The organism is Clostridium sp. J1101437_171009_A5 (assembly GCF_015547905.1).
Lineage (GTDB): Bacteria > Bacillota > Clostridia > Oscillospirales > Oscillospiraceae > Pseudoflavonifractor_A > Pseudoflavonifractor_A gallinarum.
This window is the reverse complement of record NZ_JADMVY010000006.1, coordinates 1-56900: the sequence shown is the minus strand read 5'-3', so window position 1 is coordinate 56900 and position 56900 is coordinate 1. Positions and strand designations below refer to the sequence as shown.

Annotated in this window: 60 protein-coding genes, 1 tRNA gene and 1 pseudogene (1 of these 62 running past the window's edge); 44 read left to right on the top strand and 18 right to left on the bottom strand. The window is 50.6% G+C overall.

Features of this window, described 5'->3' with window-relative positions:
• The 5 genes from I2C21_RS09625 to I2C21_RS09605 form a co-directional block, all read right to left on the bottom strand.
• Positions 1–909, bottom strand: the 5' portion of a protein-coding gene (locus I2C21_RS09625; RefSeq protein WP_195279152.1) for a tyrosine-type recombinase/integrase. 279 nt of this gene lie to the left of the window's left edge; 909 of the gene's 1188 nt are visible here — the first part of the coding sequence; its start codon is at positions 907–909; its stop codon lies beyond the left edge, outside the window.
• 73 nt (positions 910–982) lie between these two features.
• Complete coding sequence (locus I2C21_RS09620) at positions 983–1177, bottom strand: excisionase (protein ID WP_195279151.1); 195 nt, start codon at positions 1175–1177, stop codon at positions 983–985.
• Between the two features lie 82 nt (positions 1178–1259).
• Positions 1260–2222, bottom strand: coding sequence for a site-specific integrase (locus I2C21_RS09615; RefSeq protein WP_195279150.1), 963 nt, complete (start codon positions 2220–2222; stop codon positions 1260–1262).
• A gap of 640 nt (positions 2223–2862) precedes the next feature.
• Positions 2863–3294: an RNHCP domain-containing protein gene (locus I2C21_RS09610; RefSeq protein ID WP_087389153.1), complete on the bottom strand. Its 432-nt coding sequence runs from the start codon at positions 3292–3294 to the stop codon at positions 2863–2865.
• A 31-nt stretch (positions 3295–3325) separates the two neighbouring features.
• Complete coding sequence (locus I2C21_RS09605; RefSeq protein WP_195279149.1) at positions 3326–3757, bottom strand: MarR family winged helix-turn-helix transcriptional regulator; 432 nt, start codon at positions 3755–3757, stop codon at positions 3326–3328.
• Positions 3758–4202: 445 nt separating this feature from the next.
• On the opposite strand from I2C21_RS09605, the gene I2C21_RS09600 reads away from it, so the two are divergent.
• The 17 genes and pseudogenes from I2C21_RS09600 to I2C21_RS09520 all read left to right on the top strand — a co-directional run bounded on the left by I2C21_RS09600 (position 4203) and on the right by I2C21_RS09520 (position 17940).
• The gene (locus I2C21_RS09600; RefSeq protein WP_193538994.1) at positions 4203–4508 is read left to right on the top strand and encodes a hypothetical protein; all 306 of its coding nucleotides are present in this window, start codon (positions 4203–4205) and stop codon (positions 4506–4508) included.
• 5 nt (positions 4509–4513) lie between these two features.
• Positions 4514–4717, top strand: coding sequence for a hypothetical protein (locus I2C21_RS09595; RefSeq protein ID WP_193538995.1), 204 nt, complete (start codon positions 4514–4516; stop codon positions 4715–4717).
• 53 nt (positions 4718–4770) lie between these two features.
• Positions 4771–5964, top strand: coding sequence for a tyrosine-type recombinase/integrase (locus I2C21_RS09590; RefSeq protein ID WP_193538997.1), 1194 nt, complete (start codon positions 4771–4773; stop codon positions 5962–5964).
• Positions 5922–7151 carry a tyrosine-type recombinase/integrase gene (locus tag I2C21_RS09585; protein WP_195279148.1) on the top strand — a complete coding sequence of 410 codons (1230 nt, stop codon included), beginning with the start codon at positions 5922–5924 and terminating at the stop codon, positions 7149–7151. Before I2C21_RS09590 ends, I2C21_RS09585 begins: the two co-directional genes overlap by 43 nt.
• Before the next feature lie 230 nt (positions 7152–7381).
• Positions 7382–7897 carry a site-specific integrase gene (locus I2C21_RS17580; protein WP_286167255.1) on the top strand — a complete coding sequence of 172 codons (516 nt, stop codon included), beginning with the start codon at positions 7382–7384 and terminating at the stop codon, positions 7895–7897.
• A 54-nt stretch (positions 7898–7951) separates the two neighbouring features.
• The gene (locus tag I2C21_RS09575; RefSeq protein ID WP_193539070.1) at positions 7952–8107 is read left to right on the top strand and encodes a hypothetical protein; all 156 of its coding nucleotides are present in this window, start codon (positions 7952–7954) and stop codon (positions 8105–8107) included.
• Between the two features lie 280 nt (positions 8108–8387).
• A complete protein-coding gene (locus tag I2C21_RS09570; protein WP_193539001.1) occupies positions 8388–9077 on the top strand; it encodes a response regulator transcription factor in 690 nt (229 codons plus the stop codon).
• Positions 9074–10015 (top strand): sensor histidine kinase, encoded by a 942-nt coding sequence (locus I2C21_RS09565; RefSeq protein ID WP_193539002.1) that lies wholly within the window; start codon positions 9074–9076, stop codon positions 10013–10015. Before I2C21_RS09570 ends, I2C21_RS09565 begins: the two co-directional genes overlap by 4 nt.
• 97 nt (positions 10016–10112) lie before the next feature.
• Positions 10113–11036 carry an ATP-binding cassette domain-containing protein gene (locus I2C21_RS09560; RefSeq protein WP_195279147.1) on the top strand — a complete coding sequence of 308 codons (924 nt, stop codon included), beginning with the start codon at positions 10113–10115 and terminating at the stop codon, positions 11034–11036.
• Positions 11030–11737: an ABC transporter permease gene (locus tag I2C21_RS09555; protein WP_195279146.1), complete on the top strand. Its 708-nt coding sequence runs from the start codon at positions 11030–11032 to the stop codon at positions 11735–11737. Before I2C21_RS09560 ends, I2C21_RS09555 begins: the two co-directional genes overlap by 7 nt.
• 474 nt (positions 11738–12211) lie before the next feature.
• Positions 12212–12623 (top strand): annotated as a pseudogene (locus tag I2C21_RS09550) (sigma-70 family RNA polymerase sigma factor).
• Between the two features lie 324 nt (positions 12624–12947).
• Positions 12948–13133 (top strand): recombinase family protein, encoded by a 186-nt coding sequence (locus tag I2C21_RS17575; protein WP_235964362.1) that lies wholly within the window; start codon positions 12948–12950, stop codon positions 13131–13133.
• Between the two features lie 18 nt (positions 13134–13151).
• Positions 13152–14597: a recombinase family protein gene (locus I2C21_RS09540; protein ID WP_353654795.1), complete on the top strand. Its 1446-nt coding sequence runs from the start codon at positions 13152–13154 to the stop codon at positions 14595–14597.
• Positions 14598–14611: 14 nt separating this feature from the next.
• The gene (locus tag I2C21_RS09535) at positions 14612–14986 is read left to right on the top strand and encodes a recombinase family protein (protein WP_195279145.1); all 375 of its coding nucleotides are present in this window, start codon (positions 14612–14614) and stop codon (positions 14984–14986) included.
• A gap of 501 nt (positions 14987–15487) precedes the next feature.
• Entirely contained in the window at positions 15488–16486 is a 999-nt protein-coding gene (locus tag I2C21_RS09530) for an O-acetyl-ADP-ribose deacetylase (protein ID WP_195279144.1), read from the top strand.
• A 4-nt stretch (positions 16487–16490) separates the two neighbouring features.
• Positions 16491–17219, top strand: coding sequence for a hypothetical protein (locus I2C21_RS09525; protein WP_195279143.1), 729 nt, complete (start codon positions 16491–16493; stop codon positions 17217–17219).
• Between the two features lie 61 nt (positions 17220–17280).
• Complete coding sequence (locus tag I2C21_RS09520) at positions 17281–17940, top strand: vWA domain-containing protein (RefSeq protein ID WP_195279142.1); 660 nt, start codon at positions 17281–17283, stop codon at positions 17938–17940.
• 76 nt (positions 17941–18016) lie between these two features.
• Here I2C21_RS09520 and I2C21_RS09515 read toward each other — a convergent pair whose 3' ends face one another.
• Positions 18017–18577, bottom strand: a complete 561-nt coding sequence (locus I2C21_RS09515; protein ID WP_195279141.1) for a flavin reductase family protein — start codon at positions 18575–18577, stop codon at positions 18017–18019.
• Between the two features lie 162 nt (positions 18578–18739).
• On the opposite strand from I2C21_RS09515, the gene I2C21_RS09510 reads away from it, so the two are divergent.
• Positions 18740–19498 carry a MerR family transcriptional regulator gene (locus I2C21_RS09510; RefSeq protein WP_195279140.1) on the top strand — a complete coding sequence of 253 codons (759 nt, stop codon included), beginning with the start codon at positions 18740–18742 and terminating at the stop codon, positions 19496–19498.
• A 76-nt stretch (positions 19499–19574) separates the two neighbouring features.
• Here I2C21_RS09510 and I2C21_RS09505 read toward each other — a convergent pair whose 3' ends face one another.
• Positions 19575–20021 carry a GNAT family N-acetyltransferase gene (locus tag I2C21_RS09505; RefSeq protein ID WP_195279139.1) on the bottom strand — a complete coding sequence of 149 codons (447 nt, stop codon included), beginning with the start codon at positions 20019–20021 and terminating at the stop codon, positions 19575–19577.
• A gap of 105 nt (positions 20022–20126) precedes the next feature.
• Positions 20127–21077 carry a bacteriophage abortive infection AbiH family protein gene (locus tag I2C21_RS09500; protein WP_195279138.1) on the bottom strand — a complete coding sequence of 317 codons (951 nt, stop codon included), beginning with the start codon at positions 21075–21077 and terminating at the stop codon, positions 20127–20129.
• 2 nt (positions 21078–21079) lie between these two features.
• Here I2C21_RS09500 and I2C21_RS09495 point away from each other — a divergent pair, with 2 nt between their 5' ends.
• A complete protein-coding gene (locus I2C21_RS09495; RefSeq protein WP_353654798.1) occupies positions 21080–21238 on the top strand; it encodes a 4Fe-4S binding protein in 159 nt (52 codons plus the stop codon).
• Between the two features lie 57 nt (positions 21239–21295).
• Here the strand turns inward: I2C21_RS09495 and I2C21_RS09490 are convergent, their stop codons facing one another.
• The 7 genes from I2C21_RS09490 to I2C21_RS09455 all read right to left on the bottom strand — a co-directional run bounded on the left by I2C21_RS09490 (position 21296) and on the right by I2C21_RS09455 (position 25984).
• A complete protein-coding gene (locus tag I2C21_RS09490) occupies positions 21296–21817 on the bottom strand; it encodes a hypothetical protein (RefSeq protein ID WP_195279136.1) in 522 nt (173 codons plus the stop codon).
• Positions 21817–23013: an AAA family ATPase gene (locus I2C21_RS09485; RefSeq protein ID WP_195279135.1), complete on the bottom strand. Its 1197-nt coding sequence runs from the start codon at positions 23011–23013 to the stop codon at positions 21817–21819. Before I2C21_RS09485 ends, I2C21_RS09490 begins: the two co-directional genes overlap by 1 nt.
• A gap of 345 nt (positions 23014–23358) precedes the next feature.
• Positions 23359–23865 (bottom strand): helix-turn-helix domain-containing protein, encoded by a 507-nt coding sequence (locus tag I2C21_RS09480; protein WP_195279134.1) that lies wholly within the window; start codon positions 23863–23865, stop codon positions 23359–23361.
• Positions 23866–23937: 72 nt separating this feature from the next.
• Positions 23938–24333, bottom strand: coding sequence for an SRPBCC family protein (locus I2C21_RS09475; protein WP_195279133.1), 396 nt, complete (start codon positions 24331–24333; stop codon positions 23938–23940).
• 4 nt (positions 24334–24337) lie between these two features.
• Entirely contained in the window at positions 24338–24895 is a 558-nt protein-coding gene (locus tag I2C21_RS09470) for a DUF3795 domain-containing protein (protein WP_195279132.1), read from the bottom strand.
• Between the two features lie 13 nt (positions 24896–24908).
• Entirely contained in the window at positions 24909–25838 is a 930-nt protein-coding gene (locus I2C21_RS17915; RefSeq protein WP_502709455.1) for a GNAT family N-acetyltransferase, read from the bottom strand.
• 8 nt (positions 25839–25846) lie between these two features.
• Positions 25847–25984, bottom strand: coding sequence for a hypothetical protein (locus tag I2C21_RS09455; protein WP_286167254.1), 138 nt, complete (start codon positions 25982–25984; stop codon positions 25847–25849).
• Between the two features lie 214 nt (positions 25985–26198).
• Here I2C21_RS09455 and I2C21_RS09450 point away from each other — a divergent pair, with 214 nt between their 5' ends.
• From I2C21_RS09450 to I2C21_RS09340, 23 genes are all read left to right on the top strand, one after another.
• Positions 26199–26609, top strand: a complete 411-nt coding sequence (locus I2C21_RS09450) for a (deoxy)nucleoside triphosphate pyrophosphohydrolase (protein ID WP_353654794.1) — start codon at positions 26199–26201, stop codon at positions 26607–26609.
• Positions 26610–26669: 60 nt separating this feature from the next.
• Positions 26670–27203: a GDSL-type esterase/lipase family protein gene (locus I2C21_RS09445; protein ID WP_195279131.1), complete on the top strand. Its 534-nt coding sequence runs from the start codon at positions 26670–26672 to the stop codon at positions 27201–27203.
• Entirely contained in the window at positions 27200–27583 is a 384-nt protein-coding gene (locus tag I2C21_RS09440) for a rhodanese-like domain-containing protein (RefSeq protein WP_195279130.1), read from the top strand. The genes I2C21_RS09445 and I2C21_RS09440 overlap by 4 nt, the downstream gene beginning before the upstream one ends.
• A gap of 169 nt (positions 27584–27752) precedes the next feature.
• Positions 27753–28463, top strand: a complete 711-nt coding sequence (locus I2C21_RS09435; protein WP_195279129.1) for a tyrosine-type recombinase/integrase — start codon at positions 27753–27755, stop codon at positions 28461–28463.
• Positions 28460–29428, top strand: a complete 969-nt coding sequence (locus tag I2C21_RS09430) for a tyrosine-type recombinase/integrase (protein ID WP_195279128.1) — start codon at positions 28460–28462, stop codon at positions 29426–29428. Before I2C21_RS09435 ends, I2C21_RS09430 begins: the two co-directional genes overlap by 4 nt.
• Positions 29429–29476: 48 nt before the next feature.
• Positions 29477–29800, top strand: a complete 324-nt coding sequence (locus I2C21_RS09425; RefSeq protein WP_353654797.1) for a DUF6809 family protein — start codon at positions 29477–29479, stop codon at positions 29798–29800.
• Positions 29784–30080 carry a hypothetical protein gene (locus tag I2C21_RS09420; RefSeq protein WP_195279126.1) on the top strand — a complete coding sequence of 99 codons (297 nt, stop codon included), beginning with the start codon at positions 29784–29786 and terminating at the stop codon, positions 30078–30080. The genes I2C21_RS09425 and I2C21_RS09420 overlap by 17 nt, the downstream gene beginning before the upstream one ends.
• 165 nt (positions 30081–30245) lie before the next feature.
• Positions 30246–30434 carry a helix-turn-helix domain-containing protein gene (locus tag I2C21_RS09415; RefSeq protein WP_286167253.1) on the top strand — a complete coding sequence of 63 codons (189 nt, stop codon included), beginning with the start codon at positions 30246–30248 and terminating at the stop codon, positions 30432–30434.
• Between the two features lie 47 nt (positions 30435–30481).
• A complete protein-coding gene (locus I2C21_RS09410; protein WP_195279125.1) occupies positions 30482–33661 on the top strand; it encodes a hypothetical protein in 3180 nt (1059 codons plus the stop codon).
• A gap of 85 nt (positions 33662–33746) precedes the next feature.
• Positions 33747–36023: a phosphoadenosine phosphosulfate reductase domain-containing protein gene (locus tag I2C21_RS09405; RefSeq protein ID WP_353654793.1), complete on the top strand. Its 2277-nt coding sequence runs from the start codon at positions 33747–33749 to the stop codon at positions 36021–36023.
• Positions 36024–36036: 13 nt separating this feature from the next.
• Positions 36037–40242 (top strand): hypothetical protein, encoded by a 4206-nt coding sequence (locus I2C21_RS09400; RefSeq protein WP_195279123.1) that lies wholly within the window; start codon positions 36037–36039, stop codon positions 40240–40242.
• A gap of 11 nt (positions 40243–40253) precedes the next feature.
• Positions 40254–42584 carry a BREX-4 system phosphatase PglZ gene (pglZ, locus tag I2C21_RS09395; protein ID WP_195279122.1) on the top strand — a complete coding sequence of 777 codons (2331 nt, stop codon included), beginning with the start codon at positions 40254–40256 and terminating at the stop codon, positions 42582–42584.
• A 13-nt stretch (positions 42585–42597) separates the two neighbouring features.
• Entirely contained in the window at positions 42598–44049 is a 1452-nt protein-coding gene (brxL, locus tag I2C21_RS09390) for a BREX system Lon protease-like protein BrxL (protein WP_195279121.1), read from the top strand.
• Positions 44039–44236, top strand: coding sequence for a hypothetical protein (locus I2C21_RS09385; RefSeq protein WP_195279120.1), 198 nt, complete (start codon positions 44039–44041; stop codon positions 44234–44236). The genes brxL and I2C21_RS09385 overlap by 11 nt, the downstream gene beginning before the upstream one ends.
• A 9-nt stretch (positions 44237–44245) precedes the next feature.
• Complete coding sequence (locus I2C21_RS09380; RefSeq protein WP_353654792.1) at positions 44246–45370, top strand: cysteine desulfurase family protein; 1125 nt, start codon at positions 44246–44248, stop codon at positions 45368–45370.
• Positions 45371–45869: 499 nt separating this feature from the next.
• Positions 45870–46253 carry a rhodanese-like domain-containing protein gene (locus I2C21_RS09375; RefSeq protein WP_195279119.1) on the top strand — a complete coding sequence of 128 codons (384 nt, stop codon included), beginning with the start codon at positions 45870–45872 and terminating at the stop codon, positions 46251–46253.
• Between the two features lie 67 nt (positions 46254–46320).
• Complete coding sequence (locus tag I2C21_RS09370; protein ID WP_195279118.1) at positions 46321–46932, top strand: ATP-binding protein; 612 nt, start codon at positions 46321–46323, stop codon at positions 46930–46932.
• A 202-nt stretch (positions 46933–47134) separates the two neighbouring features.
• Positions 47135–47836, top strand: coding sequence for a hypothetical protein (locus I2C21_RS09365; RefSeq protein WP_195279117.1), 702 nt, complete (start codon positions 47135–47137; stop codon positions 47834–47836).
• Between the two features lie 244 nt (positions 47837–48080).
• The gene (locus tag I2C21_RS09360) at positions 48081–48668 is read left to right on the top strand and encodes a helix-turn-helix domain-containing protein (RefSeq protein WP_286167252.1); all 588 of its coding nucleotides are present in this window, start codon (positions 48081–48083) and stop codon (positions 48666–48668) included.
• A gap of 180 nt (positions 48669–48848) precedes the next feature.
• The gene (locus I2C21_RS09355; RefSeq protein WP_193536515.1) at positions 48849–49283 is read left to right on the top strand and encodes a hypothetical protein; all 435 of its coding nucleotides are present in this window, start codon (positions 48849–48851) and stop codon (positions 49281–49283) included.
• A complete protein-coding gene (gene mobP3 / locus I2C21_RS09350; protein ID WP_195279116.1) occupies positions 49271–51211 on the top strand; it encodes a MobP3 family relaxase in 1941 nt (646 codons plus the stop codon). The genes I2C21_RS09355 and mobP3 overlap by 13 nt, the downstream gene beginning before the upstream one ends.
• 69 nt (positions 51212–51280) lie before the next feature.
• Entirely contained in the window at positions 51281–51499 is a 219-nt protein-coding gene (locus tag I2C21_RS09345; protein ID WP_087188798.1) for a helix-turn-helix domain-containing protein, read from the top strand.
• Between the two features lie 57 nt (positions 51500–51556).
• Entirely contained in the window at positions 51557–52792 is a 1236-nt protein-coding gene (locus I2C21_RS09340; RefSeq protein ID WP_195279115.1) for a tyrosine-type recombinase/integrase, read from the top strand.
• A 78-nt stretch (positions 52793–52870) separates the two neighbouring features.
• Here I2C21_RS09340 and I2C21_RS09335 read toward each other — a convergent pair whose 3' ends face one another.
• The gene (locus tag I2C21_RS09335) at positions 52871–53458 is read right to left on the bottom strand and encodes a helix-turn-helix domain-containing protein (RefSeq protein ID WP_195279114.1); all 588 of its coding nucleotides are present in this window, start codon (positions 53456–53458) and stop codon (positions 52871–52873) included.
• A gap of 78 nt (positions 53459–53536) precedes the next feature.
• Here I2C21_RS09335 and I2C21_RS17570 point away from each other — a divergent pair, with 78 nt between their 5' ends.
• Positions 53537–53662 carry a hypothetical protein gene (locus I2C21_RS17570; RefSeq protein ID WP_286167251.1) on the top strand — a complete coding sequence of 42 codons (126 nt, stop codon included), beginning with the start codon at positions 53537–53539 and terminating at the stop codon, positions 53660–53662.
• 67 nt (positions 53663–53729) lie between these two features.
• The gene (locus I2C21_RS09330; protein ID WP_195279113.1) at positions 53730–54371 is read left to right on the top strand and encodes a hypothetical protein; all 642 of its coding nucleotides are present in this window, start codon (positions 53730–53732) and stop codon (positions 54369–54371) included.
• Between the two features lie 361 nt (positions 54372–54732).
• On the opposite strand, the gene I2C21_RS17800 is transcribed toward I2C21_RS09330, so the two are convergent.
• On the bottom strand, positions 54733–55071 hold the full coding sequence (locus I2C21_RS17800) for a helix-turn-helix domain-containing protein (RefSeq protein ID WP_347559163.1): 339 nt from the start codon (positions 55069–55071) through the stop codon (positions 54733–54735).
• Between the two features lie 1006 nt (positions 55072–56077).
• Positions 56078–56153 (bottom strand) — tRNA-Pro (locus tag I2C21_RS09320).
• Positions 56154–56900 lie beyond the last annotated feature (747 nt).

The following is a 56900-nucleotide window of genomic DNA, read 5'->3' as shown; positions in this document are numbered from 1 at the left end:
GGCTACCTTTGGATTTCCGTTCTTGTCCAACATCAGGAAACCGCTGTACCCATCCACGATCCGCTCCACCTTGACCTTCGGACGGTTGGCGATCATGTTCTTCAAGCTCTGGTACACCTCGTCCGTCATAGGGATATACCGCTCTCCGCTGGCCGTCTTGGGCTTGCCGATGTAATAGGTGCCGTCCCGCTGGCGGCAAAGCTGGTGTTCCACCCTGATCCGGCGATTTTCAAAATCCAGATCGTTCCTCGTCAATCCGCAGAACTCGCTGACCCGGAGTCCCGTCCCCAGCAGCACCACAAACTCGTCATAGTACTTCTGATAGACCTCGTCCGTCCTGATGAACTCCATCCATGCCTCCCGTGTGTCCTCTGAGAGGGCCGCTCGCTTTTTCGTGTCGTTGGGGATCACATCAGACAGGTTGAAATCAAAGGGGTTCCGGCGGATCACATCCTCGTTGTAGGCCATCTTGAAAGCGGGCCGGAGGACACTGCGAATGCTCCGGATGGTACCATAGGATCTACCATCCTGGTGCAGTTTGATCACCCACGCCTGTACATCGGACTGCTTGGTCTCCCGGATCTGCCGATACCCGAAATCCTCGTTTCTCAGAATGCCGAGAATGTAGTCATAGAGGACTTTTGTGCTGTAACGGGCCCCCTGCTTCAAGCTGACATATCGCTCCACAAGGTCAATGACCGTGGCTTTTCCGGCGGCGTAGTCGATCCCGTCGTTGAGCTCCTTCTGGATCGTCTGCTCCTTGACCCGCAGATCCTCCAGGGTGCGGGCGTAGACGCAGACACGCTTGCCTGTTACATCGGTGTAGCGGTACATATAGGTGCCGTCCTTGCGCTGGCTCTCTCCAGCCCGCAGGACACGGTTTTTGCTGTCTTTTCTCCTTTCAGCCATTCTAATCGCTCCTTTTCAAAAGGAGCCCTGACAGGGGTATTATACCATATCAGGGCCCCAATTGCCACTACAGTTAAACAGAATACAGACTTTCCAGGTACTTCTCGAATGCCTTGCGCTTGATGAGCCGCTTGCTGCCCACCCACAGCACATAAGGGCAGTGATCTGTATCTGTCAGGGCCCGGAGCTTGTTGATCCCGATCCCGTAGTAGGCCGCCGCTTCCTCTAAAGTGAGATTTGCCTTTTCCCAAATGGGAACCGACAGCATGGAAAACACCACCTTTCCGAAAATTCCCGAAAACTCAGGTGGCTTATCATAGGCAAGTGTTTTCCAGACTATCAGGGGACGGCTATTCCGTGTAGTTGTAGTGCGAAAAGACGATCTCCAGCCGGTTGTGTCCCATGGCCCCGCTGACGGCGGCGACCACCTGGGTGGGGTGTCCCCGGTAGGTGTCCCCGCAGTACTTGTCCCGCCCACTAAGATGGATGTAGTTCTGAGGACTGAGATCACCGCCGAACCAGGGCTTCCCCCGGGCCTGCTCCTGTTCCAGCTGACGGAGCAGGGCGGCGCAGTACTCGGCCCGGAAACGGTGGTTGTCGATGTGGCTGTCATAGGCCGTAAACAGGGGCCTGGTGGCTTCCTGGGCCTTATCCACGATGGAGGTCACCCGGTCCTTATACTCGTTGAGAACGGGCGCTATACGCTCCTTACCGCCCTTTTCCACCAGCCTGATCCCGACCACCTGGCCCCGGCTGTTGCGCACACAGTCGTTGGGGGTGATCCTGGTGATGGAAGCACGGCGGCACCCACAGGCTTTTGCAACGGTGATCTGCTCCTGGTACTTGGAAAACCGCCGCCTGTCGTTGGCCGTTTCCTCCCGGCTGCGGGTGATCTCTGACTTCTTACGCTGGCGCAGACCCACTTCCCCTTTGCTGAGAGAAAAGCCCATTGCCTTGTTGATGGCGGATAAATCCCGGCTCACCGTCCAGGGGGACATCCCCGCCGCTTCCCGCTCCAACAGGTAGGCAGCGGCGTGTGCCTCGGTAATCTGTCCGGCGTTCTTCATGTTGTGGGCGGAACACCACTCCGCAAAGGGCTGCATGGCGGCCCGGTAGGTCTCCATGGTGCCGATACTGAAAATCCCATCCACCCTGGCGGGATTGTACCCATCCAGATTTCCATGCTCTTTTAAGTAGGCAGCTCTCGCCGCCTGTTTCGCTTCGTGCTTGCTCTGACCGAAACGGGCCAGCTTGGACAGCCGGTTCTGCAAGCCGCCCAAGATCCGCTTTGCCGCCCCTTTTAGTTTTTTCACGGCAGGTTCCTCCTTTTGCGCATGACAAATAACCGTGCGTGCATTTTATGCCCGCCCGTTTACTTGCCGCTCCTCCGATGATAAAAATGGATTTTTCAGCGCAAATCCAAAACGCAAGGTGTTGAGACAAGCGCATTTTTTCAGATGGTTGCGCTTCCATCATGGTTCCGTTTCCGTGCCCGTTTTTCCCGGCTGGAGGCCGGGAGAAAACGGGACACAGAAACGGCTTTGGGAGTGTATCGCCCCCACCGTCAGCGGTTTCCAGTTGGAAACCGCTTGACCCTCGTTGCCCTGGGGTTCTCTGGCCCTCCACGGCTGGCTGCCGTGTGGTGGATCTCCCTGTTGTCGTCACACCTGCGCTTGAAAAACCTGTTGTCTGCCTGGCCTCCTTTTCTGATCCCTGAGATTGATACGGCATGGTGCCGCGCCTGCTGTTGATGTGGGCCTGATGTGTCTTGCGATGAAGAACCGCCCTGTTTTTGTTACCTGGTTTCTCTTTGCCAATTTGGGTCTGTCTTACAATATACAAATCCCGAAAAAATTATCAGCACCCACGGCATATTTTCTGCCGTGGGTGCTGTGCTCTCTTGACAATTCTATTGATTTTGCTTGCTTTTTAATTATAAGATGTCGTCCAATTTCATCCGTAAGATAATTGTCCATCCCCACCCATGAGGGCGGTCATTTCCTCGATCTTTTCTAATGGAAATGGTGGTTGAGAAAGAGGTTTCATCGCAATAGACATTAACTTCATCGGATTATCGTCTGCTGCTACACGATTTGAACTTAGGTGTCCACATCTTCTGCAACGGTGGATAATTGCCCATTCTCCATTTTTCCTGACCCATACGCCCACAGGGTCCATAATTCCGCCGCAGTCTGCCTCCCGATCTCCGGGTTCAATGTCCAAATGCAAACTGCAAAGACAGTTTGGGCAATGATTACGATGGTCGCTCCCTGCGCCGACAGGTACAACTAATCTACCACATACTTTACAAGTAAAACTATCGTTACACCCATGTGTTTTATAGTATCCTTTTTCATACTGTTTTCGTTTGTTCTCCCTGTTCATATCTGCTCCTTGTCGTGTGGGGCAAGACGGACTACAAATCTTCACGCAGGTACTTTTTCAACGAGTCCCGGTATGTTTGTGAGAACAATATATATTTTTCTTGTTCCTCGACTGTCCATGCACCCCATATTTTATCTTCAATTTGAAATAGCGGGAGGATTTTCTCAGAAGTAAAATCTTTCCCTTTTTCGGTCAAATAAACCATTGTATTCCGGCCTTCTCCCCGTTCCAGATAGGCAAGCCCATCTTTCTCTAATTTCCGAATTGCCGAATTGATTGTTTGCCGACTGATACCTGTCAATCTGAATATGTCGCTCTGGAGACACTGTCCATCCCGTTCGCAAAGCACATACAGAATATTCAAAACAGTATCAGAAATGCCCATCTTTACAGCTGCTTCATGGTATAGTGAAGTGATTTCCGCAGATAAATAGGCATACATTCTTGCTTTCTCGTAGCCCATCACGGCCTCCTTAATATCCGATTTCATATATATTATATCCGTTTTCGGATATATGTCAATAGGTAAATAAAAATATATGAAACTCGTTTGATACAGGGGCTGTAAAAGGATCAGGACATTTCTGCCGTCCCGCCTCAACCAGCGGAAGGACTGACCGCCTCGTTTTCCCCTTGCGGGCGAAAAACCAAAACCTCCATACGAAGCAAAGAACCCCCCGGGTCCAGCCGGTCCAGCCGGCCAGACCCGGGGGTTTTTGTCAGGGCTCCATGTGGTTGGTTTTGGTGTAAATGTGGTGTAAATCGGCGGGGAATACTCTGGAAAGTCCTGAATTGTCAGGCAATAGAGGCGGCTTCTTGGATTAACAATCTGATAATTGTGGTCAAAAGCCCTGGCTATTCTCTCTGTATTTCGGTATTGTGTGTTGCTGAAAAGGAGGCGACGCACCATGAACGACTACATGAGAGCCCTGCACCAGCGGTTCTACCGGGAGCCGGACTTCAGTGAGTTAGAAGAAGATATTGAGAACACTCGGCAGGAGGTGCGGGACTGCCTGGACAAGCTTCAGCGGCGCAGGCTCATGCATCTGGTGGACACCCAAAACCTGCTGCGGGAGGAGACCTCACTGGCCAGCTTCACAGCCGGGTTCAAACTGGCCTGGGGACTGAGCAAGGAACTGGAGGCAGACGGCCTGTACTCCTTCGATGAGGAGGAAACAAAGCGTGTATGCCACGGGATAGAACAGGAGGATTGAATAAGATGATGAATCGACTTCCGGTCCAGCGGTGCCAGTACTGTGGTTGCGAGGACATTGGCCTTAGCTGGCAGCATGGCGAGACGCTGGTCACTTTCAAAAGGCATGGCCTGCTTGACAACCGGCTACGGTATCTGATCTGCCGACGCTGCGGCGCCGTGCTCTACCAGCGGGTGGCTGAGCCTCACAAGTTTCCACCTGTGGGGTAAGAACGCAAAAGTTGCGCCGCAAAACAAAAATAAGGCCTTGGGGGTGAAATGGCATGGCAAAAAGACGACCGTCAGGTGATGGCATGGTCCGCAAGCGGAAAGATGGACGCTGGGAAGGGCGCATCGTGGTGGGTCACAAGGAAAACGGTGATCCCATCTTCCGCTACATCTACGCTGATACCCAAAAGGAACTGACGGCAAAGCTTCGGCAGAGCATCGAGGCGTATCAAGGTGTCGAGTTGACTGAGGAGAGCCGGATGACACTGGGACAGTGGCTGGAACAATGGTTAAAGAATATAGCTCCTACTATCCGTCCCTCAACCTTGAGTCGATATGAAGGCACAGTGCGTAATCACATTGTCCCCTATATGGGAGACAAACCAATCTCTCAGATAACCGGAAAAGATATTCAAAAATTGTATGATACGCTGGTTCGACAGGGAAACCGAAACACGGGAGAGGGGCTGGCCAGCGGTACTGTCCGTGGGATTCACGCAATGTTCCATGAGGCAATGGATGCCGCACAGCAGGCCAGCCTCATTCCACGAAATCCTACAGAGGATATTGACGCACCCAAATTCAACTACAAAAGCAAAAAGGTGCTGACAGATGAACAACTGGAAAAATTCATGGAAACCATTCAGAGGGACAGTGTCTGGTGTGATTTCTTCTACGCGGAACTGACTACAGGCCTGCGCCGTGGTGAAATCTGCGGGCTAAAATGGGAAGACTTTGACGAGGCCCACAGTACACTGAAAGTCCGCCGCACAATCCATGAGGAAAAGGGCGGCAAGCTGACCGCCTGGGATACCAAGACTGCTGCGGGAACCCGTACCATCCATCTGTCACCCAGTACCGCAGATCTACTCCGAGAAAGGAAAAAGACTGCTCTGACAGAATGGATCTTCCCCCATCCATGGAAGCCGGAGCAGCCAACCCGCCCGAGTGCCGCCTATGAACGGATGAAGATCCTTCTGAAAGAGGCAGGGCTTCCTGATCTTCGCTTTCATGATCTCAGGCATACTTTCGCTACTCATGCCCTGACATCAGGAGTGGATGTCAAAACTCTGTCCGGCATCCTGGGACACACACGGGCCGCGTTCACACTGGACACATACACTCACACCACAGGAGATATGCAAAAACGGGCAGCTGAGATCGTAGAAGAATTTCTCATTGACATCTTCGGAGAGGAGTTGAAGCCATGGGAAGAAAGCGGAAAAACGGCGAAGGCACCGTCCGGCTGAGAAAGGATGGCCGCTGGGAGGGACGGATCGTCATTGGGTATGATGAGAATGGCCTCCCCAAGACGAAGAATGTGTTGGCCAAGACCAAAGGCGAGTGCATAGAGAAATTAAAGGCGCTGAAGAGTACCATCACCCCGAACACACCTGTAAAACTCAAGGCAGATATGCCATTTGGAGAGTGGCTGGATTATTGGTATGAAACCTATTGCAAACCCAATGCCAGACCTGCCACCCAGAGGACCTACGAAGGGTATATCCGTTTATACCTTCACCCCAGGCTGGGAAACATCCCGCTGAACAAAGTGACTATCAATGACATTCAGCAGATGTGTACCTGGATGATGACAGAGGCCCGTTTGGATCAGAAAAACGGAGATGGTGGTCTTTCGGACAGTCAGGTGATAAACTGCTACAGTCTATGTGATCGGGTATTGGAAAAAGCAGTGACAGAAAAGTTGATTGTCCGCAACCCAGCAAAGGGTTGCAAGCTGCCTCCAAACAGGCCAAATGAGATGAAGGTTCTCTCCCGAGAGGATATGCAGAAGGTGCTGATCCAGGCCAAGGAAGAGAATTACTACGAACTTTTCCTTCTGGAATTTGCCACTGGTCTGCGACTGGGAGAACTGATGGCTCTCCAGTGGGATGATGTGGATCTGGTCTCCGGGGAATTGAGGATTAACAAACAGGTAAACCTCGTTGGTTCGAAATTGGTAATCAGTGAGCCGAAAACCAAGGCGGCTGTCCGCACTCTGATCCTGCCCCCATCTGTCAGGAAGGTACTGGCAGAATACAAGACCAGAATGAACTCCCGATGGTTATTCCCCTCGCCCAAGAAGGACGATCTGCCGATTATCCCCTCGGCAGTCAGCCGGCGGCTTCACACACTGCTGAAACATGCGGGATGTGAGCAAGTTCGCTTTCACGATCTGCGCCACACTTTCGCAACCAACGCCCTGGCCCGCGGGATGGATATCAAGACGCTGTCCACCATCCTGGGCCATGTATCCAGCGCAACCACCCTAAACACCTACTCCCATGTCACCGACGAGATGCGCCAAAGGGCAGCGGTGAAGATCGACCAGGGCATCGCAAAGGCAGAGGTGCAGGAGGATACAACTATTACCCAGCCAGAGCGCACCATGACCACCTTCCAGGCCAGAACACGCTGGAGTCGAGAGGCCAGTTGAGTCAAAATTACCGGCCCATCAGGGGATGCTATCCCTGGTGGGCCGGTTTTCGCTGTCTGTGGGCAAACATGTGGTCAAGCGGCGCACAGGATGAGCCTGCAGTCTGAATGTAGGACGAAAATACCACTGTTTGCGGGATATTTGGATATTTTCAAAGAGATTTAGTGGGCAAAGTTGCGGCAACTATTGGTTGGACTGGGAGAATCAAAGAATATCGCCCGCTGACATCCATGGATGTTCAGCGGGCACTACTGCCTATTTCAGCGATCTTGCTCAAGGTACTGGCTATATGCATTTTTCCAGTGTTCTGCCGCTTTCGGGAAGGCAGCGTCATCATGGGCGCGGATGAACTTCAGTGCCTGCTTGTATTTGGGATATTTGTAGCCGGGATGGTCGAAAAACAATTTAAAAATCTCGTAGCGGCTATATTCCTCGCAATCTATGCAGGTGGTGTGGCCTTTGGTCAGGCAACATTTCTTCACAATGAAATCATCAAAGAGGCCGGACTGGACCACATTTGGGTCACAGATCTCCGGCACACCTGCGCCGTCCTGTCTCTGCAAAATGGAATGGACACGGAAGAGGCTTCCCAGATGCTGGGCCACTTCAGGACCGCAATGATACGGCAGAACTATGTCCCCTATCTGGTATGCCCAGCCGCCAAGTACGAGAACAAGCCCACGGAAGCGTCTCAGGAGAGATTGCGGCAAGCGGCAGACATTCTGGATAACCTCCTGAAATTCTGATGGATATTCTGCGGAAGGTGTGGTATATGTTTGTGTCACAAGGAGGCGATGATAATGGAAAATGAACTGCTCAAGGGGCTGTATGATTGTTTCTATACCCCAGCGGAACTTTCCGAGCAGGAGGAAGAAGTGACGGCGTACCATAAAGCGTCGATCGAGGCACTGGCAAAGCCGGAGCACAAGTTGGTGCTACGGATCATCGACGCCTAGGACTCTATCACAGAATAGACCTCCTTCGACAGCTTTATCGCCGGGTTTGGGGAGGCTCCCCAACAAGCGTTTTTGCGGTCCCCTCGGACTGCAAAAAATAGCAGGTGTGGCCACACTTGCCCTGCTTGCTGGTAGTACGCTGTTCCAATGAAAGCTACCATGTAATTGTCAGTTTCTTCGTGCCATCCTTGCGTTGGCTCTTTTTCGTCACTATAATAAGCCCATAGGAATATCACCAACTTAGCGATCATACAAAGAAAAACCCTGCTTGGAGGGCGTTATGAAAGTACTATTTGTTGAGGACAACTTGGAGATATGTGAGATGCTGGGAGGCTACCTCACGGCCGAGAATTTTGAAGTGGACTGTGCATACGACGGGGAGCAGGCTTGTCAAAAGTTTGATTCCAACACATACCACATCGTATTGCTGGATCTTATGATACCCAAAATCAGCGGTATGGATGTGATGAAGCATATCCGCAAAAGCAGCACCGTTCCGATCATTATTATCTCCGCCAAGGATACGGAAGTGGATAAGACCTTGGGACTTGGTCTGGGCGCGGATGATTACATTACAAAGCCGTTTTCCGTGGTTGAGGTTCTGGCGAGGGTGAAGGCGAATATCCGCCGGACAACAGAATATGCAGCCCCGATTCAGGCGCCGGAGGAGCTTATCTTTCGTTCCCTCAAAATGGACTTATCCAACCATACCGTGACGAAAAACGGCGTCTTACTGGAACTGACAGCCAAGGAATTTGATATTCTAAAGCTGCTTCTGCAAAATCCTAAACGGGTCTATACCAAGGCGCAGATCTATTCTCTCATTTGGAATGATGTGTATGTTGGGGACGAAAATGCGGTAAATGTTCATATCAGCCGACTGCGAAATAAAATCGAAGATAATCCCCGTTCCCCGGAGTGTGTACTTACAGTTTGGGGAATTGGATATAAGTTAGGAGAACCCACATGAGTGAGGCAACGATTATTTTCTTTCTATCCATCTGTGTGGCCATCTTAGTCTGTGTGATTGTCTATCAGCAGTTTGCATTTCGGACAGGCACCCAGGCCAAGCTGAATGGGATCAGCCAAAAGCTGGAGGAAATTCTGGACACAGACAGCGACGAGAAAGTAATGGTTTTCACCGATAATCCCAGCTTGATTTCCCTGGCAACGCAAATCAACCGGCTTTTGGTGGATCGTCAAAAGGTGAGGGCAGATTATAGGCGTTCGGAGCTGGCCTCAAAGCGGATGCTATCCAATATCTCTCATGACATCAAAACGCCCATGACCGTGATCCTGGGCTATCTGGAGATCATGCGGGTAAGCGGTGATCCGCGCCAGGAAATGCTGGGGAAGGTAGAGTCTACTGCCCACCGCGTTATGGAGTTGATTACTCAATTTTTTACCTTGGCAAAGCTGGAAGCCGGAGATACAGAGCTGGAACGCTCCAAACTGAATTTGAATGAGATATGCAGCGAAAACATCCTCAGTTTTTATGAATTGCTCACTACTCAGGATTTTCAGATTGAAGTTAACATTCCAAACGCTCCCGTTTTTGTTATGAGCAATTCGGATGCCTTGCAGCGTATCCTGTTCAATCTGATTTCTAATGCCATCCGATATGGAGCGGACGGAAAATATCTGGGAATGGTTCTGCGTTCTGACGAGGAAAACGCATATATTGATATTATTGATAGAGGACGGGGCATCCCAAAGGAGTTTGCCGACACGATTTTTGACCGCCTCTTTACAATGGAAGATTCCCGTAATCCACGGATGCAGGGAAATGGACTTGGGCTGACGATTGCAAAAAATCTGGCGGTACAGTTGGGCGGTGACATTACCTTGACCAGCCAGCCCAATGTAAAAACGGTGTTTACCGTCACATTAAAGAAAATGACCTATTGAATATAGGTCATTTTTTACGAAAGGAATTTGTAAGGATTATTCAAGAGTTTTGAAAAACGGACTTCCTATAATACACAGTATGAAAGGAGGCACCCCAATGCAATATATCCTACAAACCAACCAGCTCACAAAACGGATCGACGAAAAAGAGCTGGTTGTGGATGTTGACCTTCACATCCGAAAGGGTGAGATATACGGTTTTCTCGGCCCAAACGGGGCAGGTAAAACTACTGTGATGAAAATGCTGACCAACCTTTGGAAACCCACCAGCGGCACGATCGAATTGTTTGGAGAGATCTTAACGCCAAAATCCTATGAGGTGCTGAAACGAATGGGTAGCATGATCGAATTTCCCACCTTTTACGACCACATGACCGGGCGGGAAAATTTGCGGCTCCACGGGGAGTACATGGGCTATTACAATGTCAACAGCGTGGAGGAGGCGCTGCGGATTCTGGATTTGACATCCGCCGCCGACCAACCAGTCAAACGCTATTCGTTGGGCATGAAAGAGCGTCTTGGGATTGCACGGGCCATCATGTGCAAGCCAGAGCTTCTCATTTTGGATGAACCAACCAACGGCCTCGATCCGGCAGGAATGAAGCAGATCCGCGATTTGCTGAAAACACTCTGTACGGAATACGGGATAACCATTATGGTTTCCAGCTACATTCTTTCGGAGATTGAAAGTATTGCGGATACGGTTGGGATTATCCACCACGGACGGATGCGGAAAGAAATCAGTATGCGTGATATTGAGGAGAGCAATCTCAACTATATCGAAGTAACTGTTTTGGATGAAAAAAGAGCTGTCTATGTTTTGAGTGAAAAACTGGGTCTGTCCAATTTCAAGCTCGTGGAGGGAGGAACAATCCGCATTTACGATCCAGAGGCATCCACAAGTCAGCTTTCCAAGGCTCTGTCACTAAACGATGTGGAAGTGTTGTTCATCGGCAGAAATACCGAGACTTTGGAAGATTACTTTTTGAAGCTGACCGGGGAGGTGGATCGCTCATGTTGAAATTGATTCGTCTGGAATGGCAGAAAATTAACATTGGAAAGTATATCCGAAATGCGGTGATTCTCGCCGTACTGCTTTCCATCTTTATGTTTGCGCTGTGCTACCTGGGAATTGCAAATGATCCGGAGACGGGTGTACCGGATGCAGCACCGGGTAATAGTACCATATCGGCTCCCATTGAATTGTTCAGCAGTATGTCGTTTCTGGTATTTACAGGAGTTATGCTGTCCACCTTCATCGTGAGCGCATACCAGAATAAAACTATGGATTTGATGTTCTCTTATCCCATCAAGCGCCAAAAAATTCTGGTGTCTCAGATGCTGGCTGTCTGGATTTTTAACTTTGCAGCACTGGTTTTGACCAAGCTATTGCTCTATGGAGTCGTACTGCTGGGATCGCAATTTAGGGTATCTTCGTTCCCGTTGGACTATGATATGACTAGTGTGAGCTTCTACATTCAGCTGCTTGTAAAGTCTATTACCATTGTTACCATGAGCTTCATTTCCTTGTTTATTGGGATGAAAATGAAATCGGCCAAAGCCACAATCGTAGCATCTTTCCTGCTCATCCTTTTGACACAGGCCAATATTGGGGACTTAACAATGGCAAATAATGTGGTTGTTTCAGCCGTGCTTACCGTTATTTCTTTGATCTTTGCATTTTTGTCTATCTTCCAAGCAGAGGAGAAGGACTTGACCTGAGACTGGAGCACAAAAAATAAAAACATCACTGCAGTACGACGGCAAAAGAAAAAAACCGTCGTACAGCAGCATATATTCACGCAAGAACAGCGGCGGTTTTGAGAAATCAAGGCCGCCGTTTTCTTTTTGAAAAATGAGGTTACGGGGGAGTGTTAAAGTCGCCCTTCTTTAAGGATACGGCGGTGCCCGGGAGGTATCGCCGTGTCCTTTTTCATTTTCCATCCCCCTAACCTGTCAAAAAAAGCCTGCCATCACAACAGGATCGGCTCGGCATTGAACATGAAATGCAGCAGTCTATAAAAAGCAATAAAACATCGTGCACTTGTGTGTCGTTGCGGCATGCAGGCGTATTTTGTTTTGTCCACTTTGGGACAACTTGGCCCGAAGTAGACAAAGACGGCCCGTGCTGCCGATCCCCGCCGCAATTCGTTCAGATCGCCATTCACCCCAACTATCTGAACGGAGGAATTACAAATGACGACTATCAATCTGAAAGACTTTTATCCGTGGTACACCCACGACGAATACATAGAGGTTTCCAAAGAAGTGGCCGACGAGCTCCGGGCAAACAAATTGTATGAGGCTGCCTATCAGCGGCGGATCGTCCGCAACAAAGCGCAGTATTCTCTCGAGTGTGAGGACGGGGTTGAATACTCTGCCTGCGTTTCTGAACCCACCCCACAGTAGCTGCTGGAACGCATGGAGCTGTTTTGCCATCTTCAATTCCTGGCCCGAAACGCAGGGCCGCCGAGTGGACGCCTGTGTGATCCGCGGCAAGAGTCATCAGGAGGGGGCTATGGCCGAAGGTGTCAATGAAAGCTCGGTGCGGGAGTCCGTGAAGCTCGGTTTGGAGAGCATGAAAAAATATTTGAAAAAAGTTTTGTAAGTTGCCCCCGCATTGGGATGTTTTTTGGCCTTGGTATATGAGAGGAGTTACATCCGATCAACAACTGAATAGCGGTGGCCCCGAGCCATAGAGCGGGGAGCTGTTGGACAAGCTGGCCGTTTGCCCCTCCGGGTCGTCGCCCCATCGGGAGCATCATGTTGAGTATTGCTGTCTTATGACGGGCCAAGGAAATGAGCGTGGCGCTCCCGAAACTTTTATCAAGGAGGAAACCGACATGAAGTATGATCCCGAACTGGCGACCCTGCTTGCCCAAAGGGGGACTGTCGGTCATTGTTTTCGTATCGCTCTGGAAGGAGGCCCCACATGGAAGATCCCGTACCCGTCAAGGAGGAATACACCTATCAAGTCGGCAAAATCCAATTCATTGTCGCGCCCGTCTACAAGGACAAAGGTTATACGGACACCATCTTTTTTGTGGATGACGGTATCACCGGCACCACCATGAAACGCCCCGGCTTTCAGAAAATGATCGCCGCAATCGAGGCCTGATACATCTCGGCGGTGTTCGTGAAAGACCTCTCCCGGCTGGGTCGGAACTATATTGAGGTGGGCAAGCTCACCGAGGAGTTTTTCCCGCTCCATGATGTGCGGCTGGTGGCCGTTTCCGATGGCGTGGACAGCGACGAGGGTGAGGACGATTTCACCCCGTTCAAGAACATTATGAATGAGTACTACGCCAAGGACATTTCCAAGAAGCGCCGGATCGTCAATAAGATGAAAGGTAACGCTGGGATTCCGTTTTCGCCGCCGCCCTACGGATACATAAAGAACCCGGACGATCCCCGGTTTTGGGTCGTTGACCCGGGGGCCGCCGAGGTGGTACGCCGTATCTACCGCATGGCGCTGGACGGGTACGGGCTGGCTGAAACCGCCGCTGCCCTCGGTGAAGATGGGATCGTCAACCCGACCTACTACTGGCGCAGCAGGGGTACAAGCAGAGGCGGCTCCAAAAGCACCGTGGAGCCCACAAAATGGGGACACACCACAATCAAGAAGATTTTGACCACGCAGGAATACTGCGGTGATGTGATCAACTTCAAAAGCTATTCCAAATCCTATAAAATGAAGCGTCGGATTGAGAACCCGGAGGAGAACCGGGCCATCTTCCTCAATGTCCATGAGCCTATCATTGACCGGCCAACTTGGGAAAAGGTGCAGGCGTTAAAAGCCGGGACACGGCGCAAGCGCCCCACCGTTACCCAAGAGCCCAGCGTCTTTTCCGGCTATCTGAAATGCCTGGAGTGCGGCGGCAATCTGAATTTCCATTTTAACCAGGGCAACCACGATATTAAATTCTTTAGCTGCCAGAACCACAATTCCGGGCTCCGCAAATGCTCGTCTACCCATTATATCCGGCTGGACTTCTTGGAGCAGGTGGTGCTCTACGAGATACACCGGCTGGCCTGCTTTGCCAATGAGTATGAAAACGACTTTATCAAGGCGATGGTAGGGCGCTCGGCAAAGGTGGCGGAAAATGACCGGGTACGCAAGAAGCGGGAGTTGGACGGGCTGCTGGCTCGGGACAAGGAACTGGATATGTTCTTTGAGCGGCTCTATGAGGACAATGTGTCCGGCAAGATCGACGATGCACGGTTTGCCAAAATGTCTAAGCGGTACGAACAGGAGCAAGGTGAGAATGCCGGGCGGATCAAAGCCCTGCGACTGGAACTGAAAAAGCTGGAAGATAAGCGGATGGATATGGATACCTTTTTGGAAACGGTGCGCCGCTACACCGACGCCACAACCATCACCAAGCGCATGGTTGCCGAGCTTATTCAGTATATCGAGGTCTATCCTGCGGTCAAGGAGGACGGCGTTACCAATCAGCGGGTGACGATCCACTACAACTGCATCGGTGCCTTTGAGGTGCCGGATCGCCGGAAAATCCCCGAGCGGGATATTCTGCTGGAAACGAGAAAAGGCGTAGCATTAAGCTACGCCCCGGCGGTGTAAAGGTGGTGTGGGATATGAGAGCATTTCTCTATTGCCGTGTCGCCCATGACGATTCTTTCGCATTGGAACACCAGCGGTTTCTGCTTCAGCTCTACGCAAAGCAGGCGGGATATACCATCATCGGCGCTACGGACGAATATGACAGCGGGCTCACATTAGACCGCCCGGCGCTCCAGAAAGTGACCGAGGCCGTTGTCGCTGGCAAGGTGGATGTGGTGTTAGTCCATAACCTGACCCGGATAGGCCGGGAGTGGGGCATGACCCAAAGCTACATTGACCTGCTTACCCGGCACAAGGTAAAGCTCCTGTGCATCCAGGATCGGCTGCTCTTCGATGAAAACGGCGCTGCCCCAATTTTGACAATAAAAAATGCGGAGTGTCCTTTGTAGGATACTCAGATCCTATAAGGACACTCCGCATGGTCCGAGTGACAGGATTCGAACCTGCGGCATCCTGCTCCCAAACGTGTGTCTGAACCTTCAGCCAGCACTCTACCGCCCTCTTTAGCCCTTTCCTCTGCTCCGGCAGTTCCTCTTTGACACTCTTTTGCCCTGCGTGTTTCAAGCAAAACTTTCTCCTTTTGGGATGGGTGTGGGATTGGATTCTGTATATTAAAAGAAGTTCCGTCCGGGGTGAGTGGCGATAGTAAGCCGGGCCACCACAGAGGGGGGCGCAGGAAATGCGCCGCATAAACAAAGAATAACCGCTTTCGCCTGCGGCGAAGGTATGGCGGTTGTTTCTTGTCACGGGAATGACAAGAATGATTAGAATGACAAGAAGGCTGTTTGAACGGAAATACTGGGGTGAGCAACCCGCCCTCCCCGCTTCGCCGGATTGCCAGGCAGGCCCATCTGTGGTACGATAACACCAGAACGCGAGGAGGTGCCGTCATGCCCCTGCAAATTGTACGAAACGATATCACCACCATGAAGGTGGATGCCATCGTCAACGCCGCCAACGAGAGCCTGCTGGGCGGCGGAGGTGTGGACGGGGCCATCCACCGGGCCGCCGGGCCGGAGCTGCTGGCCGAGTGCCGCACCCTGAACGGCTGCAAGACCGGACAGGCCAAGCTCACAAAGGGCTACCGCCTGCCGACGAAGTTTGTCATCCACACCGTGGGCCCCATCTGGCGGGGCGGCGGTCACGGGGAGCGGGAGCTGCTGGTCTCGGCCTACCGCTCCTCTCTGGAGCTGGCTCTGGCGGGCGGGTGTGAAACTGTGGCATTCCCGCTGATCTCCTCCGGCGTGTACGGCTACCCCAAGGATCAGGCGCTGAAGGTGGCGGTGGACACTATCGGGGAGTTCCTGCTCTCCCACGACATGACGGTGTATCTGGTGATCTTCGACCGAACCGCCTACACCATCGGCGGAAAGCTCTTTGCCGACATCGCCGCCTACATCGACGACCGCTATGTGGAGGCCCACACCGACCGCTATGAGAACCAGCGCCGCCGGATGGCCCTGGCCTCCATGCCTATGGAGGAGACAGAGTGTACCCCCGCTCCTTGTACCGCAGCCCCTTCCAGCCTGGACGAGGCCCTTAGCAAGCTGGACGAGAGTTTTTCCCAGATGCTGCTGCGCAAGATCGATGAGCGGGGCATGACCGACGCCCAGTGCTACAAAAAGGCCAATATCGACCGCAAGCTCTTCTCCAAGATCCGCTCCGATGTCCACTACAAGCCCTCCAAGCCCACCGCCATGGCCTTCGCCGTAGCCCTGGAGTTGCCGCTGGCCGAGGCCCGGGAGATGCTGGAGAAGGCGGGCTTTGCCTTCTCCCACGCCAGCAAGTTCGACATTATCGTGGAGTATTTCATCGCCCACCGAAACTACAACATCTTCGAGATCAACGAGGCCCTGTTCGCCTTTGACCAGAGCCTGCTGGGAGGATGACCGCATGCAAGATAACTATGTTGGAGATATTGGAGATTACGGAAAGTACGGTCTTTTGCGAAATGTGACTGCCGCCGGCCTTCGGTTGGCGGTCAACTGGTACCGAGTGATCCCCACTCGTTCAGGCAAGCAGGAAGACGGAAAATTTACGGACTATCTATATAAGCCAGATACATATCGGCGGTATGATCCGGAGTTGTTCGATTGTCTGTCGTATCTTGTAAAGAAAAATCGAACCATTGAGGCTGTGGAAAAGAGCAATATCCTCAATGCCCGCTTTTTTGCTGAACCGCTGACAGCGGCTGGCCGAAAACAGTGGCACAAGGCGGCGTTGGAGGCTACCAATGGAATGGACATCGTCTTTCTCGATCCAGATAACGGCCTCGAAACAGTAAAGATGCACCAGGATGGTTCTACTAAGGAAAAACATGTTACCTGGCAAGAGATTAAGGACTACTACAACCGAGGGCAAAGTGTGATCTTGTACCATCATCGGCCACAGTCTGATTCAAAAGAGGTCTGTGTACAAAAAATGTTGGAATTTCAGAAGAACCATTTGCAGGCAGACGGTGTACTTAGTTTAGAATATTATCGTTTTACAAATCGCTATTATTTCCTATTTGCTCACCAGGCCCATATGTCCATATTGGAAGCTGTGTATCACTCTGTGGCAAAGAACTGGGCAGGACTTTGTACCCCTGTTGGAATTTGTCGCCCGCCAAGCGACCGCTGAATATACAAATCCCCCTATACTGTGCTTGTAAGCCAAACAACACAGCATAGGGGGATTTGTTATGAAAAAGAATTTGACGGAACTTGTTTTCATCCTGGACCGCAGCGGCTCCATGCAGGGGCTGGAGGGGGACACCATCGGCGGCTTCAACGCCATGATCGAAAAGCAGAAAAAGGAACCCGGCGAAGCTTACGTCTCCACCATCCTCTTCGATGACCAGAGCGAGGTACTCCATGACCGGGTGAAAGTGAGCGAAGTCAAGCCCATCACCGACAAGGAGTACGATGTCCGGGGCTGCACCGCCCTGCTGGACGCCATCGGCGGGGCCATCTGCCACATCGGGAACATCCACAAGTACGCCCGGAGCGAGGATGTGCCGGAGCACACTCTCTTCGTCATCACCACCGACGGCATGGAGAACGCCAGCCGCCGCTACTCGGCCCAAAAGGTGAAGGAGATGATCCGGCGCCAGAAAGAGAAGTATGGCTGGGAGTTTCTCTTCCTGGGGTCCAACATCGACGCGGTGGAGACGGCGGGATATCTGGGCATCGCCCCCGACCGGGCGGTGAACTACCACTGCGACAGCGAGGGAACCCGCCTCAACTACGAGGTGGTGGGTCAGGCCGTGGCCGCCGTCCGGTGCAGCGCGCCCCTGGATGAGCACTGGAAGGACGCCATTGAGGAAGACTTCCGCAAGCGGCAGAAGAAGGGGCGGCGGTAATCTGCGGTCGAAATAAACGAGGGACGGAAGGCTACACCTTCTGCCCCTCGTTCCTGTCTTAGCGCAAATCAGCCGGTCATTTCAGTTTGGCCCCGTCCCGGAAGGCATTGCCCACCTTCTCGCCCAGCACCCGGTATGCGTTGTGGATGGGGTCAAAGGTGATGGGCCGCAGCTTTTCCGGGTCGATCTTCGCGTCAACGCCCAGCACGGACTCGTCGGCGCTCACGTTGACGATCTCGCCCACCAGATAGCAGCTATCCGGGTCGTAGCTTACCAGGCGGCACTCCACCGCCATGGGCAGCTCGTCGATGAGGGGCGCGTCCACAAATTCCGACTTGGTGGTGTGCCAGCCGGCCTTTGCCACCTTGTCCGCCACTTTATTGCCGGACTCGATGCCCACATAGTCGCAGGCCACCGTCTGCTCCGCTGTGGCCATGCTCACGGTGAACGCCTTGCGGGCCAGGATGTTGGCGGTGGTCTTGTGCTCGGCGCTGATACACATGCTCAGCTCCTTCTCTTCGCTGATGCCGCCCCAGGCCGCGTTCATGGCGTCGGGGGTGCCGTCCTCATTGTAGGTGGCCAGAATAAAGACCGGCTGGGGATAGGTCCAGGGCTTGGCTCCAAAATTCTTGCGCATCGCGATGCCTCCTTGTACGGATATGTATGTGCTATTATTATACTACAGATCTTGGTTTTGAAATATGGAAATTGGCTGCTGGGAAAGATGCGTCAAATTGGAAAGTTTCCCTTGACTTTGACGCTCCGTCAACTGGTACAGTATCCGTTAGGAGGGATGTTTATGGAGTATTCCATTCAGGAGCTGTCACGCCTGTCCGGGGTGACCACCCGCACCCTGCGATGGTACGACCAGATCGGCCTACTCAAGCCCAGCCGAGTGGCAGAGAGCGGCTACCGCTACTATGGCGGGGCGGAGGTGGATCGGCTGCAGGACATTCTCTATTACCGGGCCCTCGGGGTGGAGCTGGCCCAGATCAAGGAATGTCTGGACGATCCCTCCTTTGACCGTCTGGCCGCTCTGCGAAACCACCTGGCCGCGTTGGAGGCAGAGCGGGAGCGGCTGGAAAAGTTGATCCGGTCGGTGAAAGACACCATCGGAGCGGAAGAAAGGAACGAGATCATGAGCGACGAGCAGAAATTTGAGGCATTCAAGCGGCGCACGGTAGCCCATAATGAGGAAGCTTACGGAACGGAGATCCGCGCCAAGTACGGCGACCAGGAGGTTGACGAGGCCAACGCCGCAGTGATGGGGCTGACCCAGGCGCAGTACCAGGAATGGATGGACCTGGGCCGGGAGATCCAGGAGCAGCTGGAGGCCGCCGTCCAGGCCGGGCTCTCCCCGAAGGGGGAGGAAGGCAAGGAAATCACCGCCCTCCATCGCCGGTGGCTCACCATCACTGGGAACCGATACGACCCGGCCAGACACCGGGGGATCGCGGAGCTCTATGTGATGGACGAGCGGTTCACCGCCTACTACGACAAACAGGTGCCCGGCTGCGCCCGCTTCCTGCGGGACGCGGTGGCTTATTGGGTGAAGTGAAGATGAAGCAGGCCCTCGGCTTTTCGCCGAGGGCCCGTCCTGTGTACAATTCTTGTGGCCGCACCTGTCCAGCGAGTCAGCGCTTCAAGATAAACTCCTGGACCGGACAGCCAAACTCCTCCGTCAGCCTGCCCTCGCAAAAGCCCAGCCGTTTGTAGAAGGCTCGAGCGGCAATTCCATTGGGATCACCCTCCCGGTAGGTGGTGACGGTGATGTCCTTCCCAGCGTCCATCTGCGTCAGCATGAAGTCCACCATCTGCCGGGAGATATGCCGTCTTCTGTAAGCGGGATCCACCGCCAGAAAGCACAGCATACTGCTTTCCTTTGAGAACAGCAGGGCGCCCACGACCCGACCCGCCTCCAATGCACAGATGGCGGAAGACGCCTGGATGAATTGCAGGACAGTGGCCCGATGCTCCGCCATCGCTTCGGCGGTTTCCAAACCGGGAAAAGCATCCCGAATCTGTTCCACCAGCGTCATCCAGGCGTCAATATTTTCCGGTTTTGCAAGTTGAATTTTCATGATGATGTTCCTCATTGGCCCAAGCTACGGCTCTCGTACGCATGAACAGCCCCAAAAAATTACATCCTAAAAAGTATGGATTACTTGGTTGTGAATGTACCAAATTTACCTTGAAATCCACATTTTTCCAGTTTTTTTCTGATATTCTTTTCGTTTTTGAATGCAATCATAATCATTCAAGTGCCATGTGATATCTCGGGTATCTATCAAACTACATATTTTTTCGATATATGGAAGATCAACATCTGCAAACGCAAAGCCAAAAGAATATATTTTATCAATTTTTGACCTGCAAATTTTTCTAAAGAAGCTTTTATGAAGCGACATCTGTTGTGCAGTATCTTTTCTTAAACTTTCATAAATAGTTTGCAAATCATTTTCCATTTCGTAAGGAACTCTCTCATCCAAAAAACTGAGTTTCCCACAATGTCCTAAAATAAGTGAATCCTGTTGGGCACAAGAATTTTCAGCGACTATACCATGAATATGACATATGTTCTTTATTGAACATTGATACAGGTTCTCTAAAGTTCGAGTATAGTTGAACGAAAAAAATAAATCCTCAGTTGGATTGATTATTCTTCTAAATTGCTTTAGAGGAACAGATGCAACCTTGATATTACGTATCCATTCTAATAGAAGATAATTAATTTGAGAGATAGCCAGTGCCATATCTCTGCATATAATTTCCGCATTGGTACGTTCCCAAGAATAATTTCGATCTCCCTCGCGGTCGTATTGAGGTTCAACATTTTCAAAGCATTCAGACAAATTCAGTTTTCCAAGAAGATACTCTATTTCACTCCAATCTCTTTTTTGTGGCTCTTTATCATCATCAGGTGCAACCTGATTCAACAGATATGTAATAAGGTCAACGACTTCTTCTTCCTTTTGTATCTCTTCTCCGTGATTGCCAATGACTGATTCTGGTACATATAGATATTCTGTATATTTTCCAGGATAGTTCGATTCTAAATAATCTCTAAACTGATTGAAACTTGTCTGCATATTATGAGCAAGATCAAATCCGTTTCCGATAATAAATAAATTAGCCATACATTGCCTTTCATGAAACATGCATCAGTTGTATGCGCTGCGCCAGCATATGTCCGGCTCATGCACGAAGCATCAGCCCTATCCTAACAGCGGTTGCCGCATGCAAGATGAAGAAGATCTGCGGCGTGCCCAAGAAGAACGAACTGTTTCTCGGAGAATGACGAAAGGGTGCCCCCATATTGTCATTCCTATCAGGGGATGGCACGGTAGTGCAGGCGTTATTCCTGAAGTAGATCCGCCAATGTATACTCACCTCGTTGAACGGCGGCAACCCGCTTGTGTTCCCTGATGGCAGCAATCAGGACATCAATATTTTGGAAATACTGTTTTACAAAAGCAGTGCTCTTGACATTAGAGTACCCCAAATCCTCTTTGCAAAAAATACTTGGTTTTTTTCCGGAACGCTTGTACTGCGCATACTTTTTTTCTGCATAGATCATCAGCATTTCGATCTCGGGTGCGGTAACAATGTTGATAACATCAATCTTTCCCCGATATGCTCTACTCAGGTTAAAGTTTTCCCTGTGGGAATCCAGAATCCGAAGAATGGTGATCTTTTCAGTAAAACCTTTCCTCAAGTATCGTTCCTCAAATTTCTGGGCGCTGCGGCAGCGAATTACCTCATTTTCCAACATATCATCATAACGGAAAATCAGTTTGTTACTGTCCAGCAAAAGTTCGATCACAGCCTGTTCAGCAGCTCCTTCACAGATGCAGGCAATATATTTTGAAAGTTCCATCATTCGATCTCCTTGCGGCTTTGTATGATAGAGCGCTTCAAATCCATAAATGCCTCATACATAGGAACTGTGCCATCCAGGAAACCGCTCTGGTAGGCCTCACTTTTTTTAATGTCGTTGCGGCTGAGTATGTTGGAGAGGTTTTCCGCTGTAATTCCCTGGCGGTTCCGCGCAATATAGATATTATCGTTTCGCTCAAACTCATCTAAAAGTTCCGGGTAATGTGTGGAAAAGATAAGCATAGCCCCGCGGGGATTCACCTTTTTATCCATATAAAAACGAATTAGAGTGGAGACGATCTCGCGGTTAAAGTGGTTCTCCAGTTCATCCACGATAAGGTATCCGCCAGTCTGAAAGGTTTCCATCGCCTTCCAAAAGACATTGATACCTTTGATGGTTCCGGAGGAGAGGTATCTGTCCAATTCCGCCAACTGTTTAAGCAAAAATTCATCCTGTCCTTTAAACTTCAGGTGAATATCCATTCCGTTTGATTTGGATTCCATCCTGAGATATTCAATGCTTGGGTCAAAAAAAGTGATGAGTTCAATAGGACAATCCTCTTTGAGGCTGAGTTGATTGATGTTGGTGTAGCGCAGCAGCTCTGAAAATGTAATCTGCTCCCGGTTTCTCTTGTTGAAGGCCACCATAATGCTTACGTCATCCAAGAGGAATTCCACATTATTCATGCTTCTGGACAGGTTGATTTCGACGCCATCAAAATCAAAGAGCGTTTTCTTGCTTTTTATGCTGGAGAGCGACTTGGATTTCAGCGTTTCATATACAATGACCAGTTTGTTTTCCTGTTTGGTGATGACTGTTCGCAGGAAATTGACAGCTCCCTCTTCCGACCGGGGAAAAGTCTCACGATTGTGAGCAAAAAAGTAAGTGTCGAACGTGGCTCTGTCGCCCTCAGCCAATCCGTCTAAAACATCCACACAATCAATGCTGTTAAGCGGTTCATTATTAAGCATCCGGCACACAAAGGTAATGAGTTTCAAAATGGTAGTCTTACCTGATGCATTGATTCCAATCACGGATAAGACATTATTTTGATAGAATCCCTGTGTTCCGTTGCAGAATATGAGGCTCATTTTTTCTGCATTGTCTTCCGTTACTCTTTGCTGGGCCAAAAAATTGATTTCACAGTATTCCTGAAAAAGAGGAATTCCGGATGCTCGTATTTTTAAGAGCTTCATAGGCACACTCCTTTATGATAATCACAGATATTCCGTTTTTAATGCTTTTATTATACCAATCAGCCACCAGTAAATCAATATTAAAATCGGGAAAACTGTTTTTAATTGATGTTTCTGCGTAGGAACCTTCTGTATTTATTGTACTACCATACAATGGAGATGATACATGGACACTCTTGTGAATCTTCCGATGTCGTACACGGTCGTAGAAACGGCAACAATGCGAACCATTGATACCCCAGATGTTGAACCCCTCACCGGCAGTAGAATTGCGAGCTGCGGTGGCAGATTTAGTGAACTAAGGCTACAAAGGCCCCTGGCTTCTGCCAGGGGCCTTTGTAGCCTCTATCCTCTTTTCCGCGTCAGGAAAACGCCTGCCGCCGCGATCAGGACGAAGGGGGCCAGCCGGACAAAGCCCCATTCAAAGGCGTGGATGGCTACCCCCATGACAGCGGTCTCCGGGGCGCTGTAATCCCAACCCAGGTAAGGGCTGCCCACCATCGCTAAAATGACGGCCACAGCCAGGATGCCCACGCACACCGCGATAAGCCCCCAGTGGAGGGCCGAGCGCCGCAGGGCTTTTCTCCGGGAAAACTGCAGATTGATGACCTCCAGCTTTTCCGCGAGAGCCTTTACCTCGTCCGCCTCCGATTCTGCAACTGTTTCTCCCAGCAACGTGCTGACAGGCGTCTCCAACGCCTCCGACAGAGCGATGAGCAGGTCGGAGTCTGGAACAGATAAGCCTTGCTCCCATTTGGAAACGGTCTGCCGCACTACGTTCAGCTTGACGGCCAGCTCTTGTTGGGAGAGCCCCTTGGATCTCCGGATGGCTTTGATGTTTTCATTGAGCATTGGGCTTCACTCCTTTCGCCCCCATTGTAGGCAAAGCGGCCCGTTGCCGCAAGCAACGCAAACTAACAGCCCCTATTTTTGCAGTTCCCGCCGCAGATCGTCCAAGTACAGCCTCTGCTGTCGCCTCAGATAACCGGGTACAAAGGGGCGCATCCACCAGCGCTTGGCGTTGACGGTTTCGGTGCAATGGAGCCGGGTGCCACTCTCTACCGTCTCGAAGATCCCCTCCCAGGAGCCGGACATATTGCCATTCTCCATGGTAAAAACCCAGCGGCGGAGCGGCTCACAGGCCGTGACGGTGAAGTTTGTGGCATAGCCGCTCTTGGTGTGCTCTACGAAGTGGGCCTCGTCCAGCACCTCTACCCGTTTGAGGTCGCTGCGCCAGGCGGTGTTGGAAAGGTCAGTCACCGCCTGCCACACCCGCTCCACCGGGCAGGAGAAGTGGACGGTCACCTTGGAAGTCGGCATAAACTCACCCCTTCTTTGCTTTCTTGTTCAGCCTCAGGCTGATGTCCCGGCGGTCCGCCGCCTGCTGGAGCAGTTCCACGGCGGCCATGGCCCGCTCCTTGACTGGCTGTCCGGCCAGTTCCGGCCGGCTGTCCAAGTCAGCCATCACGGACTGTAATTCCCCCAGGGGCAGAAGATAGACCGCCGTATGGAAGAGCGTCTTGCGGCGGCCGTCGTTGTAGCCCGCCAGAAGTGCGTCCAATATGGCGCGCTTTTCCTCTAACTGAGCGAGGTACGCCTCCAGCCCCAGTTCCTGGGCACGGGCGATATCCTGCTGCCGGTTCCGGTGGGGGACGAAGGAGTCCCCATCGTCGAAGCCCTCATAGCGGGAGCAGGGGTACTCCGGACACTCCCAGCAAAAGGGCACCCCGCCGTGGGCCAGGGAGCACTTGGCGATGGTGCAGCTCTGGTTGCCTGCCCCGCCGCCGCAGCCGGGACAGTACCCGCCCAGATACATGGAGCAGAGGGCACAGTTGAGGCCGTACAGGGAGAAGCGAACCTCTTCTCTGGTAAAGCCTTTCATGTCACTCCCTCCATTAAAACCACAGTGCCGGTTCCTCCCGAAACACCGGGGTGTCCCCCTGGACGTAGGGGTCGTAGCGGTTTTCGTTGCACCCGAATTCCTGCAAAAAGCAGATTTGTCCCGCTTCGTTCCAGCGGATGAGGGAGAGCCCGTCAAAGCTCTGGACAGTGCCATCCGTCATGGCACACCGGAAGACCCACTCCACCACAGTCTGGTCTCCCTTGTGGAAATACTGCCGGATGTCCCACCGCTCCACGGTGCCACGGGTGTTCCACTCGTCAAACCACAGCTGGATCTTCCCACTGCCGTGGTACTCCGGCCCCCAGCTCTCGATGTAGACGGCGTCGGTGGCGAAGAGATCCTCAATGCCCGTATCCGCCTTGTCCAGCCACATGGAAAACCACTGCTGGATCTTACTTTCCCGCTGTTTTTCTGCGTCCATATCCATATTCTCCTGCTCCATCGCCTGGGCAGCATCCCAAAGCATCAGATATTCCGTACCCTTTTCTGCCGCGATTCGGAAGCCCGCTCGCTGGTAGAGGCACAGGGCCGGGTTTTCCTTCTGGACGGAGAGGGATGCCCGCTGGTATCCATTCTCCTGGAGCAGGAGCAAAAGATCGTTCAACAGCCGTGTCCCGATGCCTTTTCCGCGATACTCCGGCAGCAATGAGATGGCCAGGGAAGGGGTGTCGTTGTCGATGTGGCCGTAGTCCTCCATGATGCGGCACCACGCCGCCCCTACCACTTTTCCTTTAACCTCAGCAACCAGACAATGGTCGCCGGGACGTGTGCCGAAGCCCTCAATATAGACCTGCAGTTCCGGCCGATCCACCACGGACCGGGGCGGCGGCTCCACGCCTTTCGGGAGATAGATGGCCTGATAGAGAAATTCCCGCAAAAGGGTATATTCCTCCGGGCGTATTTCGCGAATGATCGTGTTCATCTCTTCCATCACTCCGTCCGTTTGATGGGCTGTCGGATGACGGTTTTCAGCTTTCCCGGCTGGCACCGCCGCACATCGCTCAGGTAGATCTCGTGGCGGAACCGGCCCTGGCTGAAATCCGGCCCATAGTCCTGCTCATTGGGCAAAAATTATGCTAAACTGATTTTATCATAACAAGAAAAGGCGAGTAAAGAGGCATAAATAAAACAGGGAAAGTTTTGCTGATGTTTTCCAATGAATTCTTGTCGACTCCTGAAAATCCAGTTATACTAAGTGCTGTAAAAATGAGAGCAAATTTTCTAATGGAGAGTAGATATAAAATCCAGATAGTGTCAGAAGCGAATAAAGGGAGTTGTTGACGTGAGTCAGAAAAGTGTTACCGAAGTAGTCGCAGCCCTGATCTGGAATCAGGACAAGTTTATGATCTGCCAGCGCTCAGCCCATAAGGCCAGAGGGCTGCTATGGGAGTTTGTAGGTGGCAAGGTAGAGCCAGGCGAAACCAAGGAACAGGCGCTCATTCGGGAATGTCAAGAGGAGTTGGCCGTCACGCTGAATGTGGGCGAGGTATTCATGGATGTAACGCACGAATACCCGGATCTGACGGTTCATTTGACACTGTTCCATGCTGCCATCAGGGAGGGTGTCCCCCAGAAACTTGAGCACAATGACATCCGTTGGATTACGGTGGATGAGATTGATCAATTTGTGTTTTGCCCAGCGGATGAGGAGATTTTAATAAGGCTAAAGCAATCGAAGGGGCAGAAAGATTAGGTGAAAGCTTTCTTCTCTGCATTGGAGAATGCGAACATACAGAGAAAGGAAATGCATAGGATGAACGTCATCTGCTTCGGCGACTCCAATACCTACGGATATGACCCCCGAGGTTATTTCGGTGGGCGGTATGAGGCAGACAACCGATGGGTGGACATCCTGGCTGCGGAGACCGGATGGACGATCTCTAACATGGGACAAAACGGCCGCGAGATTCCATCCGCCGCTCCCACCTTTCCTGCTGACACAGATCTGCTGATCGTCATGCTGGGGACCAACGATCTGCTTCAGGGGCGAAGCCCAGAGCAGGCCGCCGAGCGGCTGGAGAGGTTCCTCGCCGGCATATCCCTGGATCAAGTTAAGATCCTGCTGATCGCACCGCCGCCGGTGGCCCTGGGAGCGTGGGTGCCAAGCCAACAGCTCATTGATGACTCCCATACCTTCGCCCGGCTCTGTCAGGATCTGGCGGAGCAGTTGGGCGTCCGCTTTGCCGATGCCGGAAGGTGGGACATCCCTCTGGCCTATGACGGCGTACACTTCACGGAGCAGGGGCACAAAGCCTTTGCTACCAAACTTCTGGAGGAACTCAAATGAAACGAATCTTACCCCTACTCATTTCCCTTTTGCTGTTGCTAACCGGATGCGGCGGAAATGCCACCGACGGCTCCTACCAGCAGATCACCCAGGAAGAAGCCAAAGAGATGATGGACTCCCAGGAGGTCATCATCCTGGATGTGCGGGAGCAGGACGAGTACGACAGCGGCCACATCCCCGGCGCTGTCCTGTTGCCGGTTGGTACCATTGACGAAACAACTGCCGCCGAGGTGATCCCGGAAAAGGACTCCACGGTGCTGGTCTACTGCCGCAGCGGAAACCGCAGTAAGACCGCATCTTCCACATTGGCCGAATTGGGTTACACCAGCATCTACGAATTCGGCGGCATCAACACCTGGCCCTATGAGACAGAGCCGTAAAGTGGCCAGCGGCCGCAAGCGGCACAAAATATGCGCCGCCTAAACAAAGAATACGGGACTGGCAGGTTCCGCAGCTTATGGAGATGGATGTGACCTGTACAGGGCGATAAAGTAGTAGCTATTTCCTTTTTTCTGTGGTATTGTTCGGTTGCCAAAAGGAGGCGACGATATGCAGAAAGAAAACAGCTATACCGTAGGCCAGTGGTGCGACCGTTGGTTTTGCGAGAACCAGAGCAGATGGAGCGGGAGCACCGTGGGCGGATACCGCAACCTGATCTACCGCCACATCCTCCCCGGAATCGGGTGCATCCCACTGGTGGAGCTGGCCGAAGACACCGTCACCAGATTCTACGACAGTCTGCGGAGCCAGGGGCTCAGCGCCAGAAGCGTCTGGTGCGTCCACCTGCTCCTGCGGCGCTGTATGGACGAAGCAGCCCGTGACCAGTTTATCCCCTATAACACGGTGCGGTTCTGCCAGGAACCGCAGGCAGAGGAATATAAAACGGCCCCCTTGCGCCTGGGGCAGCTCCAGCGGTATCTGAACGCGGCGGAACGGCTTGGCGTGCTCCCGCTTATCTACACAGGACTCTCCAGCGGCCTGCGGCAATGTGAACTCATCACCTTGTCGTGGGCCGATTTTCATATCCGCTGCCGGTATATCCTCAAGGGACATCGACTGCTGGCCCTCAACCGTAAGGCGGAACATCTTCTGGAACAGATACCGGAAATCGACTGCTATGTGTTTCTCAATCCCAAGACCAGAGCGCCGTATCAGCTCCACGAGTTCTACTACCTGCATAAGCGGATACTGAAACAGGCCGGTCTGCCATGGGTGGCTTTCCGGAACTTGCAGCGCCAATGCATGGAGGTGGGGATATGACGCTGAGAGAGTATATCCTCCACTGGCAGGAGGCCTATGACAAGAACCAAAGCAGGCCAACCACCTATGCAGCCCACGGTTATCTCTTCAAAAACCACATCCTCCCCGGATTGGGGGGCATACCGCTCTCTGAATTGACGGCGGAGCAGGTTGGAGATTTTCTGAAAGAGAGAAAACTCTTTGGCGGTCACCGCCCGGAGAGCCCCGAATACCCAGGGCTGGGCGAACACACCATGCGGCACATCCACCGTCTGCTCCAGCAATGTCTGGACCAGGCGATCCGGGATGGCCTGATAGCAGAAAATCCCGCCCGTGCGTTTCATTATCCAAAGCCCAAGAAGGTCAGCGCCAATGTGCTGACGCCGACAGAGGTGGAGGACTATCTGGATGCGGCGGAGCGGCTGGGCCACCTCCCCATGTTTCTGCTGGCACTGACGGCGGGCCTGCGGCAAGGCGAACTGATCGCACTGAAGTGGAGTGACCTGGACGTGGAGGAACGGACGCTGACCATCTCGGAGAACCGCTCGGTGGAACGGCGGGAGTTGGTGGAGCACAAAGGCGGCACCAGAACCATCAGCCTGACCACAGAAGCGGTTGAGCTCCTGCGCGCGGAGCACGCCAGGCACCCCAGCAGCCCGCTCATGTTCATGCACCCGGCCACACAAAAGCCCTACTCGCCCCAGATGGTGCGCCGGATACACAATGAGGTCATCAAAGAGGCCGGGCTGGATCACATTCGGTTCGCCGATCTCCGGCACACTTGCGCCGTCTTATCTCTGCAAAACGGAATGGGCACGAAAGAGGTTTCTCAAATGCTGGGGCATTTCCGAACTTCAATGACGCGGCAGAACTACGCTCCCTACCTGACCATCCACGCCGCCAAAAGCGAAAACAGCCCCGGTGAAGCGTCTCAGGAGGAATTGCGGCAAGCGGCAGATATTCTGGATAATCTCCTGAAATTCTGATAGCTATTCTACGGAAGGTGTGGTATATGTTTGGGTCACAAGGAGATGATGACGGTGGAAAACAAACTGCTCAAAGAGCTGTATGATCACTTTTATATCCACCCGGAGATTGAAAAACAGGAGAACGAAGTGGAGGAGTGCCACAAGGCGTTGATTGCAGCTCTGGAAAAGCCGGAGCGAAGACTGGTGCTGCGGATCATCGATGCCCAGGACTCCATCAGAGAACAGACCTCCCTCGACAGCTTTATCGCCGGTTTTGAACTGGCGTGGAGGCTCTCGGCAGAATTACACAACGACGAAAACGAGCGCTCATTCTCCTGTCGGACCAGAAGAGTGGGTGCTCGTTTCGCATCTGATGAGGAATCGGAATGAAAAACAAATTGCTATAGACTTAGCGATTACCGCCAATTTCGCCCTGCGGGCCGCTGTGTTGCTCCAAACGGCGGTGGACAAGGAAGTATCTGCTCCAAGCCCAACACCCGCAGTGGCTGCGCCCCAGGCGACGCTTCCGGAGCTACCAGAACCGGCGGTGCTACAGCCCCATGAGCTGACGCAAAAAATAAACCGCCTAAACAAAGAAATAGCCGCAGGAGTATTGTGGAGTGCTCCGATATGGAAATACCTCAACAAATTTACGACTTATCTCAAATAGTCGCACAAGCCTCGCATAAAATTGCGAGATTCTCTTGAAAAGAGCCGGACATTAGTGGTAAAATATAAATTAAAATGTCGTATTATGCATTTTTGAGAATTGCCTTACAAAATACATTTGCTGCTTGAAAGAAGGAGAGAATGCATGGCTCTATCTTATAACCGTATGTGGAAGTTGCTTGTAGACAAGAAAATGAGCAAAGCGGATTTGAGAAAGGCCGCAGATATTGCGCCGAATACGATGACAAAGTTAAGGCGAGATGAAGCGGTAAATCTCGCTATTTTAGGTCGTATATGTGAAACCCTCGATTGTGATTTTGGCGATATTATGGAATATGTAAAAGAGCCAAAATAAAGCAATGCAATTAAGAAAACCGAACATCTTCAAGGGAGTAGTTATGTATGGTAGAGAGGCAACCGTCTTGGGATAAATATGAAGCAGCCATCCTATTAGAAGGGCTTCTTACCTCTATGAAAGGCGAACTCACACGCTCGGACGCAATTAAGGCAGTATCTCGTGACTTAAGAGCAATGGCACTTCATCGAGGTATGGAAGTTGATGAAGTGTACCGCAATACAAATGGTATTTCATTTCAAATGAAAAGCATGGAGTCAGCGTATCTCGGTCGCACAGTTTTCAAACCAGCCACCAAACTTTTTGCAGATGTTGCAGGTTTGTATCATGAATCCTATGATGAGTACCAAAAATTACTGAAGGAGGCAAGGGCAATGATAAGCAATAGAAAAACCGTTGAAGACGACTTCATGCGGTATCTTGCTGAACGAGTGTCTCCTGCACAGCTGTCGGAGTTTTATAGATGTTATTCTGAAATAGAAACTTTTTGTCTGAAAATAAAAGTCCTACAGAATCCACTGTTCGAGACAACAGATTTTGAAACCATAAAAAAAGTGCAACGTACCATTGAACAGAACAAAATCTTCAGAATAACCCGTAGACGGCAAATAAATAAGATTGTTGATGCGGGACAGCATTACTATAACTACATAAAAGAAGGTCTTTACGCCCGCATTACTGATGGAAAAACTGTTGAAGATCGTAGCACCATCGATCATGAAATGTCGAATCAAAGCCCGCCCAATGTAGAGATGGCCGAGGTAGAATCTCCTATTACTACATACACAAAAACCGAGCAAGACGAAAGGTTGTTGCAAAAACACCCTGCTGTATATAATCAAATCTATAATGCACTGAAAGACTCTCCCGAAAGTCAGCGAGTCACAATTCGAGAGATATGTGAGGCTATTAACTATATTGCTCGTCCCGCTATTGTTGAGGAGATTCTCGATAATGTGAGCTGGGCATCAAATATTGGAGATTCCTACATCTTTTCAGAAAACACTCCTGCAATCGAATCAGATACCTCCAATACGGAGAGTTCACATAGTCAGGACACAACTTTTGAAATTGATTTTCATGCGGACTTTGACTTGGCATACACGAAGCCAGAGCGGTTCAGTTACTTTGGTGAGCGAAAAGTGTGTGGCGATTCGTGGACAGCTCTCTATGTTGCTGTGATGGCTTCTGTGATGGAAGATTATCCGCACATATTCAAGCCAGGAATGTCTTTTGCGCAAAAATCTGGCCGAATCGAACTTGCGAGTGATGATAATTACAGTTTTATGATTGCTCCTAAACCTATACCGGGAACCGCATATATGCTGGAAACCAATTTGAGTGCAAACGATATTGCAGCAAAAATTCGCTATGTCTTGGACTTATGTAGTGTAGACTGCGAAAATATTGTTATCACATATAGAAAAAAAGAGAAGGAAACCTTTGAACAAGTCCATCAAAGAAAGTCGTTTGAAAACGATGCGATTTGTGAGATCAATAGCAGAAGCTTCTCTCGCTATCTATCTGAAAAACTGAACATGGCTGATGCCACCTGCCGGAGCTATGCTTCTGCGATAAACAATTGTGAGGCATTTGCCCAAGAACACCAACTGGCCTCCTGGCAGCTTTACGCAACGGACAAACAAACGGCACAGGAGACAATTCAGTTGCTCTTAAGCAATGCGGAGTTTCTTTCCTACAATGCAAGGCAGCACAACCGTTTCCGTGCAGCCATACAGAAATTTCTCGGATTTGTTGGCTCAGACCTGACTTGGGCTGCACATGTAAAGGACGATTCGGAACCGACAGAAACCTACAGAGATGAAGGCTATGAGGAGGTTCTTAGGCAATATTTCAAGAAGGGATTCCGCATGGATTCGCCTCTTGAGATACGCAAATTCAAGAGGTATTACACGGCAACCCATGATAGAGAGCTAACTGATCCTGATGATGACATTAGCAAAAAAATCAAGCAGCTCTGCATTATTTACGAGGGAAAAGCATTTCTCCCGGATGTCATGTTGAGCGAAGAACTAAAGGACGAATTGCTAAATTACATCGAGTCCGCCTTTGCGGACGGTAAATCCGCTATCTACTATCAAGCGATTTTTGCCAAATTTTCCGATGCGTTCTTGGACTACCATATCCACGATGCTGATATGTTGAAGTCGTACCTGACTTTTATAGGAGACGGCAGATTCTTCATCAACAGAAGTTTTATATCGAAGACGCCAGATGTTAGCATGGACCCGCTATCTGAAGTTCGTTCTTGTTTGCAAGACTATGGCAGACCGGCGACTTATGATGAGATTTTTGCTGCTCTGCCGCATCTCCCGCAAAGTAAGATAAAGTTTATTCTTGCCAGCAATGTTGAATTCGTCAACAACGGCCGCAGCGAATACTTTCACGAAAGTATCGTCCATTTGTCCGATGAAGAACTGGACGGAATTTCCGAAATTATCCAGAGAACCATTGACGAGAAAGATTTTATTGGTGGCAATGAGCTCCATGACGCAATCCGTGCGAAATATCCCTATATCATAGATGAGAATCACATCCTCTCTATGTATGGATTTCGGGATGCGTTAAAGGCAAAATTAGGCGATAAATTTTCCTTCAAGGGAAATATTATCAGCCACTCGGGCCAGGAGCTTTCGATGGCAGATGTGTTTGCAAAATATGCAAGAAGTCATGATACTTTCACGCTGTCCGAGCTTCAGAGTTTGGCAAATAACCTCGCAACTCCCATATATTTTGAGGCGATTTACGAAAATAGCCTGCGAATCAGCCGAGATCAGTTTGTAGCAAAAACTGCCGCTTATTTTCCCGTTGAAGCAATGGATGAGGCTTTGGATCGTATCTGCATGGGAAAGTATATTCCTCTGCTGGAAGCGACAAACTTCGGCGCATTTCCCTATGTAGGATTCCCTTGGAACATCTTCTTGTTGGAGCATTATGTGGCGAGCTACAGTCAAAAATATATGCTTCTGCACAGCAGCTTTAATGGGACCGAATGTGCTGGTGCAATCGTCAAGCGCTCTGCAGGTATTGACAGCTTCGATGACTTAATCGTTGACTTATTGGCAAACAATCAAATAGAGATGAAAAAAGCCCCCGTGCTTCAATTTTTGAGTGACAAAGGGTATCTTGCCCGCCGTAGATACTCAGAAATAGAATCGCTCATTATCAAGGCGAACGCACAAAGGCAAAGGAAGGACACCGACTAATATGTACTCATACACTTGGGATGCCGAGACGGGCGGATTGCTGCTAAACAGTTCCCCGCTTTCCTTTAGCAAGGAACCCCGTCCGGTGTATTATAAAGAACTGGATATTCTGGGATTTGACCGGTATTGGAATTATGCAAAGAATGACTCCTCCCCATATATGTGGGCGGAGGCCAACAATTATTTCTACCGAGGCCGGCAGGTTGCCAAGACAAAAGGCGGGAGTCTTTACACAGCACCTGAAATCGTCATTTTGGATGACCCAGAACCAAATGGACAACCGCTCCGCTTTGTTGATATCCCTGTAATGGTTGAAAAGAACCGGGATCTGTTGGAGAAACTGGCCGCAGAAACAATTAAAAAAATATACAACACTTATGTAGACTACATGGATCGAGTCGATGTCTTCTATGTGGCGTTCAGTGGTGGTAAGGATAGCGTAGTAGCCCTCGATCTGGTGCAGCGGGCTTTGCCGCACAACAAGTTTAAGGTTCTATTCGGTGATACTGGAATGGAATTCCCAGACACATACAAAATAGTTGAGCAAGTTGAACGGAACTGTACGGAATCTAAAATTGAATTTTTAAGAGCAAAGTCTGATTTCGACCCGGAATTTACATGGAGACAATTTGGCCCACCAGCACAAACAATGCGTTGGTGTTGTAGTGTGCATAAAACTACACCTCAAATTATCTTACTCAGGGAGTATACCAATAATCCACATTTTAGAGGAATGGCGTTCACAGGCGTTCGTGGAGATGAAAGTGCATCTCGTAGTGAATACGAGGGCGTTAGCCACGGAGAGAAAGTGCGTGGACAGTATAGTTGCCACCCAATCCTTGAATGGAACTCCGCCGAATTGTTTTCCTATATCTATGAGAGACAACTCCTGATAAATGATGCTTATAAAAAAGGAAATAGCCGTGCAGGATGTCTTGTGTGCCCGTTAGCCGCATCGAAGAATATGTATTTTAAGGAACAAGCATACAGCTGTAGTGATAAGGGATATCGGACAACCACAACATTCAATAATATTATTCTGGAAACAACCTCCAAAGAGCTGTCTACTCCGAGCGCCGTCAAGGAGTTTATGGACATTGGTGGATGGAAAGCACGAAGAAGTGGAAAAGAATTATCATTCGCTAAAAGTTATACAAATGAATCATTTGAACAAGGTGTACTTACAATTCAAGTATCCCGTATAGAAACTGATTGGAAGCAGTGGATTAAAACAATTGGCAATATAACATTTCTGGAGAATGGTAATGTCGAAGTACTTTACAGAGATAAGTTGTATCACATTGAGATTGCCGAAAATGCCAACGGACTAACTGCCACAGTTGTTATAGGGACAAATACCCAGAAAGACATTTATTTTATGTCAGAATTGAAGACTGTGTTCAGAAAGACCGCATATTGCATTGGCTGTAGAGTATGCGAGGCAAATTGTCCACATGGGTTTATTTCTATGAAGGATGGCCATGTAACAATCGATGACCGATGTGTAAAATGCAAAAAATGTCACGATGTATTCCATGGTTGCTTAGTAGCCAACTCGTTGCGATTACCGAAAGGAGAAAAGAAAATGGGGAGCATTGACAGGTATGGAAATATGGGTATTGAACTCGATTGGGTTAGGTCGTATTTCAAATTAAAGGATGAATTTTGGACTTCTCCTCACAGTCTTGGGACCAACATGGTTAAAAACCTCAAGAGCTTCTTGAACGATGCCGAAGTTACTGTTAAATCTAAATTTGCACCCTTTGGTAAAGTTATTGATAATATTGGAATAGAGAGTTCCGATGCTTGGGCGTTGATGCTTTGCAATTTGACATACACCTCGGAGTTTAATTGGTGGGTCAAAAACATTGATTTTTCTACAGCACAAACCCCCGATACCATTTATGCAATGCTGGATGACTCAATGAGTAAAAATTCTCGTTCACACATTGTCTCCGCATATAAGAACATCCTGATTTCTATCCCTCAATTAAGCAACGAAATTGGTTTGGGTGTCTGTGACTACACGCTAAAAAACGGAAAGCGTTTTTGGAATAGCGTGGTTCGCATCCCTTGGAAAAATCCGAATCCACTTGTCATTCTTTACAGCTTATACAAATTCGCCGAGGCTTGTGGGGATTATCACCAGTTCACCTTGTCTCGGCTCTTAAATCATGACATCGAGAGTGATGGTGTTAGTCCTACTGAGATTTTCGGACTGGATCGCAATCAGATGGAAAAGATTCTTAACGGCCTGACTATCAACTATCCAGACTTTATCAATGCCAGCTTTACGCTTGATCTGGATAATATCACACTCAACAGCGAAAAAACATCCCAGGATGTGCTGAGTCTGTTCTAAGGAGGAAGAAACAATGCCGATGTTGGAAAAATACCGTCATTATTTCGATATTGACCCAGATTATTTTCCTGCCGTAAATGAAGCGGTCATTACGAAGAACCCAGAAGTGTGGAAAAAATTCTTCCCCCACGAGACCTTTGTGAAACTTCTGAAGAACACAATCAGTGTCCTTGAGCGTAAGCAGAAACTCTGCCTGTGGGTGGAGGGAGCCTACGGTACAGGCAAATCTCACGCTGTCCATACCCTAAAGAAGTTACTGGACTCCAGTGAGGAAGAAACTCGTGAATACTTCCAAAGGCACAAGTTGGATAATGATCTGTGCAATCGCTTCCAGGCTGTGAAATCCAGTGGTCGCATTTTGACAGTCCATCGCTACGGCTCTGCTACCATTCGCAGCGACCACAACCTTGTTTTTGCTATCCAGGAGAGCATAGAAAAAGCGCTTGTCGATGCCGGAATTGAAAACAAGGGTGGAAACGCACTAAAAGAGGCCACTATCACATGGCTTTCCGATAAGGACAACAAAAATTATTTCAACGGCCTGATTACGGGTACATACTCTAACCTGTTCGGTGGAGATGATGCCGATACTGTAATTGAAAAATTACGCACTTTTTCTGGCGATGCGCTGGCAAAGGTTATGGACAACATCTTTAAGGTAGCCGATGAGCGTCAGGTAAAAGCTCTCTCGTTGAGCGTAACCGATTTGAGCAACTGGATTCGTGAAGTGATTCAGGCAAACAGCTTGAAAGCTATTGTCTTTATGTGGGATGAGTTTACTGAATACTTTTACAACAATGCCCGCAATCTCACTGGATTCCAGGAGCTTTGTGAAATCAGCGAAACCGATCCCTTCTATTTCGTGCTTGTCACCCATGTTACCCAAGGTTTGTTCCATGAGCGTGATCAGGACTTCATTAAGCTGAACGGACGCTTTGTCAGTCCGCACAGCTTAATCAGTCTACCTGAAAATATCGCATTTCAGCTCATGGGTGCAGCTATGGAGAAAAACAAAGATGAAGCCGTGCTCGAAGATTGGGAGCTTGCTCTCGGAGACCTTACCGCCAGAACACAGGAATCCCGCAAGCTGGTGAAGTCGGTAGCCCGCATTACCGACAAAGAGATGGTGGATATCCTCCCTATACACCCCTATGCTGCCCTGCTCTTAAAACACATCTCCTCTGCGTTTGATTCCAACCAGCGCAGTATGTTTGACTTTATCAAGAATGACCGTGGGGATGAAATTAAAGGCTTCCAATGGTTTATTGACAATTTCGGGCCGGAGGATGATAACCCGCTACTCTCTGTTGATATGCTTTGGGAATTCTTCTATGACAAAGGCAAGGAATATCTGGCGCACGATATTCGCTCTATTCTCGACTACTATAACCGTGCCGGGAATCAACGACTTGATTCTGACCAAAAACGAGTTCTGAAGACGGTTCTTCTGTTGCAAGCAATTTCCCAATACGCCGGCGACTCTGTTGAACTGTTTATTCCCAATGAAAAAAATCTCGACAATGCGTTTGAAGGAACCGACATGGAAGGCTCCGCAGCGAGATGTGCTGAACAGCTTGTTAGAGAGAAGGTGCTATTCTCCAAGTCCCTCGGTGGTGGAAAATTCCAGTATGCAGCCTACAACCATGAAGACGAAATTGATGTAACGCCTTTTGAAGAGCAAATTGACCGAAAAAGCACTTCTGCTTTTATTACGGAGGAACTCGCTGATCGAACTCGAATCATTGACGCTATTACCCTTGGAGGTGCCCTTAAGCTCCGCTATGAGCTACGCTTTGTTTCTGCTTCCGACTTCGATTCTACGATCAAGCAACTTCGCAACACGGAAGAAAAGTATGAAAACAAGATTGTTGCCGTAGTATGTTTCGCAAAAGATGATGCCGAAAGCGTTGTCCTGGGTAAGAAAATCCACGATGCCCTTTCTGCCGGAACTTACAACATGGTTTTTATTGATGCCAGCCGAACCCCGTTTGGTGCGGATGGATACGGCGTATATCGTCACGATATGGCGTTATCTATGTCCCAGCAAGGAAAAGACCCTGCATTAGTTACTCAGTATGCCAACAATGCAAAGGATTCGTTGAAAAAATGGAAAACCCGCATTGTTGCTGGTGAATTCATGGTTCACACCGCCGATAAGCCGGATGGTGAGCGGGCTACTACGCTTGACGCTCTGTACGGGCTTCTCGTAGAAATCAACAAGAAAAAATTTGTGTCCTGTCTTGAGGGTTCTTACAATGTAATCGCCAATATGTATACACCAAGCAGCCTGAAGCAAGGTGTTGAATGTGCTTTCAACGAGAAAACTGCCGGAACCTTCCTGTCTGGCAGTCCTGCCACAAAGTTGGAAACCGCTCTTGACGGTGCATGGAAGGTGCCTGAATACTGGGTTTCCAAACCTCATCTTTTGATTTCTAAAATCAAGGTGTGCGTTGATGGAATCATAAATGATGGATTCCAGAACGGTGGTGGCCGTGTATCAATTAAGAAAATTTATGATGTTTTGAAGGCTGCACCCTACGGTTTTATGCCCTGTAATCTGTCTGCATTTATTCTGGGCTTTGTGCTTAAAGAGTACGCTTTCGGGACATATAGCTGGAGCGATGGACTCACCAACGATGTTTTGAATGTCAACAAGCTCAAGGAAATGATTGATGAGGTCATTCGTCTCGAAATTACACCGAATCCTCGTTACAAAGACAAGTATATTGTTGCGATGACCCCTGCAGAGAAGGCTTTCAATGAAATTACTTCTGTAGCATTTGGTATTCCGCTCAATATGTGTACCTCTGTTCCGAACACAAGAGAACGCATCCGCAGTAGGATGAAGGAATTTTCGTTCCCTATTTGGACTTTGAAGTACATTCTTAAGAAAGAGACGCTTCAAACCGAAATCTCTGTGTTGTCTGAAATCATCGATTCTTTCTACGGGATTGCCAACAGTAATAACCTGGGAGCCGGAACGACTGACAGCGATATTGCCATGGCAATCGGGAATCTTGCCCTCGCCAACGGAAATGCTGCAAATGATTTGCAAAGCATTTTGACCAAAGAAAAGTGTACCCAGGGCATGGCTGCCTACCTTGAAACTTTTGAAAACGGTGCTCTTGTTTCCCTTGCTGAAACGGTTGGCGATGGGGGGCAATACATCAATGCCCTTCGCAAAAAGTTCGATGCAGATGCAGCAAACTGGGTGTGGAATGTCGAAACCGCACAACAGAAAATCCGTGAGGTTATTCTGGAGTATCAAATCATTGTAGAAAGCAATAAGATTATCTCTAAAAGCATCTCTTATGATGCGACCATACGGGAATGGTGCGACAAGTGTGGGTATATTCGCATCTCCTATGTGGCCGCAAAAAACTATCTCGATGATTTGGGACCATTCCTCGGGATGCTCTATACCCTGAAAAAAGCTGGAACTCTGTTGGATTCCCAGAAGCAAACCTTCTTGGAACTCGTTCAGTCTAATGAAAGCACATTCCGCAATTTCTATAATAACCAGGTTGATTTGTTCAAGCGTGTATGCGGATATTATCTTGATAATCTGTCGGACGACGAAATTAAGGAAGTATTTTCCACAATGCCCGCTGGCTCGTTCACCTACGAAAAAGCGGACTATTTGAACCAGGTCGAGGCCAAAGTTGCCGCCTACAAAGAGGGACAGAAAAATACGCAGTTAAAGAAGCTGTGGAGAGAGAAAACCCGAACAGAGTCTCCTCGGGATTGGTCGAAAAAACATAAGATGCCCATTTTGTGCCTTGTTCCAGATAGCGAGGTGGCAAAGGCAAAAGCCGCATTTGGTGCTGTCAATCGCCCAAAGGCCGATGAGCAGTCAATTGACCGTGCAATGGAGTACTTTGCTTCTGCAAAATTCTTTGACTTGCTGGATAATGCCGCAGCTTTGGATAAAGCGTTCCAGAGCAGCATTATTGGAAGCTATTCTGTTATGCTGACTGATATTCAGGAAGTGAAAGATTATCTTGACTCTCACATCACAGCAGAGCCGTTTGATTGGTTTGGCCTTCCTGAAATTGAGAAGAAGCTTCGTCAGATGGCGGAAGCAAAGTACAATCAGGGCGGTTGTGACCGTGCTCTTGCCAAAATTGATGAAATGGATATTGCTGATGTGAAGAAGTATCTAAAGGACCTCATTCGGGATAACATGGTTGTTGGCATGGAGATCATCAAAGGGGATTAAGGAGGTGCAAAATGACCATCCAAGAAGTCATTAAAAAAATTGACCGTTATCTGAAGAAGGATAATGTCGAACCTCTTATTGTCGATGTTCAAAACAAGGCAGATTTGGATGCTATCGTGCTCCATTATAAATTGCCCCAGAATGTCTTTTTGTGTGCTTCTGACGCGGAGTTTTGTAAAGCAGACGAATTTCCTATAATCCCGAACATTCTTGAGCGCCTTGCCAACGAAAACAGCAGTTTTTTTGTTAGTGAAATTTCGAGTTTCTTCATGTTAAAAGGCGAAAAGGCATTGGTGCAAGAATTAAAAGAACTTCTATCTATGAGTATTGCCGGTCATGCGGTAATTCTCACCTTTCAATGTGACGAATATCTGCGCACTCTTATCAAAAGCGATCGGCGTGTGGATAGCAGAGTTTGTATTTTGGATGGAGTACGATCTGTTCGGCCCAGACTTGTTTTTACTGAAGAAGGCATCAAACTCACGGGCACAAGTCTGGCGGTAAAGGGGCTTCGAGGTATAGCTAAAGCGGTGGAATCAACCACCGCAGAAGTGCTATACATCGAAACCCACAAGAGCAAGGACAGTTACCCATTTTCCCTCTATACAATTTCAGACCTGAAGAATCCTTACGCGGTTTTGTGCCACTTGGACGGAATGACAGCTGGATTGGCAGAAGGTTATGGCAGCAAAGAAGAATGGCAGTATGCCCTGGCAGAATTTCAAAAATACCCTTCGTGGCAACAGCTCATTTCTGCAAAAATAGGGAGTATCCACAATCTGGATATTGTTATCTCTACCTACCAGCAGAATAGTGCAGATAAAAAATGGCTTTGGTTGTACTTTATTGGGCTCAAACTGTTCCATGCGGGCAATGACTCATACTTAAACAAGGCAATAGAGGCAGCTTCTTCCCCGGCGGGGCTCGTTCACAATTTGTATCGCACTATTTTAGAAGTCGAGCCAACAGATGGCATATTTGCGGCCATATATGAACGCAGAAAAGCACATTTGAATGCCATTGGCAACCCGCTTGATGAAGTTAATAATTTTTGCAAGATTGTCCAGAGCAAGGGAAAGTATGCGCTCTACTATCTAACAGACAACACTATTCAGGAAAAAGAGCTTATTTTCAAGTTACTGGATAGATACAGTGAAGACTTTGAAAGGACTGAACTCTTTAGTGTATTGGAGCGCATCTATCCTGACCTTCATGCTTACCTGACACCATACCGTTTCAAAAACGAATTGCTTGACAGTTATTTTCAAGAGTATAAATACCAAAAGGTTGTCAACAAGATTTTTCCGAACTTCATGGAGGTCGTTGAGAAGCAGGCAGTCGATAGAGACTACAATATCATTCTTCGGCCTCGGAGTTCTGTGATTGAGGGAATCGATGTATCAAACGCTCAGACCTATTTCACTGATGCATTGGGCGTTGAATATCTTGGCTATATTATGGCCAGATGTCATGCTCTTGAGTTGATGGCGAAAATCACAGTATGCAGATGTGAACTTCCCTCCATTACGAGCCGGAATAAGGAATTTTGGGATGTGTTATCCACAGAACAGTTCCCGATTATTACTGTTGATAAAATAGATAAAATCAAGCATCACGGTGAAGAAGGGTATGATTATAGTCGTGAGGATAGAAAGCTCCCAATTCATTTGATTCGCGAACTGGAGCTGATTGATGAGCTTTTGAAGAAAGTCAAAACAAAACTCACAAACGGGGACTATCAAAAGGCCATCTTAATCGCAGACCATGGTGCCAGTAGACTGGCGGTGATTCATGAGACTGAGAATTTATGGGAAATGGAATCAAAAGGAGAGCATTCAGGGAGATGCTGTCCCAAAAGCGAAATCGATATGAGGCCAGACAGTGCAACTGATGCTGAAGATTTCTGGGCACTTGCTAATTATGACCGTTTCAGAGGAAGCCGGAAAGCCAATGTTGAGGCTCATGGTGGTGCAACATTGGAGGAAATTACTGTACCAATTATTGAGATTTCGTACCTTAACTCTGCCATTGAAGTAAAGATAATGCCGCTTGATTCGACAGCGATGTTTACCGGTGTCCCTGAAATTACTGTCAGCTTCCGCAAGAGGGCTGCAATTAAAGTATTCTCCACCGAAAAGTTGGTAGATGTTAGTGTTGTAATAGATGGTCATGTCTATGAAGCAAAGCCAATTGATGAAAATTTCTATGTCGTAGAGGAGATGGCCGAAATCCGCCGTGCCAAAACATACAGCGTAGATGTGGTTGCTGGCGGAATGCCTGTGGCTACTGACCTTCCTTTGAGAGTAAAGAAGGAAAGTGGCAGCGAAAAGAACATTCTGTAAGGAGGGGTGCTCGGTGACAGAAAAACTTAGGGATTGTTTCGATGAAATGGTCGTCTACAAGGATTTGAAAAAAAGCAACTTCTTTTCTGCGTTAGGTCTTCCATCATTTTTGAGAGACTGGCTACTGAAAAAGTTTGCTGATGATGAAGGAAATCTGGATATCGACGAGCTCACAGATTTCATCCACACCTATCTGCCAAACAAAGAAGAATGGGTCAGAATCAAAGATAGAATTATTAACGACAATGAGCGTGTTAAAATCCTCACGAAAATTTCTGTGGATATCAGCATCAAAACAGGAGAAATAACATTTTCGTTGCCCGACTTTGGGTTAACAAACAAAGAAACCATGATTGATGTATCCATATGGGACCAGTACCGTGGAGAGCTGGTCAGCGGGCAAGAGGTTTGGGGCGTGGTCGAACTTGGCTATCGCCCTCCTGATGACACCGTGAAGCCCAAAATTCCAGGAAAAATTCGTCTTACTGGGTTTACAAATTTTTGTCCTTATACCATCGATCTTGATTACTATAAGGATGTGCGAAATGAATTTACAACTTCCGAATGGATAGATGTACTGTTGGGGGCAATTGACTACAATGCCGGTGGATACGAAAGTGAAGAACAAAAACTTTCGATGCTAACTCGCATCCTGCCTTTTGTCGAAAAGCGTCTTAATCTAATTGAGCTGGCTCCGAAAGGAACTGGTAAGTCCTATGTGTTTGGTCATGTGAGTAAATATGGTCTTCTAACAGATGGCGGAAAGGTAACTCGGGCAAAAATGTTTTATGATACCGCTCGGAAGACTCCCGGCTTTGTTACCGGACATGACTTTATTGCAATCGATGAGGTAAAGTTGGTGCAGTTCGGCGATGTGAATGAAATGCGATCCATCATGCAGGGATATATGGAGTATGGGCAGTTTAACATTGGTGGCTATGAGGGGAAATCTGATGCGGGCATCATCTTCCTGGGTAACATCGCACAGGATAATATGGATGAGTGGCAGAATATGTTCTCCGAGCTGCCGTCACTATTTCAAGAAAGTGCATTGGTAGACCGAATCCATGGTTTCATCAAGGGGTGGGATATACCGAGAATGAATGATGATTTGAAACTGTCCGGCTGGGCGTTGAATTCAGAATACTTTTGCACCATTTTGCACGAGCTTCGCAATGATGTGAGCTACAGAGCGATTGTTGACCAAATTGTTGATGTGCCTGATAAGGCAGATACCCGTGACACGGAGGCCGTAAAGCGAATTGCAACAGCATATTTGAAACTGCTCTTCCCGAATGTGCGGAGCGCACAGGATATCAACCCCAAGAGATTCCAGCAGTATTGCCTCCGGCCTGCTGTTCGTATGCGGAAAATCATTAAACGGCAACTTGGGATTCTTGATGTAGAGTTCAAGGGTAAGGATGTGCCTTCCTTCTCGTTGAAGGAGATTTCATATGAGAACTGATTGCATTATTTGTGGACAAAAGAATCTCAGCAAAAATACCGTTGGCATCAACAAAAAACTTTTGGGTGAAGATATAGAGAATTTCTACTGTATGGATTGCCTTGCTGAGTATCTGGGATGTACTGTCCAGGAGCTCCTTGAGAAAATTGAGGAGTTCAAAGAAGAAGGATGTAAATTGTTTGAGTGAGGTGGGATTGTGAAGCGATTCATTTATGCTGACAATGCAGCTACAACACAATTGGATATGGATGCTTTTGAGGCAATGAAGCCATATCTTTTGGGAGAGTATGGTAATGCTTCACAACCCTACTCATTTGCGAGAACGGCGAAAAAAGCACTAAAGAACTCGAGAGAAACAATTGCTCGATGCATCGGCGCTGAACCCGAAGAAATATTTTTCACCTCAGGCGGTACAGAGAGTAACAACTGGGCCATAAAAGGAACCGCGTTTTCAGGCTCTACCAAACATGCTTTCATAACTTCAGTCATTGAACACCATGCGATTCTGCGTCCGTGTGCTGATATAGAAAGTATGGGGTACCCTGTATCCTATCTCCCTGTGGATTGTACTGGCATAGTGGATGTCGGAACCCTGTCAGAATATATCAATTCTGACACTCGATTGGTTTCCATCATGACAGCAAACAATGAGATTGGCTCTATTCAGGATATTTCTGCTTTAGCTGCTATTGCACATTCCTGTGGTGCCATATTTCATACAGACGCTGTTCAGGCAGTTGGGCATATTGAAATAGATGTGAATTTGCTTGGTGTAGATATGCTTTCCGCTTCTGCTCATAAGTTTAATGGCCCAAAAGGGATAGGTTTTCTGTATGTTCGAAAAGGGACGCCACTGATGCCATACGCAAGCGGAGGTGGACAGGAACACCACATGAGAGCCGGAACGGAGAATGTTGCATCGATAGTTGGTATGGCCACTGCACTAAAAAAGAATGTGGCTGCAATGAAAGATACAGCGTCACATTTAGCTTTACTGGAAAACAGATTGCTTGTAGGGTTGTCAAATGCAAATATACGATTCTCCCGAAATGGGAGCGAGGTGCATATCCCTGGAAATTTGAGCCTCTCGTTCCCTGGCCATAGCGGTGAAGCCCTCTTGCATAGATTAGATTTGATGGGGATTTGTGTTTCTACTGGCTCTGCTTGTAATAGTGCAGAAACACAGGTGTCTCATGTGCTAAAGGCTATTGGCTTAGATGAAACGGAGGCAAAAGGAACCATTAGGTTGTCATTTGGAAAAGATAATATAGAGAATGATATTGACGCAATTGTTGATGCGTTGCGAAAAATACTGGGTTGACTCCGTTCTAACACCTGCGGCTACGATTCCCGTGGCTATTTCGGCGGACGCTATGATGGGGATAATCCCTGGCTGCGGAAACCGGCTGGACCGTCTACAACATGGGACAGAATGGCCGGGAGGTTCCTGTTTCTGCCCCAGCTCTCCCAGATGACACTGATTTGCTGATTGTGGGGCTGGGAACCAACAATCTGCTTCAGGGCCGAAGCCCGGAGCAGACTGCCAAGCGGCTGGAGAGGTTCCTCGTCGGTATATCCCTGGATTGAAGCAAGATCCTGCTGATTGCACCGCCGCCAATGGCTATGGGCGAGTGGGGTCCAAGCATGCAACTCATTGAGGACTCCCGCACCTTTGCCCAGCTCAGCCAGGCCCTGGCGGAGTGACTGGGCGTCCGTTTTACCGATGTCGGGAAGTGGGACATCCCTCTGGCCTATGACGGCGTACACTTCACGGAGCAGAGTCATAAAGCTTTTGCCGCCGGACTTTTGGAGGAACTCAAATGAAACGAATCTTACCCCTACTCATTTCCCTTTTGCTGTTGCTGACCGGATGCGGCGGAAATTCCGCCGACGGCTCCTACCAGCAGATCACCCAGGAAGAAGCCAAAGAGATGATGGACTCTCAGGAGGTCATCATTCTGGATGTGCGGGAGCAGGGCGAGTATGACAGCGGCCACATCCCTGGCGCTGTCTTGCTGCCAGTGGGTACTATTGACGAAACAACTGCCGCCGAGGTAATCCCTGAGAAGGATTCCACGGTGCTGGTCTACTGCCGCAGCGGAAACCGCAGCAAGACAGCCTCCTCCACACTGGCCGAGTTGGGTTATACCAACATCTACGAATTTGGCGGCATTAATACCTGGCCTTATGAAACAGAGCAGTAAGGTGGACAGAGGCCATAAGCGGCACAAAATATGCGCCGCCTAAACAAAGAAATAGCTGCGGGAGTATATGGACGGCGGTACCAGAGTGGGTGATACGTCCGTGCATCAGGCGCTCCGTGAAGCTCTGGCAAACTGCCTGGTCAATGCCGACTATTACGGCAGGCAGGGCCTGGTCATCATCAAAAAGCGAAATGCCATCACCATGTCCAACCCCGGCAGTTTCCGCATTGAAATCGACGCAGCGAAAAGTGGTGGTATCTCCGACCCTCGCAACGGAACCATGCTGAAGATGTTCAACCTCATCGATATCGGTGAGCGTGCCGGCAGCGGCATTCCAAATATCTTCCGCGTCTGGCGTGAGCAGAGATGGACAGAACCCATCATAGAGGAGACCTCAGAGCCGGACAGAACGGTCCTGTCATTATCGCTACTTAAAAAAGAAAGTAGCGATAAACAAGTAGCGATAAAAAGCGGCGATAAAGGAGCAAAAACAGCCGCTCAGAAAATTGCTATCCTTGAATATCTTACCGATCATGCTTCTGCAAAGTGTTCGGACATTTCCAATATGCTTGGTGTTAAAGACGCACGCGCAAGACGGATACTCGGTGAGATGATTGTTGAAGAAACGATTGTTACCGAGGGCGGCAATCGAAACCGCATATATAAGCTGAAAGCATAAGGCAACTGTGCGGTGTAGCTTCTGAATTGAAGTATTTGTTGTTTTGCTTGCGGGCCAACGCCAAAAGGAAAGAATGGAGCAGTCGGAGGAATTTTTGAAACGAAGAATTTCGCTAACCAGAAGCGGGTGGTAATTGCGAAAATCGCAATGACCACTCTGCACACAGTAGCCAAAAGCATATTCAGAAAGGTGAGGTGACCAGATGGCAGACAGAAAAATCCGGGCAGGGTACTACCGGCGGTACGACGGCAAGCTGATCTATCTGGTCACGGCGGCTGAGGATGCTGAAACCGGTGAGGAGACGGTCATCCTGCGCTCCTATTCTTTTTCTGAGGTTCCGCGGTACTTCACAATGAGCAAGAAATCCTTCTGCGCGTTCGTAGAGATAGACGGCGAGCGGAGGGCCAGGTACAAGAGGGTCACCAATATGAAGATCACCGAGGCAGTCATCTCCAATCTTGCTGAGGACGGTATGCGCGGGCCGATCCGAAAAAAGAGCGCGGAGCAGGATGCAGAATACGACTCCCGCGCCTATCAATCTGCGCCCACCTACCTTGCATACGCCAAAGAGCTCTGCGAGAACTATCGTTTCGATTCGGCCAAGTATCGCCTCTGCATGAACGAGAAGCGGTATGCCGCTATCACCCGAAGCGACTTTGCCAAACTGAAAGAGGACATACAGTTTCTGGACAACGCGCTGAAGACGGTGTTGCAGGATCACCAAGCGTACTTCCAGGAACGGTTCGTGGACGGCCTGTCCATCCGCAAGTACGCGGAAGCCCATCAGCTGAACCGCGGCAGCGTGGACTATCTACAAAAGAAACTTCTGACTGCGCTGGCGCAGCTGCTGAAGGAGCGGGATGAAGCGGACGGGATCTGTCGCCTGCGGCCCAAAACAACTTGATACGCTTACACCAGAACGAGAGCGTCTGCCAAATGGCAGGCGCTCTTTTTCTGTCAATTTTATGTCAGCCCGCTATATGGTTCGGCTAAGTAGTGAGGGGGTATTTTCAAACTGAATTTTGAGGAACGGTCAATCGAGAATACACAGCTGTTCTTCGGTGAGGTGATGCTCATGTCCGAATGAGCGGACGGTGTATGGAGGATGATGTTCGTGCTGCAAACGAAGAAAGGACAGGAGGTGCTGTATGAAGTTCCGGCAGTGGCCCAAACGCGATCCCAACAAAAACTATTTTCTGGTTCCCAACGAAGTGTTTCACATCGGTCTCAATCATCCGGAGATTTCGATTTACTGCTATCTGCTGAGCATCGAGAACAGAGAAACCTATCAGTGCTGGCCCAGCTACAGGACCATCGGCAAGGCGCTGGGAATGTGCGAAAACACGGTCAGCAAGTATGTGCGCAGCCTGGAGGAGAAAGGTCTTATCCGCACCGAGCCGACAATGATACGAAGCAAGGACGGCAGGCCGCTCAACGGAAATCTGCTCTACACCATCTGCCCCATCCAGGCGGCGGTAGAATCGTTCTATGAGCGGCAGTTCCGGCAGCTGGAGGAGGATGCCGTCCATCAGAGGGCGGCGGAGCGATTGGCGGAATCCGCCCGCAAAAGCCCCCAGAACGCCCTGTGTGCGTCTTTGGGAGAGGGTGCGGGGGTGGATACCCCCTCAGGCTTGGAGGGCGAATTTGGGCCGCTTTTAGGGGCGTTTCCAGAGCTGCTTCCCGAATCGCTTCCGGGGGTGGAGGAAAACACGGGGACGAAGGAAAAAGCAGGATAAAACCCTGGCGCCGCAAGCGCCGCCCGGTCGGCCACTTCTGCCCGCAGTGCGGGCAGTTTCGGGGGTGCGAAAGCTGGCGTCTTTGACGGACAGAAAAAGGGCCGCTGGCGTCAGCTTTCCCACAAAGCCCTGTGTTGCAGGCTTTTTGCCGATGTCTGTTTGGATGAAAGGAGGATTTTTATGGGTAACGAAACAAAAGAGCGGCTCCCGCTGCGGATGAAGCCGGAGACCAGTCGCAGGCTGGAGCAGTGGTACGCCGCGGACAACTGCCGGAGCAAAAACGAGTTCGTGGAAAAGGCCGTCAACTTTTATGTGGACTATCTGGAGATGCAGGATGCGCAGTCTCTGCTGCCCACGGCGCTCCTGGCCGTGCTGGACGGCAGGCTGGGCCGGCTGGAGGATCTCATCGCCAGGCGGGAGTACACCCGGGAGGTGGAACTGGATATGGTCATCGGGATTATTGCGGATGCGATGGAGATTGACCGGGACGATCTGAAACGCAGACGGGCGGAGAGCGTCCACAACGTGAAAGCCACCAACGGTCTTATCTCGCTGGAGAAGCGGGCGCGCGCCGCCGAGGAGCCGAACTGGGATGGTGACCCATGGCAAGACTGATCTTGAAAAGCCCCTATATCAAAAGCACCGGCGGCGCGGCCGGGTACCTTCGCTACATCGCAACCCGGGAGCGGGTAGAAATTCTTCCGGATGACCGCCCGCCCACCCGCAAGCAGGAGCAGCTTATCGCCAAGCTGGTGAAGAACTTCCCGGACACCAAGACCCTCTATGAGTATGCGAGCTACCAGGCCAAGCCCACCAAGGCGGCGGCCTTTGCCTTCCTCACCCTGGCGCTGGAATCCAACTGGGACGCGCTCCGTCAGTCGGAGCAGTATCTGAAGTATATCGCCACCCGGCCCCGGGCGGAGCGGCTGGGTTCCCACGGTCTGTTCGGCGACAGCGATGGCGTGTCGCTGGAAAAAGCGATGGAGGAACTGGAGCAGTACACCGGAAATGTGTGGACGCACATCCTCTCCCTCAAGCGGGAGGACGCGGCGCGGCTGGGCTTCGACAACGCCGCGGCGTGGAGAAATCTCATCCGCGCCCACCGCAACGAGATCGCGGCGGCGATGAAAATACCGCCCGCGGACTTCCGCTGGTACGCAGCCTTCCACGACGAGGGGGAGCATCCGCACGTCCACATGATGGCCTGGTCGGCCAAACCTGGACAAGCCTATCTCACCAAAGAGGGCATCCGACAGATCAAGTCCAGGCTGACCAACGACATCTTCCGGGACGAGATGCTCCACCTCTACGAGCAGAAGTCGGCGTCCCGGGACGAACTGGTGCGGCAGGCGCGGCGGGCCATGCTGGAGCTGGTGCAGGCGATGCAGGGCGGTCTGTGCGACCACCCGGAGGCCGAGCGGCTCATGCAGGAGCTGGCAATGCAGCTGGGGACGGTCAAGGGCAAGAAGTCCTACGGCTACCTTCCCAAGCGGCTCAAAGGGCTGGTGGACGAGATCGTGGATCAGATGGAGCGGCTTCCCATCGTGCGCCAGTGCTACGACCAGTGGCTCCTGCTCCAGGGAAAGGTGGATGGCTACTACCACGACAAGCCTCGGGAGCGGCTCCCGCTCTCCAAGGAAAAGGAGTTCCGGCAGATCAAAAACGCCGTCATCCGGGAAGCGGAGCGGCTGCGTCTGGGCCAAGTTACCTTCGAGGACCAGGACATGGGCCAGCGGGATGAGCCGGAGCAGTTCCGAAATGCGCCCTATGCGTACTGGACGCTGCAGGAGGTCATCCGAAATGAAGAGCTGACGATGGAGGAGCGGAGCGGCGCGGTATCGGAGCTGGAGAAGCTGGCGAAGGGCGGCGACCGCTACTCGCAATACCTGCTGGGCAAGCTCTGGCGGGACGGCCCTCTGCTGATCCCCGACGGGGTGAACGCCCGGTATTGGTTCGAGCAGGCCGCCCGGCAGGGGCATCTGGCGGCGCAGTACGCCCTGGCCAAACTGTACCTCTCGGATGATCTGGAGGTGCGGGACACCGCGCGGGGCATGGACTGGCTGCGCACCGCTGCGGAAGGCGGAAACAGGTGGGCCATGTACCGCCTGGGCAAAGAGCTGCTCCGCGGCGAGATCACGAAACAGGACGCGGCGGGCGCCGTGGAGTGGTTCACCCGTTCCGCCGAGCAAGACAATCCCTATGCCCAGTACCTGCTGGGCAAGCTGTACCTCATGGGAAAGGAAGTGCCCCGGGATGAGGAGCGCGCCGTTCAATGGCTGACCCGGTCGGCGGAGCAGGGGAACGAATACGCCCGGTACCTTCTGGACCACAGGGAGGAACAGCGTCCGCCCGATGTGATGCTGGCGGTAACGCGGCTGCTCTACCACATGAGCCGGGTGTTCCAGGACAACTCCCTGCCCGAGTCCCGCCCCGGCGGCATCCAGATCGACCGCAAGCGGCTCAGAAAGCTGCGGGAGAAGAAGATCGCTATGGGTCACAAGCCGGATGACCACGAGGAACAGTGGCCGCAAATGACCATGTGAGCGGCGCAAGAAATGAGCCTCAAAACAAAGAATAAAATCCCTTCCGCGGGAAGGGTGGAAAGGAATCTGATGAAACGATCCAAGTATAACTCGTTCAACGAGCTCCCTCTGATGCTGACCGTGCAGGATGTGGCCGATGTGTTGGGTATCGGCCTGGCCCACGCCTACGAGGTGGCGCACCGGAAGGATTTCCCCACCATCACCCTGGGCAGCCGCATCATCGTCCCCCGGGATAAGTTTATGGCGTGGATCGAGGAGCAGGCGGCTCAAAAGACGGAAATATTTTAGTAGCTATTTCCGGGATTCTGTGGTATTTGTTTGTGTTGCCGAAAGGAGGGACAACCAATGGCAAAGAAACGAGCAAACGGCGAGGGCAGCATTCGCAGAAAGCCCAACGGCCGCTGGGAGGGCAGATACACCCTGGGGATCGACCCCGCCACCGGCCGTGCCATCCAGAAAAGCGTGTCCGCCAAGACGCGGGCCGAGTGCAAGGAAAAGCTGGACCGGGCCATCCGGGACAACCGGGGCATCCCGATGGACCACAACGAGGACTACACCGTGGCGGAGTGGTGCAGACTGTGGTTCGAGACCTACAGCAAGCCGGTGATCCGCCCCAACACCGCCAAGAACTACAGGAATATCATCGAGAACCACATCGTGCCGGCCATCGGGATGGTCAAGCTCAAGCGGCTCACCGCCATCCAGATCCAGCAGATGTACAACGATTCCAAGGCCAAGGGGCGGGTACAGCGGTTTGAAGCGCAGACCAACGCGGCCCTGTCCGGCAGTACGGTGCGCCGCATTCACATGGTGCTCTCCTCGGCGCTCAAGCAGGCGGTCAAGGAGCGGATCATCCCCTACAACCCCTGCGACAACTGCCGCATCCCGCGCAAAGAGCACCGGGAGATGACCATCATCCCACCGGAGAAGCTGGGGGGGTATCTCCGCGAGGCGGAGAAGTACGGCGTCCTGCCCATGTTCTTCCTGGAGCTGTCCAGCGGCCTGCGGCGCGGGGAGCTGCTGGCGCTCCTGTGGGATGACCTGAACGTGAAGGACCGCATCCTCTCGGTGAGCAAGCAGGTCACCCGCATCGACGGGGAGCTGGTGGTGACGGAGCCGAAGACCAGGAACTCCATCCGCAGGGTGGCGCTGTCCCAGCAGGCGGTGGACATCCTGGTGCGGGAGCATGAACAGCACCCCGACAACCCCATCCTGTTCCCATCGCCCCGCACCGGCGGCTACTGGAGCCCGGACGCGGTGTCCCGAATCAACCGCAAGCTGCTGGAAATGGCCGGAATCGAGGAACATGTGCGCTTCCACGATCTCAGGCACACCTTCGCCACCATGGCCCTCTCCAGCGGCGTGGACGCAAAGACCCTGTCCAGCATGCTGGGCCACTTCAGCGCCGGATTCACCCTCGAAACTTATACGCACATCACCAATGAGATGCAGAGGGGCGCGGCGGAGAAGATCGGTGGCTTCATGGAAACGGCTACGGCCAAACCAGAGCCGGAACCGGAACCGCCCGACCCGCCGGAGGAGAGCCGGTGCAAGGTGATCCCGTTCGAGAGAGTGGGGTGAAATGGGTCCCTATATGAACAGTCAGAGTGCATCCGCGAGGGATGCACTCTGACTGCGCTTCGTGTTTATCGCACTTGGTTATCGGATCTGCTTCATCATCAATCCGTGGCGATTGCAGTAGTAATACAGGTATCCTCGGCCTCGGAGACGAAATCTGCACTCTGCGTTTCCTTCCGGGTACAGCTTGATCATCTGAAACTTTTCGGATGTCACATAGGCCAAAAAAGAAATGTAGTGGGATTTGGTCATGGGATGATGGACGGTGATGAAGTGCTCATCTTCTACCGGCTCGATCTGGATCTCGTGGTGTTCGTCCGGTGCCTCAGCCTCCAAAGCTGGAAGAGACACACCACAGCAGCTGATGACCGTATCCCCCAGGGTGTGGATCACGTTGCCGCAGATGGGGCAGACGTACAGCTTGGAGCGAAGCAGATTGGCGGATCTGTTTTGATTGATGACCGCATCGCCCTTCATGAGTTCCATAACAGAGACCCCCAGGGCAGCGGAAAGCGGTTCAAGGAGCGAGATATCCGGCAGCCCTTTGGCGGTCTCCCACTTGGAAACGGTCTTGCTGCTGACATCGATCTTATCTGCAAGTTCTGCCTGCGTCATCTTTTTCTGCTCCCGCAGCTGCTTGATGGTGTTGCCGGTGACATATAAGTTCATGAGTTTGGTCTCCTGTACAAAGATTTTATCGAGATTATAGCAGGAGGAGTGCGGCTTCACAACCTACGCAGCGTAGACATGCAGCCAGGAACGGCAGAGAATACCGGCGGCTTCGTGGAAGCGGACATGGCAAAACCGGAACCGACTATAATGCACGAAAAAGCAGACCTCTCCATATTCAACCAGCAGTTCAATGACAACTGATCAAGTTTGGAGTATGCTTGACCCATCAAATCGTTCCGCCGGGGAGTGATATAGGGAGGTATGATCCATGAATATGAAAGATGCGTTTCGATTCCAGAATAAACTGAAAGGCCTGATGTGTGAGGCCACTGCCATCCTTCAGGACCGGCGCAATATCGTCAAGGTCAAGACCACTCATCTTCGGAGCAAGGTCATGTCCGATACTCAGGATGCCGTAGTGGAGGAAGCTGCTCCCAGTGAGTATGCCGGCCACGCCAACGAGGTAGCCGCCTTCCTCATGTCCCTGCTGGAGGAGCGGGAGAAATTGTGCCGGGCTATCCACGCCGCCAAGAACGCATTGGATTTGGATATGGACAGCGAGGTGGGCCTGAACCGGCAGCGTCAGGAGTTGGCTGAGGTATTCCGCCACATGACTATGCTCCGTAACAGTGAAAAGACCATTGCCGGCGGAGGCTCCGGCTTCCGATTCAACGGCGAGGGAAACCAGGTCTCCTACCGCTGTGATGCCACGCAGGTCACCACCATCGACTTTGACCGGAACAAGATCCGAGGTATGGCCACGGCGCTCAGCAAGAGGGCTGACGAGATCTCCATGTCCCTGGACAAGTGTCTGGTCAACACCGAGGTGTCCTATGAGCCGCCCTTTGACATAAATGACAGCTTTGAGGACATCCTCAGCGATTTTATCGAAAAGAGTACGGCTGCATAAATGCCGTCACCACACCTTCAGGTGTGGTGGGCGTGGCAGAATGGATAGGCAGTGATGATCGGTTCAGGCGCAGATGAATTATGATGCTGCGCATTCCCCGGCAAAGAATGGACTGCATCTGATGAATGCAACATGAGCTCATAACTCATTGTGAAAGGCTCGTCAGTCGCCTCCATCCTCGTCCACCGAAATACTGCCATTTCTAACACACATCCATTGTCAAAAGCAGAATTCGACCTTACGCTTCTCTGATACTTGCCATAATGGCGTGATATTCTATTTATAAAGTCGCTTGTTCACCCAAGGGCTGCGGCCGTCCAGCAGGATCGCGGCAGGCCTATGGGTACAGGCGGATAAGGATCTAAGCGGTTTTGAAATTCTGCCATGCCCACTGTACCTGAAGAAAGTTCCCCATAAAAAGACCTGAGCAGCAGGCGGCTGCCTGCTGCTCCCAAGAAACAATATGAGAAGTGGAGATGATGATCTCGTTCATTGGCACCTGGAGCAAAGCGCTCAGTGCATAGAGGTTATCTACACTGGGAAGGCTCTGGCCCCGCTGCCATTTGTAGATGGCTTGCGGCTCCTCAAATCCGAAATAGTGCTGGAGATCTCGGACTGTCAGGCCGCGATCCTTCCGGAGCCGGCAGATATTTGCCCCGGTAGCCACAGGATCGATGACAGGAAACTGAATCATGGACATATGGATCGCCTCCATTCATCAGGATGATCTCCGCCTCAGCGGAGTACCTTAGCATACCTGATATGTTCTGAAATAGCAAGCGATCTTTGCCATTTGTAATGAGATTGTTATAGAGGAGTCTGCGATTGGAACATCCACGGTGCCGTCCGTATATCAGCCAGCGATTGCTGTGCTGTGCCCTCTGGGGTGCTCATACCAAGACAAAAAGAAGGAGGTGATCAGCTGTGACGCAGTTGGTTCCATTGGACAAACGCAGTAAGAAAGCCTGGCGGGAATACCACGCGAAACAGCGTGGCTCCTGGCACGGGGTCAACCCAATCACCCGAACCGTACAGAGCAGGAAGACTTATGACAGAGCAAGAGTTAAACAAGCGGATCGCCGAGATCTTGGGATCTACTAAAAACGAGCCCGGATGCGGCCGACGTTCCGGCCGCCAATATCGCCGCACCCAGTGTGTCAGGCACTCAGACCATCTTCTGTTTTTGATTCAGCACAGCAGGTATGCACCAAACATGGGGTATATCAAGGGAGACTATGAGGGATCAAGAACATTACTTCATTCCGGACTGCACATTCAGTATATGAAGTCCAGCGATCGTCAACAGTACCTGAAGCGAAGATCCAATCGAAAGGTCCGTAAGTATTTCGGCCTATCGAAGAAGGGCAACCAGTATCGCAAAGTGTTTGAATACTGGTGGACGCTCTATTGAATTTAAGATAGGTCAAAGATTGACTTATAGCCAGAGAAATCCTGCTTCACAACCTACACAGCGTAGACATGCGATCAGGAGTGGCCGACAACGGCACCGATAGAAACGGAGAAAATGCGGAAGTTTCCCCGTTAGGGATGGGTTAGGGATTTGGCGGTTTCGGCGGCTGCGCTCACTCATCCCCCGACCGCTGTTCCACCACTGAAACCGCCGCAAAACAGCAATCTCCAAAACCACAAAAATCAAACTTAAAATGCAGAAAAACCGCCTTTTTAGGCGGTTTTTCTGCAAAATTTGGTCGGAGTGCGGGGACTCGAACCCCGGGCCTCCTGCTCCCAAAGCAGGCGCGCTACCAACTGCGCAACACCCCGATATGAAGTTGTGGGACTGCCCGGGCGTATCCTCCCAAAGCAAGCGCGCTACCAACTGCGCTACACCCGGATATGAAATTTTCCAATTGTGGTCAAACATGTGGTCAACGCCGATTTTTGACCAGTTACCGGCGACGGGGAAAATGCTGTCAGCCCAACTGTCCCAAGGCTTTCCGGGTTTTCCGAGGGCTACGGCCCGAACCTGGGCCTCACGCCCCAAAGCAGGCGCGCTACCAACTGCGCTACACCCGGATATGAAGTTGTGGGGTGGCCTGGGCGGATTCTCCCAAAGAGGTTCTTGGTATTTTTTTGTAGTTGTTTATAGTTGTTATGGCCATTCCCATTCCAAAGCAATTGCTTTTTAACGCTCTTGTTTCCGGCGTTTCCGTGTACTCCGACGCTGGCTGTGGTCTTACATGTGGTCAAAGAGCCCTTCTTGACCAGGTGCGCATAACTGCCGTAGCCTGTTCAGAAGGACTCTTTTCCATGTTCGGGGTTTGGGGTATTTTACCTCTGCGAAGTCTGATGGACAAGTTTCGTATATCGGGCATATCAAATTTTATTATGCAATAGACAAAGAATAACCCGCTGAATGTAACATCCACTTAAGGGAACGAGAAACATTTTCTCCTATTTCAATTACATTATCTGGTATAGTAATGCTAGACAATGTGTTTGTCAAACGAAAATGTGAGCAAAAGGGCCCCAAAAAAGTGAGCACCTTCAGCACCAGATTTCATGTCGTGA

What these genes read in the sequence shown, in the direction of transcription:
- I2C21_RS09400 (WP_195279123.1), top strand. Translation starts at nt 36,037, where the DNA reads ATGCCGATGTTGGAAAAATACCGTCATTATTTCGATATTGACCCAGAT.
- I2C21_RS09360 (WP_286167252.1), top strand. Translation starts at nt 48,081, where the DNA reads ATGAAGTTCCGGCAGTGGCCCAAACGCGATCCCAACAAAAACTATTTT.
- I2C21_RS09480 (WP_195279134.1), bottom strand. Translation starts at nt 23,865, where the DNA reads ATGCTCAATGAAAACATCAAAGCCATCCGGAGATCCAAGGGGCTCTCC.
- I2C21_RS09430 (WP_195279128.1), top strand. Translation starts at nt 28,460, where the DNA reads ATGACGCTGAGAGAGTATATCCTCCACTGGCAGGAGGCCTATGACAAG.
- I2C21_RS09440 (WP_195279130.1), top strand. Translation starts at nt 27,200, where the DNA reads ATGAAACGAATCTTACCCCTACTCATTTCCCTTTTGCTGTTGCTAACC.
- I2C21_RS09345 (WP_087188798.1), top strand. Translation starts at nt 51,281, where the DNA reads ATGAAACGATCCAAGTATAACTCGTTCAACGAGCTCCCTCTGATGCTG.
- I2C21_RS09370 (WP_195279118.1), top strand. Translation starts at nt 46,321, where the DNA reads ATGGACGGCGGTACCAGAGTGGGTGATACGTCCGTGCATCAGGCGCTC.
- I2C21_RS09560 (WP_195279147.1), top strand. Translation starts at nt 10,113, where the DNA reads ATGCAATATATCCTACAAACCAACCAGCTCACAAAACGGATCGACGAA.
- mobP3 (WP_195279116.1), top strand. Translation starts at nt 49,271, where the DNA reads ATGGCAAGACTGATCTTGAAAAGCCCCTATATCAAAAGCACCGGCGGC.
- I2C21_RS09620 (WP_195279151.1), bottom strand. Translation starts at nt 1,177, where the DNA reads ATGCTGTCGGTTCCCATTTGGGAAAAGGCAAATCTCACTTTAGAGGAA.
- I2C21_RS09510 (WP_195279140.1), top strand. Translation starts at nt 18,740, where the DNA reads ATGGAGTATTCCATTCAGGAGCTGTCACGCCTGTCCGGGGTGACCACC.
- I2C21_RS09605 (WP_195279149.1), bottom strand. Translation starts at nt 3,757, where the DNA reads ATGGGCTACGAGAAAGCAAGAATGTATGCCTATTTATCTGCGGAAATC.
- I2C21_RS09420 (WP_195279126.1), top strand. Translation starts at nt 29,784, where the DNA reads ATGAGGAATCGGAATGAAAAACAAATTGCTATAGACTTAGCGATTACC.
- I2C21_RS09485 (WP_195279135.1), bottom strand. Translation starts at nt 23,013, where the DNA reads ATGAAGCTCTTAAAAATACGAGCATCCGGAATTCCTCTTTTTCAGGAA.
- I2C21_RS09585 (WP_195279148.1), top strand. Translation starts at nt 5,922, where the DNA reads ATGGGAAGAAAGCGGAAAAACGGCGAAGGCACCGTCCGGCTGAGAAAG.
- I2C21_RS09340 (WP_195279115.1), top strand. Translation starts at nt 51,557, where the DNA reads ATGGCAAAGAAACGAGCAAACGGCGAGGGCAGCATTCGCAGAAAGCCC.
- I2C21_RS09610 (WP_087389153.1), bottom strand. Translation starts at nt 3,294, where the DNA reads ATGAACAGGGAGAACAAACGAAAACAGTATGAAAAAGGATACTATAAA.
- I2C21_RS09600 (WP_193538994.1), top strand. Translation starts at nt 4,203, where the DNA reads ATGAACGACTACATGAGAGCCCTGCACCAGCGGTTCTACCGGGAGCCG.
- I2C21_RS09525 (WP_195279143.1), top strand. Translation starts at nt 16,491, where the DNA reads ATGCAAGATAACTATGTTGGAGATATTGGAGATTACGGAAAGTACGGT.
- pglZ (WP_195279122.1), top strand. Translation starts at nt 40,254, where the DNA reads ATGACCATCCAAGAAGTCATTAAAAAAATTGACCGTTATCTGAAGAAG.
- I2C21_RS17580 (WP_286167255.1), top strand. Translation starts at nt 7,382, where the DNA reads ATGGATGTTCAGCGGGCACTACTGCCTATTTCAGCGATCTTGCTCAAG.
- I2C21_RS09475 (WP_195279133.1), bottom strand. Translation starts at nt 24,333, where the DNA reads ATGCCGACTTCCAAGGTGACCGTCCACTTCTCCTGCCCGGTGGAGCGG.
- I2C21_RS09565 (WP_193539002.1), top strand. Translation starts at nt 9,074, where the DNA reads ATGAGTGAGGCAACGATTATTTTCTTTCTATCCATCTGTGTGGCCATC.
- I2C21_RS17570 (WP_286167251.1), top strand. Translation starts at nt 53,537, where the DNA reads ATGCAGCCAGGAACGGCAGAGAATACCGGCGGCTTCGTGGAAGCGGAC.
- I2C21_RS09490 (WP_195279136.1), bottom strand. Translation starts at nt 21,817, where the DNA reads ATGGAACTTTCAAAATATATTGCCTGCATCTGTGAAGGAGCTGCTGAA.
- I2C21_RS09575 (WP_193539070.1), top strand. Translation starts at nt 7,952, where the DNA reads ATGGAAAATGAACTGCTCAAGGGGCTGTATGATTGTTTCTATACCCCA.
- I2C21_RS09555 (WP_195279146.1), top strand. Translation starts at nt 11,030, where the DNA reads ATGTTGAAATTGATTCGTCTGGAATGGCAGAAAATTAACATTGGAAAG.
- I2C21_RS09435 (WP_195279129.1), top strand. Translation starts at nt 27,753, where the DNA reads ATGCAGAAAGAAAACAGCTATACCGTAGGCCAGTGGTGCGACCGTTGG.
- I2C21_RS09570 (WP_193539001.1), top strand. Translation starts at nt 8,388, where the DNA reads ATGAAAGTACTATTTGTTGAGGACAACTTGGAGATATGTGAGATGCTG.
- I2C21_RS17800 (WP_347559163.1), bottom strand. Translation starts at nt 55,071, where the DNA reads ATGTCCATGATTCAGTTTCCTGTCATCGATCCTGTGGCTACCGGGGCA.
- I2C21_RS09385 (WP_195279120.1), top strand. Translation starts at nt 44,039, where the DNA reads ATGAGAACTGATTGCATTATTTGTGGACAAAAGAATCTCAGCAAAAAT.
- I2C21_RS09425 (WP_353654797.1), top strand. Translation starts at nt 29,477, where the DNA reads ATGACGGTGGAAAACAAACTGCTCAAAGAGCTGTATGATCACTTTTAT.
- I2C21_RS09355 (WP_193536515.1), top strand. Translation starts at nt 48,849, where the DNA reads ATGGGTAACGAAACAAAAGAGCGGCTCCCGCTGCGGATGAAGCCGGAG.
- I2C21_RS09445 (WP_195279131.1), top strand. Translation starts at nt 26,670, where the DNA reads ATGAACGTCATCTGCTTCGGCGACTCCAATACCTACGGATATGACCCC.
- I2C21_RS09375 (WP_195279119.1), top strand. Translation starts at nt 45,870, where the DNA reads ATGAAACGAATCTTACCCCTACTCATTTCCCTTTTGCTGTTGCTGACC.
- I2C21_RS17575 (WP_235964362.1), top strand. Translation starts at nt 12,948, where the DNA reads ATGGAAGATCCCGTACCCGTCAAGGAGGAATACACCTATCAAGTCGGC.
- I2C21_RS09410 (WP_195279125.1), top strand. Translation starts at nt 30,482, where the DNA reads ATGGTAGAGAGGCAACCGTCTTGGGATAAATATGAAGCAGCCATCCTA.
- I2C21_RS09500 (WP_195279138.1), bottom strand. Translation starts at nt 21,077, where the DNA reads ATGGCTAATTTATTTATTATCGGAAACGGATTTGATCTTGCTCATAAT.
- I2C21_RS09415 (WP_286167253.1), top strand. Translation starts at nt 30,246, where the DNA reads ATGTGGAAGTTGCTTGTAGACAAGAAAATGAGCAAAGCGGATTTGAGA.
- I2C21_RS09595 (WP_193538995.1), top strand. Translation starts at nt 4,514, where the DNA reads ATGATGAATCGACTTCCGGTCCAGCGGTGCCAGTACTGTGGTTGCGAG.
- I2C21_RS09520 (WP_195279142.1), top strand. Translation starts at nt 17,281, where the DNA reads ATGAAAAAGAATTTGACGGAACTTGTTTTCATCCTGGACCGCAGCGGC.
- I2C21_RS09590 (WP_193538997.1), top strand. Translation starts at nt 4,771, where the DNA reads ATGGCAAAAAGACGACCGTCAGGTGATGGCATGGTCCGCAAGCGGAAA.
- I2C21_RS09530 (WP_195279144.1), top strand. Translation starts at nt 15,488, where the DNA reads ATGCCCCTGCAAATTGTACGAAACGATATCACCACCATGAAGGTGGAT.
- I2C21_RS09515 (WP_195279141.1), bottom strand. Translation starts at nt 18,577, where the DNA reads ATGCGCAAGAATTTTGGAGCCAAGCCCTGGACCTATCCCCAGCCGGTC.
- I2C21_RS09335 (WP_195279114.1), bottom strand. Translation starts at nt 53,458, where the DNA reads ATGAACTTATATGTCACCGGCAACACCATCAAGCAGCTGCGGGAGCAG.
- I2C21_RS09365 (WP_195279117.1), top strand. Translation starts at nt 47,135, where the DNA reads ATGGCAGACAGAAAAATCCGGGCAGGGTACTACCGGCGGTACGACGGC.
- I2C21_RS17915 (WP_502709455.1), bottom strand. Translation starts at nt 25,838, where the DNA reads ATGAACACGATCATTCGCGAAATACGCCCGGAGGAATATACCCTTTTG.
- I2C21_RS09505 (WP_195279139.1), bottom strand. Translation starts at nt 20,021, where the DNA reads ATGAAAATTCAACTTGCAAAACCGGAAAATATTGACGCCTGGATGACG.
- I2C21_RS09330 (WP_195279113.1), top strand. Translation starts at nt 53,730, where the DNA reads ATGAATATGAAAGATGCGTTTCGATTCCAGAATAAACTGAAAGGCCTG.
- I2C21_RS09470 (WP_195279132.1), bottom strand. Translation starts at nt 24,895, where the DNA reads ATGAAAGGCTTTACCAGAGAAGAGGTTCGCTTCTCCCTGTACGGCCTC.
- I2C21_RS09535 (WP_195279145.1), top strand. Translation starts at nt 14,612, where the DNA reads ATGAGAGCATTTCTCTATTGCCGTGTCGCCCATGACGATTCTTTCGCA.